Source organism: Desulfomonilaceae bacterium (assembly GCA_041662605.1).
Classification (GTDB): domain Bacteria; phylum Desulfobacterota; class Desulfomonilia; order Desulfomonilales; family Desulfomonilaceae; genus CAJBEZ01.
Map to the genome: position 1 here is coordinate 1 of JBAZSD010000023.1, position 57,671 is coordinate 57,671.

Below are 57,671 nucleotides of genomic sequence, written 5' to 3' on the forward strand. Positions count from 1 at the left end.
ACGGTTAAAATTAGCCCGAAAAAGATGATTTATAAACTTGTGATGATGAAAATTCTAATCACATCATGCTGAATTGTGGAATTTTAGGGAATCCTAAGACTGAAAAAGTGATTTTTAGAGGCTCCCTAAAGTATAGTTACGCTTATGTTTATCGCTGTTGGACAGCGAAAGTCCCTGAATTCGACTTGTCAAATTTCATAGGCGCCCCTCATGCTGGAAATATTCAGACACTGTTCCATCTACCTTGCGGCCTTCGTTGAAGGCGCCGCTGCAATTATAATAGCCTATGGAGCGGTTGAGGCCACAGCCAAGGTGCTGGCGCTGGTCATTCACAGAAAAGACATGCAGTTCAACAAGGAGGACATTCGATTAAATTTGGGGCAATGGCTCACCCTGGCCCTGGAATTCGAATTGGCGGCGGACGTCTTGCGAACCGCCGTAGCCCCTTCATGGAACGACATCGGTCAGCTCGCCGCAATAATAATTATCAGGACAGCCTTGAACTTTTTCCTGCAGAAAGAAATCGACAAAGCCGAAGAAAGGGCGAAAGCGAGCGCCGCATAGGATGTATGGTCTCAACAGTTTCATACTATCGATTGACATATTGAGTTCACTGGTAACTTTTGGTTATTGCTGCGCCGGCTTTGTTGTCTTCCTGACACAGCGAAACAGGCACATGGCGCGAATGCTGGTGGCCAATGGGGCTCTTCTGGGAATGAATATAAAACTGGTGGGAGCTTTTTTAAAAACTGTTGAATTGCAAAGCTGGAACCAACTGGGGCTTTTTTTGACAATTCTTGTATTAAGAACCGTGATCAAGAAAGTATTTCTGAGTCAAAAACTTCTCTCTACAAAAGAATCCGCATAGCCCTGACAAATCTTCGGCGCGTGTTGCGCCTGAAACGATAAGATTGGCCGAGGCCAATATCCATGACTGAAAAGGATGTTTCCGCTGCCTGAAGACAGGGAAGAGCGTTCTTTCAGGCGACATGAGACGGAAATGACGGTATAACCCTTATGGAGCTTAAAAAATGATCATAGGAATCCCTAAGGAAATCAAGGAAGACGAATACAGAGTCGGAATAGTTCCATCAGGAGTCAGAACTCTCACGGAACACGGCCATTCGATAGTTATAGAGAAGGGCGCAGGCGAAGGCTGCAGGATAACCGACGGAGAATATAGGGAAGCGGGGGCTGCAATAGTGGAGAGCCCCGTGGAGGTTTATGATCGTTCGGACATGATCATGAAGGTCAAAGAACCTCAAACTAGCGAATTCCCCCTGTTCCATGAGTGGCAGATACTGTACTCCTATCTCCATCTGGCGCCTGCCCCGCAGCTTACTGAGGCCCTTCTGGCCGCCCGAATAATAGCCGTGGCGTACGAGACCATACAGAACCAGGATGGTTTTCTGCCGCTTCTTGTGCCAATGAGTGAAGTCGCCGGCAAGATGTCGGTTCAGGTAGGGGCGCATTTTCTGGAAAAAACCCAGGGAGGTCGAGGCGTTCTGCTCGGTGGGGTTCCCGGTGTGAGGCGTGGTTGTGTAACTATTCTAGGCGCCGGAACAGTTGGAATGGCGGCGGCGAAAATTGCTGTAGGAATGGGAGCGAATGTAAATGTTCTGGATGTCGACCAGCGACGTCTAATTTACATGGACGAGATCTTTGGAAACCGGGTGACGGGATTGATTTCAAACCCTGATAATGTCCTGTATGCCGTCTTGAACTCTCATCTGGTTATTGGAGCGGTTTTGATCCCTGGGGCCCGCGCTCCCCGGGTTGTTACAAAAGATATGATCCGTCAGATGAAAGCAGGAGCTGTCATTGTCGATGTGGCCATAGACCAGGGAGGCTGCATAGAGACTTCCAGGCCGACCACTCACAAGCGCCCCACGTTCCTCGTGGACGATGTGATTCATTATTGCGTGCCCAACATGCCGGGAGTGGTCGCAAGGACTTCCACTTTCGCTCTAACGAATGTCACATTGCCATTTGCGTTGGCGATAGCCGAAAAAGGGATTGATAGGGCCGCTCATGGAGACTTGCGGCTGGCTAAAGGGGTAAATCTGTACAATGGTTTGGTCACACACGAACAAGTCGCTCATGCCCTTGGCTATCCGTACAGCCCCATTGATCAAGTCGATACTGGGAGGCAAACGAAATGACCCCTGAAATGACTAATTTCATAGATGTTATGTATGAAGCTTATCGCGAAAACGCAGAAATGAAACATTACGCGGAATATCCGGATGGCGAAAGTCGCTCGACAATGCCAACAACGTCTTTCGTCTATAATTTTTTTATTTACAACAGTATTTACCAGTATGATTGGGAAGCCTCGTGGATGAAAGGAAAACTCACTCCCTGGAATGCTGAACCGGGCGAGGACAAAAGCCTGAAGTCAGGCAAATCCGTGGAATCGATCTCGGAGCCCGCGAAACAAAAAGGCCTGGAAAAATTTCTGCGAAAAAAATGTTCAAAGAGGCCGCCGCTCTTGGGTATGGCTTTCAGTCCCTTAGGCGGTTTGACGGATCTCGAGGGATCATGGACCATGGCTCCTTCAGACAGGAGACTCCCAGCGTCAGCGGGAACAAGATTTTTCCATTACCTTTCTGAACTTTCAACGGTGTTGTCCAACCCTGTTCAGGTAAGGGAAGGGATCGTTGAGGCGTCAAAAGCCAACTTTGAGTCGATTCAGAAATGTCGATTTTCCATTTACCTTGCGAGAAACAGCGTATTTCATGGATACAACAGTCCGGACGACCCCAGGGGCAGGGATCAAAAGAGAAGGCTGGCGCATTATGATCTTTTCATGAAGTGTCTCCTGGGCCTATTTTTTCTCTGTCATGAAAGACCTCTGTTATCAGAGGCTTCTTTCCGACTTGGCGTCGAAGACTCTCCCGGAACAAAGCAATAAAAACTATTGGAACCTTGTTATAGTAATGGCGCCTTGGATGGGGCCAATTTCATCAAAACAAATTAGGAGATGTAATGAACGTAACTATTAAAACGAATAAGGGTGATATCCACATCAAACTTTTTCCAGACCTGACGCCGATAACGGTAGCTAACTTTGTAAACCTGGCGCAAAGGGGCTTTTACAACGGTCTAAAGTTCCATAGGGTCATCGAAGACTTTATGATTCAAGGGGGGTGTCCTCTCGGAACAGGGACTGGTGGCCCAAGCTACAAGTTTAAAGACGAATTTGCCGCGACCCTTAAACATGACAAACCCGGCATCCTGTCCATGGCGAATTCGGGCCCTAACACAAACGGGAGCCAGTTTTTCATCACACATGTTCCGACATCCTGGCTTGATGGTAAACATTCAGTCTTTGGGGAAGTGATGAGTCCAGAAGATCAACATGTGGTTAACAGCATTAAACAGGGTGACGTGATAGAAAGCGTATCCATTGATGGCGACACAACCGAGTTATTCGCAAATACCAAAAGTTATTTAGACTCCTGGAATAAAATTCTGGACAAAAAGTGAGACTTATATTCCGGTAAAGTGGCCACTGAGGTCCTGGGCCCTTACTCTGCGATGATCTCATAGCGCCATGGAGGAGGGTAACGATGGAACATAAACCGAGGCTCGGCTATAGAATAATAGGAACAATCAAGAGAGTAAAAGGATCATGCAGCGCCGGACACGGCGTGGGTGATCAGATTGAGTTAAGCGGCCATGACACTGGAGGACTCTGCGGTTTTCTTTACCACCAGATCTTCCCATACCTGGTCATGCTGCAATTTGGAGGCGGTTTCCCGAGCGAATGGGGAGACCCCGACGTGGTTGAGATGGATTGTTTCGATAAATCGAATGTTGTTACGATCGAACTTAAACGAATCCGTGAGTGACACGGATCGCTAACCAAAATGAACGGGACCGACTGCGGCTATATCTGCCGCAGTCATCCCGTTTGGCATATTTCGGCCTACCCTGGTAACACCCTTCAATGCCCCTACATCCCGAATAGAAAAACCTCAACACAATTTGACGATCTAACACTTTTCTAATAATATAACTTCGTTATCGTAAAAAATGATAATTGGAAAACAATTCGGATAGAAGGCAGGCCCGCTTTTTGTGAATAACAACCAGGACAAGTTGGATCTTTCCAACCCGAACCGCCTTGATACGATTATTGATCACAGAAAACTATTGGTGACTGTAATAGCGGTCATCTCAATAATTTTCGCTTACTTTGCCGTTCAACTCAAGACTGATCCTTCTCTTAAAACAGGTATCGACAGAACCTCTCACGCCTATCACGAATACAAGAAATTCATCGATACTTTCGGAAATGAAGAATTCACCCTTATCGTCATTAAGAGTCATTCAGGGATATTCGATTCGCCTACCTTGAACATCATAGACAAGCTGACAAGGACACTTGAACATGTTGACGGTGTTTCGGAAGTTGTCAGCCTTACAAACCTACGTATCTTTCAGGAAAAAAACGGGTCTTTCGGCAATCTTCCACTGTTCGAGCGTGTCCAGGGAAAAATCGTTCCCGCTGCTAAGGAATCGTTGGAAAATTTACGGCGATCTCTCCCCATGACTAATCTTCTCATTTCATCAGACTTCAAGACAATTGGCATCGCTGTAAAAGTCAAAGAGAAGTTGAAATATGAAGACGCAATTTACGAACAGATCGTCCGGATTGTAAACAGGGATCTCAAGGGAAACAAACTCGTAGAGGACTACAGGATTGTAGGTCCTGCATTTATCCGAAAGGCCATAGTTGAATACAGTATTCAGACTGGAATAGTGTTCGGCGTCCTGTGCATGCTGATAGCCACTATTGTATCAGTATATGTTTTCAGGAGTTTCCGGGTCACATTGGTCACGAACTTTATTCTTAGTGTTTGTGTGTTGTGGGTCCTGGGGCTGATGGGGGCAATGGATATCCCGCTTAATTCAACTACAGCGCTTGCGTTTGGGTTTGTTCCGATCACCACGATTGAAATAGTGATCCATATGGTTGTCAGATATCACCTCTACCATAAGATAGTTAATGACAAGATCAGCGCCCTGAAGATGTCGGTAAGGTGGCTCGCCAGGCCGTGTTTTATCTGCATAGCGACCACCGCTGTTGGTTTTGGAACACTGATGATAAGTTCGATCCCAATGGTCCGGGACCTTGGATTCATAATGTCGGTGGGAGTTTTAATTTCTTACGGGCTGGCGATAGTAATGACTCCAGCGTTATTCTCGATGATGAAGACGTTGAACACAACTGAATCCTCGGATGTTTTGGTAGACTGGCTGGAAAGAATTCTCAAGGCGATTGAATCTCTAATATCTCAACACGCTCGAGCAGTTGTCCTTTTCGCTTTAGGCCTCTCTCTGTTTCTGCTTGCCGGTTCACCCAGGATCAACAGCGACGCTCAGTTATTCCGAATGCTCGATGAATCAACTCAAACGGTGCGGGATATCCGCTTCGTTGAAAAGAACCTGGCTCCCGCTCAAACTCTTGAGCTTTTCATCGAATCCAAACCGAACGAGTTTAAGAAGCCGGAAATGTGGAAAAAGATCGCTGAGCTGGAGAAACGAGTCAGAAGTATTCCGGATGTGGTTTCAACGGATTCCTATGCCAGCGTGTTGACTTATTTGAACAAAATAACTCAGGGAAACGCCGTCAATTCGCAAGACATATATTCTAATCCAAATCTTATCCCCCAACTTCTTTTCATGACATCCTTGAGTGAAGGCGGGAAGAAAATAACCGACAGATATATCAGTGAGAACTTTGACAAGACCAGAATTTCCATACAGATAAAGAACTCTCCGGACAGGCCTATTGGAGAGACAATTTCACAGATTCAGGATATCGCTAATGAGATAATGGCGGGGGAGGGGAAGGCCACGGTCACTGGTGACCTGGTTCTTGTCTCTTCTCAAACTAAGACGCTGATAAGAGATCAGGTAGAGTCGATGTTCATAGCCGCAATTCTGATCACTATACTCATGATGATTCAACTGCGCTCTTTTATGCTCGGGCTGATCTGTCTTATACCTAATATTCCTCCCGTTGCGGCTGTCTTCGGGATCATGGGCTGGTTCGGAATCTCTCTCGATATGGTTACCGTGTTCGCCGCCACTGTAGCGATCGGACTGGCGGTCGACAACACAATCCATTACCTGACCCAGTTGAAAAGGGAAATAACCCTCAATCCAGACGTATCGATAGAAGAAAACGTGTTTCGATCATACAGGTTTACCGCGCGCCAGATTGCGTCATGGTCGGTCGTGGTATTGCTTGGTTTCCTGGCTTTAGCCACTTCGCCGTTTAGACCTGTTGTTTTTTTCGGAATACTTGGTTGTTCCGCAATTACGCTTGGGCTCTTCGGGGATTTGATTTTTCTGCCGGCCCTGATCCTGACCTCCAAGCGGATCCGCAAAACAATTACGGATATTTGCGCCAGAGAACAAAAGAGCCATATTCGAAAGAATATGGCTTCATGAAAAGACGAAATGTAGCCCGATATGGGGTGTGAGATCTCTTGAGCCGCTGACGGCAAACCGGGGTTCTGAACCGATCCGTTACCCAGGCGCTAGTCGGCGTCTACTCCCCATTTAAACTTCATTGAATGAGGGGGTTGAACTACGGGCTCCTGGTAATCCTTCAGAGTTTCATCTACAGGAATTGAGACATCTTTTTTTAGAGCCGTTCCTGCCGGCACACCCCAGATGTATTTCTTGTGGGATTCCATTTTTGTGACGTCGGCCGGACTTGGCGTATCCGCAGCGAATCCAAAGGAAGCGAATGCAAAAATTAAAGCTGACATTGGAACGACGATTTTTTTCATGCTTCACCTTTTCTGACAAACAGAATAAAACCCGAATAAATACAGGTTAATTCCTGGTAGTAATGTAATACATGATGTTTTATTATCAACACCTTGAAATAAGGTCAAGATAAATGATATGAGGTATGTTGTGGATCTGAAGCCACGAAATTAAACACAAAGGCCCGGAGCGGACAGTTACGCTCCAGGCCTTTTCATAAGAATGAGTATAATAAACGAATTTACGCGGCCAATTTTTCCCTCCGCAGAATCTGTCCTCTTCCGCTTATTACGACCTTTTCCAGAGGAATTTGCTTCCCGGCCATTTTCATGCCCATTTTTATTATTTCCGGCAATCCGGAACAACATGGCACTTCCATCACAGCGACTGTTACGCTCTTGATAGAGGCTGACGAGAAAATTTCGCCGAATTTTTCGATGTAGGCCCGTGAATCGTCAAATTTTGGACAACCGATAAGAAGTATTTTGCCTTTGAGCAAGTCTCTATGCAGGTTGGGGTAAGCAAACCCTGCGCAATCGGCCGCGACCAGCAAGTCGGCGTTTTTCAGGAAAGGCGCAGTTGGTGGAATTAGCCTTATCTGAACAGGCCAGTGGGTAAGTTCGGATCCAATGGCGTGTTGGGTACTGGGTTCATTCGCCTTTTCGCAGGAACAGCTCGAAGCCGCGAAAGTCTGAATATTGGAAGAAGGACAACCGCACGCCATGGTTTTAGGCTGTTCCTTTTCTTCTTCGGGCAAGTTCTTTAGGCGTTCCTCTACGGCCTCTTCGTCGAAGTCCTCAGCCTCTCTCTGAACTATTTTTAAGGCTCCGGACGGACATTCGCCGATACAGGCGCCGAGACCATCACAATACACTTCCGATACAAGTTTGGCTTTTCCGTCTATTATTTCCAGAGCCCCCTCAGCGCAGCCGGTAACGCACTGGCCACAACCTGTACAGAGGTCCTCATTTATTTCTATTATATTTCTCTTGAATTTCATTTTGATTTCCTTCTCTTTTTGTCTCGCATTTTTCAATTTGCTACGGCGCGTAAACTGGTAGCCGGCGCTTGTAACAATTCGTACGCGAGGCTCCGTCCTGAGTCTGTAACAAAGTCTCTATCAATAACTTCTGAGAGGAAGCTAGGGTCCAGCTCTGATTTTTTCATCTTTTCCTGAAGAGAAGCCAGGAGATGGGCGTCATGAACCAGATCGAGATCTCTGGATTGATAAGATCCTGGATCATCTAGATGTTTAATTATGTCACATACTTCCTCTATTATTTCTTCAGGGGCGTCCAATTTTTCGAGTATTTCGCGAGCCACAGCCGTAGATTTTTCCTTTTTACCGGTAATATCCGCCTGTCCTGGAGAATCAATCGGTTCAATATCATGCAGGTAAGCGGCCGAAAGAAGTACGGCAGGTTTTGACTTCTCCGAGCCTATTAATTTTTCAACCAGTGAAGCCACTCTGGAAGCGTGACCTATCCGTCTAAAATCGTTCTTAAGTCGCATCTTCATTTCCACGGCGACTCGATCTTTGAAAAGATCTTCTTTCTGTTTCATTAACTCGGGCGGAAGATCTCCGAAACATTGTCGGGCAAATTTGCAATGAGCGGCGCAACCAAAATCCATTTTGGGGTTTAAAACGTACTGGCTGCATTTTTTGCACTTACGACGGGTTTCGTCCTTAAAAAACTCTATCCTGGATCCGCAGTTCGGACATTCGGTTTCAAAGATAGCGTCAAATTTCCAATAACGGGGATCCTGACCGGGACATTTCATGGCTGTATCTCCTTTCCACTAAAGGAGTCGTTTTTTATAGGCGGCGCATGGTCTGTAACATTGGCATGCGCCGCGAAGAGTTTTTAATCAATTTCCGATTGATACTATTCTGTTAATTAAGATGAGTGTAGATTCCTTTAGATTCCTGCGCCTTGATAGTCATCAATACTTGCGGATCAGCCCAGGATCGCCTTTAGATCCTCATCCGGCGTACTAATAGGTTTGATGTCAAAAGTCTTTACCAAGGTGTCGAGCACGTTAGGGGTGATGAACGCCGGCAGGCTCGGGCCAAGACGAATTCCCTTTATTCCCAGGTAAAAGAGGGTCAGTAAGATGGCCACAGCCTTTTGTTCATACCAGGATAGAATCATCGAGAGCGGCAGTTCATTGACTCCACAGTTAAAGGCCTTAGCCAGAGCTATTGCGATCTGGATGGCTGAGTAAGCGTCATTGCATTGGCCGACATCCAGAAGACGTGGAATTCCGCCGATATCTCCAAGGTCCTTGTCAAAGAAGCGGAATTTTCCGCAGGCCAATGTCAAGACGACAGTGTCCTTTGGGGTTTTCTCAACAAATTCGGTATAGTAGTTGCGGCCGGGTTTGGCTCCATCACATCCGGCAACCAGAAAGAAGTGCTTTATGGCTCCACTCTTCACCGCGTCGATTACCTTGTCCGCGACAGACATCACTGCATTTCTGGCGAAACCACACATGACTTCCTTGCCTTGATAATCTGAAGTAAAACCAGGCATCTCCAATGCTTTTTGGATCACGGGCGCAAAATTCTTATCCGAGATGTGTTTTACATCTGGATAGCCTACAAGCCCGGTGCTGAAGATGTTGTCGTTGTAGGAAGGAGCCGGTTTCTGAATACAGTTGGTAGTCATCAGAATAGCGCCGGGGAACTCAGCGAATTCCTTTTTCTGGTTTTGCCATGCGGTTCCGAAATGGCCGTAAAAATGCGGATATTTCTTTAAACCCGGATATGCGTGTGTGGGTAGCATTTCTCCATGGGTATAAACATAAATGCCCTTGCCTGCCGACTGCTTAAGGATTTCCTCCAGGTCCTTGAGGTCGTGCCCTGATACAAGTATCGCCTTGCCGGTCTTGTGCCCGAGAGGCACTTTTGTCGGAACCGGGTGGCCGTAGACCCCTGTGTTTGCGGCGTCAAGCAGTTCCATGGTTTTAAGGTTGATCTCACCGCATTTTAGTACCAGACCTACCCAGTCATTAAGATTCAGGTTGTGACTCAGTGTCGCTGCCAGTCCTTCTGACACGAATGCGTAAATCTCATCATTTTCTTTTCCAAGGATCCTGGCATGATCAGCATAGGCAGCCACTCCTCTTAACCCAAAGATCAAGGTGTGCTTCAATGACACTATATCCTGATTGTCCGAGTCAGCCTTGAATCCTTTGGTTAATCCCTGTTCTATCATGCCCTGCTTATCTGGGGCCGGTTTAAACGTAGCTGCGTCTTCGGTGAAATCAACCTTTCCCCCTGCCGCTTTGACTCTCTCCTTCAGACCGTCACGGTATGCCACCGCCTTCTTAATCATGGGTGGAAATCTGTCCTCATCGAAATCGACATTGGTTAGAGTCGCAAATAAAGCTTCATTGGTGAAAACATCGGCTGCGTGATCCACAACACCAACCTTTCTACCTTCGACCGCAAACAATGCCATACCTTTGAGAGCGTGAGTCAGGAGATCGTGGAGCGCAGCAGTTTCCGGGGATTTTCCACAGACACCCGCTCGGGTGCATCCGATACCGCCCGCAGTTTGTTCACACTGGTAGCAAAACATCTTGTCAGCCATTTTGTCCTCCTGTTTTATTGGTTCCGACTGAATCGGGAAACACTTGAATTCGATTTACTTGAAGTATCTGTAAACAATATGGAGGTTGGGTGATCCAAAGACCTTGACTTAAGTCAAGCCCGCAAAAAAAATGTCAATTTTTTGATCAACCGAGAGAAAATTTCCAATTTGTTGGAAAGAAGGCTACGACTACATGACTGTCTTGAGAAATTCCTGAAGCCCGACACGCTCTATGATTTCTCCGAATCTCTCACCTCTGTTATTGTGGGCCATGTAGAAATCCAAAATATGATCAATGAGTTGCGCGGTTTCATTTTCCGAGAAGAGACCTGGTATCTCTGAAGCGAGTCAGGGATGTCTACCGAGCTTACCGCCTACCATAACGCGGTATCTTTGCCTGCCCCGGACAAGAGTCCCTGTGGGGCATGTCCTGATACAGTGTCCGCAGAACAGACACTTTTCCATGTCAATTTTGGGCAACCACATCTGATCATTCATCGAGATTGCTTTTTCGATGCAGACCTCGGCGCAAGCGGCGCACCGGCTACACTCCACATCAGTAAGAGCCGGCTTTACCGCCGCAATTATTCCAAGATCCGCCACCTGGGGCCTGGAACAGGCGTTAGGGCAATCCGACACGGAAACTCTGAATTCATGATGAAATTTCAGAGGGCCACCAACCTTGGATTTTAGGAAGGTCTTGAGTTTTCTGGACTGTAAGTTTTTTTCGAGGGTTATTGTGAGGTCATCTCGGGGAGGGATTTTGTTTGGGCAACCACTCGATCCAAAACAGCTTTCGATTTGGAAGCCCTTTATTTCATCGTCCATGTTTTTCAGAAAATTTTGCTGGCAGATTCTGACGTGTTCAATTGTCACCTCTGAGGCGTTCTGCTTTTCAGCCTCCTGTTCTACTTTTTTCTTAACCCGCCTTCTAATGAAAAATGGAGTTTTGGCTATGGCTTCTTCGGCTGCTGGGCTCCAACGCATAAAAATAATCTCCCATCAATGTTCATTCATATTTTATATTAGTTTGACTTATAATCAAGTCTACGCCGATCTTATAGTTTCAGAGCTTTATATTGGTAAAATGTTCCTGCATAACGTAAATTTAGGGCCAGATGCGCAACTTTATACCAAAAACTGGAATCACAATATCGTTTCAAGGAGGTGGCTTTGAGTCTTATTGAAGCTCTTCGTCTGATTCCACTGTTCGAGGGTCTTCCTGACAACCAATTAGAGGATCTAAACACGATCTCCCTGGAAAAATCATTCAAAAAGGGAGGATCAATATTTAATGAAGGAGACCCAGGGAACGGTTTCTATGTAGTAAAAGAGGGCCGAATTAAAATCTTCAAGATTTCAAGCGAAGGGAAAGAGCAAATCCTTCATGTCTTTGGGCCTGGGGAGCCTTTTGGAGAGGCTCCGGTCTTTGAAGGGCGTCAATTTCCAGCGCATGCCGAAGCGCTTGCGGATACTGTTTGTATCTTTTTTCCTAGAAAAGCCTTTACTGATCTTATAAGCAAGAACCCATCACTGGCCATGAACATGCTGGGAGTTCTTTCCCGGCGTCTAAGACGTTTTGCCGCTTTGGTGGAAGATCTTTCTTTGAAGGAGGTTCCAGGGAGGCTGGCCGCCTATCTCCTATACTTAAGTAAGACTGAATCTGACTCTATTGAGTTGTCTCTGGACGTAGCCAAAGGCCAGTTGGCCGGGATGCTTGGCACTATTCCGGAAACCCTGTCCAGAATTCTTGGCCGACTGGTCAAACAGGGGTATATAGAAGCCGTCGGTCCAAAAATCAGAATTGTTGATCTGCAAGGCCTTAGAGACCTTGCAGACGGTTCAAAACGCCTTTAGAGAAATGTGTATACCGAAGGCATTGCCTCATGGATTATCGGTCCTGTATAACTGGAAGAGAATCGAGCTATATCCAAGTGACAAACGATCTAAGGCTTCCGGTTATGAAAGAATACTCTGACAACCTGTGTGATTTGTACAACACTTACAACAGGAGAGAATTTGTTCACCCTGATCCTCTGGAATTTCTCTATGATTATGATGACCCCGAGGATAGAGAAATAGTTGGTTTGATCTCGTCGTGCCTGGCTTACGGAAGTGTATGGCAGATACTAAAAACGGTGAGGTATGTGCTCGACACCATCGGTCCCCCCCGAAAATTCTTGTTGAACGCCACACATGAAAAGCTTCTTCAGACTTTTAAGGATTTCAAGTATCGTTTTACAAAAGGGGAAGAACTGGCGACTGTGCTGTTTGGGGTTGGCAGGGTGATCAGGATTCACGGATCCGTCAGGGACTGTTTTCTTGAGGGCTACTCTCCAAATGACAAGAATACAATTAATGGACTTACTTATCTTGTAGCAGCTATCTCCGAGGTATTTAAAGAACGGCCGCGCAGCTTGCTGCCTAGTCCTGCCGGCGGCAGCGCATGCAAGCGTCTGAATCTGTTCATGCGTTGGATGGTGAGAAAAGACGCAGTTGATCCGGGCGGATGGGACCAGATCCCTCCTTCAAAACTGATTGTGCCTATGGATGTTCACATGGGGAGGATATGCCGACGGCTGAAACTTACTTCACGAAGCCAATCCGACCTGAAGGCGGCGCTCGAAGTGACTGAGGCTTTCAGGAAAATTGAACCTGATGATCCGGTTCGTTATGATTTTTGTCTTACCCGTTTGGGTATAAGAGATGACCTGGAGCCTGATGAATTTCTCAAGGGGTGTGGTGTCGAATGATATGCGCCCCGGTGGCTTCTCAATCGCTGTTGAAAACCACTTTTTGGCCTTCTTTTATGCCATGTTTTTTGCAAAAGCCCGCCGGGATTTCAAGACAGTAACGAACCGGGAATATCGATGGGTATACAATCCCTGAGTTTGGCCGGATCTGCTCGTAAATCAGTCTGATCACATCGTGTGAGTCAATCCAGACAGCATCGATCGGGAATTTCATGCCCTGCATATGTATTGCGAATACACCTGATCGAATAAAATCAAGCAGCATTCCCTGTTCTTCCCGAATCTCGGACCAACCGAGCAGACCCTCTGTTCTGGCTTTGTCGGTATTCGCCAGAGTAGCGACGATTGCTTTGGTTCCCAAGGTCATTCGAACAGTAGGCGCCGACAAAACCTTAACAGAGACATTGTCATTGTTGGACTGGGATTGCGCTGAACTCCAATCTGGGCAAAAAGCTAAAATGAGCCCTAGCGCTATAAAAACAGAGGCTAGTCCCGTCAAGGATGTCCGCACGGCATGCTTCAAAAGATTTTGTTCCTAAAATAATCGCGTCGAGAGATCTTGCGCTTCCCTTCAGCTCGTTATATACAAGAATTCGCTTTTAAACAACCTGATCCGAGACATTGAAATTCCATGAGCGTCTACCAATAGACCTCTCAGCGATTTTCAGAGGCGTATGTCAATTTTATAAAAAGGCGAGGTGGCACATGGCGGTAAATCCAAAACTTCTTGAAATTCTGGTATGCCCGAAATGCAAAGGTGACCTGATCCTGACTGAAAATTCCGATGGACTGATTTGCAACGCCTGTCGTCTGAAATATGAAATCAAGGATGACATCCCGATCATGCTGATTGATGAAGCCATCCCATTGGATTCAAAAGAATAGAACTCCGTTTGTTTTCATAGCGCCGGTAGTGGGTTTTCCGGCGAAAGAAAGGTGTCGAGTTTAGGTGATTTTATGACTGGCAGGAAAATTGGGCATGAGGGCAGTTAGGCATAAGGGGTCAACGCCTTCCAGGATAGTTGTTCGCGGGGTTAACTGGGTTGGAGATACGATTATGAGTCTGCCTGCGGCGCGGGCTCTTCGCAAGATGTTTCCCGCCGCTCACATCGCTTTCTGGATACCGGCCTATCTGGAACCCTTGTTGAGACTGACAAAGGTTCCTGATGAAATAATAGTTTTTGAAAAGAAAGACGGGGGGGCTCTAAAGAGACCGTTATTGATGAAGGGCCGTCTGCAGCGAGGTCATTTTGACATGGCGGTTCTTTTTCAGAACGCGTTTGAGAGCGCTTTCACAGCCTGGCTCTCGGGAATAAAGCTTAGAGTCGGCTATCCTACCGATTTGCGAGGATCATTCCTGAATATTAAAACGCCGCTGATCCCGTCCATCCTTTCAGGACATCAGGTTTTTTATTATCTGGAGATAGTCAAACATCTGGACAGTTATTTCAGGCTTGGCCGTTTTCAATACCTGGGTAAACCGGATTGCTCCATAAAACTTCCTGCCGTGGAGATAGAGAAGGCCCGAAAGCTTCTCCTGGATGAAGGCGCAGACCTCAAAGGACGTTTAGTATGTCTGTGTCCAGGTTCTGTAAATTCCGACGCTAAACGATGGCCTGCGGAATATTATTCGAGACTCGCTGATTTTCTCATAGAAGAACTCGATGCGAGGATTGTCTTTCTTGGAGCCCCCCAAGAGCGAGACATGGTGGATGGTATAATCAGCCAAATGACCCGAGGCTCTGCTTTTAATCTAGCGGCGAAATCCGACATGGTGATGTCTCTGGGTATAATGAATCAGAGTTCCCTGGTTATTTCCAATGATACAGGTAGCGCTCATCTGGCTGTGGCGGCCGGCGCAAGAAGTTTAACAATTTTTGGCCCCACCATTGCAGGGGCGACTGCGCCGTTTGGGCCGCTTGCGCTTATTATTCAAGGAAAAGCGGAATGCGCCCCATGCAACGATCATAATTGTCGCGACAAGGGACATACCTGCATGAGGAATCTCACCCCTGAAGTTGTAGCCCAAAAAGCGTCTGAAATTATGGCGCTATCTCACAGTGTGTGATGAATCCGTTTGTAAGCGTAATCATTCCGACATATAACCGACTTGAATTACTCAAAGAAACGGTAGAATCAGTGCGGAGGCAACACTTCCGGGACTTTGAAATCGTTGTGATCAATGACGGTTCTGATGACGGCACTGCAGAATGGCTTGCGCAACAGAGCGATGTGATCTTTGTCGATCAACCCAATTCCGGCATTGCGTCGTCGAGGAACAAAGGGGCTTTAGTAAGTAAGGGTGAGTGGCTTGCGTTTCTTGATCATGATGACATATGGGCCCCGGATAAGCTGCAGAGTCAGGTAGACTTTGTTTGTGTTAATCCTGGAGTCGGCATGGTCGCGGTCAAGCACGTCAGACTCGGAAGCAGGACCATCTCGACAGGCCCCGGGAAATGGACCAAGGGCGATCTTTTTGTAAAGGCTTTTTCGGAAAGCTTCATACATACTTCTTCAGTAATGATTCGAAGAGATGTCCTGGAAAAAATAGGCGGATTTCCAACAAAGTATCGATTTGCAGACGAATTTGATGTCTGGTTGAAAATTTCCAGGAATTACGACATAGCGTTTCTTGACAAGCCCCTGGTTTTTATTAGGTTTTACGATTCAAACACGAGCCACAACAGGTTAGGGGTCAGGTCAGACACTTATGACATTCTTATGAAAAATTATGACCCGGATCGTATTCCACGAAAAATTTTTCTGAAGACATTGTCAAATCATGATATTTCATTTGGTAGAGCCTATGTCAACCTGAACGACCTGAACAACGCCCTGAAATGGTTCCGCAGCGCTGTGAACAGAACGCCCTTCAGGCCGAGGGCGTGGCGTTATTACATCAGGTATAAGATTCTTTCTTTACTAAGATTTTTTCGACCAGGCCCTGCAAATGGCTAAATGCGACTCCTTACCGAATCGATTCGTTCGTAGTTCTGACAATAAATTCTCCATACAAGTCAATCCATCTTCACTATCCATTGTTGATCTATCGGTTGCACAGATTAAAGATATTGCGACGGCGGCGCTTTATGAACATAACCGTCAGGTTCGCTCTGGATCTGTAAATGTGAAGAAGGACGCTCCGGAAACTTCGGTTTCTATCGTTTCGCTGCCGGACGCTCCTGTGCTGTGTGTAAAACATTTCAAGAACCGTGGAACAGGTTATACTATAAAAGGTATTTTCCGTGCGACCCATGGAGTGAGAGCGTTTCAGGGAGGAGAAAATCTTTTTCGTCTTGGATTTACTTTGGCCCCCCCTATTGCGTTGATCAGGAATATGAGGTTTGGAATTTCATTCGAGGAATGGCTTGTTATGCCAATTCTTCCAGAGGCCGAAGAACTCGATCGATATATGGTCAAACGAATCAGAAAGGGTTGGCCAAAAGAGGAAAAACTTGATTTTTTGAACTACTTCGCCAATTTTCTGGCGCATCTTCACAGTTCGGGTGTTTTTCACACCGATCTAAAGACATGTAACATAATGGTTTTCGAAGACAGCAATCAGAAACAGGCCGCAAATTCGGGAGCGAGAGGTGTCCGGCGGATCGGATTTTCCCTGCTTGATTACGATGATGTGAGGGTATGTAAAGGCGCAGTAGGATGCAAAATCAGGGCGAAGAATCTTTCACAACTTTTTCTTTCGACACCGTCAGCAATAGATCTTGACGACAGAATGGAATTCTTTAACCAATATTTCAGTAGCTGCTACAGGCTTAATATTGACAAAAAGCGGCTTCTTGAAATGATGTTTGCCAGGATTGACGGAAAAACGTTGCTTTATGTCGGACCTGAAGGTGACATATCTGAAAACTGGACGATAATTAACAAGGGTAAGGAATGTGTCGATAATTTTCTATAGTTGAACCTTGCCAAGACACTCAAACAAAAAGATTTCATTGTCAAAATGGTGGCAGTATTTGAAAAACAATCGTCGTTATTCAACAGTCAATGTGACCGCATTCGAATGAACGGCGCCTGGACAAGACATTAAATTCGAAACCGATCTACGATCACTTGTCAGATTTTCTACGTTGTTACGAATAGATTAAAAAATAACAAAAAGGCGGTGGAAAATGACAGGCTCGAGGATTCATCCGTCACTGATTAACTGGCTGATGGGAGCAGTTCTTTGTCTGGGGGTTATAGTGGGACCTTGTTTAGGGGATTCTTTCGGTCATGGCCGGTTGACAATTATTGACCCGGACGGCAAGACTGAATCGACCTGTCCATTGGAACATACTTCGGTCAAGGCCGATGTGTCAGGTTTTGTGGCGAGCGTTGAAGTCAAGCAGGTCTTTCACAACCCACGCAGTGACAAGATTGAAGCCATCTATACATTTCCCCTGTCCGCTGACGGGGCGGTGGATCAAATGCTTATGAAGGTCGGCGATAAAGTGATTCGCGGCGAAATAAAACGTCGGGAAGAAGCTAGACAAATTTATGAAACGGCCAGGGACAAAGGACAAGTAGCCTCTCTGCTTGATCAGGAACGTCCAAATATTTTCACCCAGTCTGTGGCAAACATCATGCCGGGAGAGAAGGTTGAGATCACCATCAGATATGTTGAAACACTCAATTACGAAGATGGCGCTTTCAAATTTAATTTTCCTATGGTAGTAGGCCCAAGATTTATCCCCGGTCAGCCTGACGCCAAGCAAGGGACAGGTTGGGCCAGGGACACCTCGCAAGTTCCAGACGCAAGTCGGATAACTCCGCCAGTCGCTGAAGAAGGTAAGAGGGCAGGGCATGAAATAGACCTGGCTGTTTCCATCGACGCAGGCGTCCGTATAGAAAAGATCGAATCCCAGCTTCATGAGGTAGACATTGAACGTAAAGGGGAGAGCAAGGTGCTGGTTTCTCTCAGGAACAAGAAAGAGATCCCCAATCGCGACTTTGTCCTCAGTTACTTGGTAGCCTCAGATCAGATAAAATCGGGAGTACTGGCCCACAAGGACGGAGAAGACGGCTACGTGATGATGGTCGTTATTCCACCAAAACGTGTGAGCCGAGAACAGACCGCGCCCAGAGAAATGATTTTCATCATAGATGTTTCCGGTTCCCAGCAAGGTCTTCCACTTGAAAAAGCCAAGGAAACAGTCAATTACATTATTGACAGGATGAATCCTAACGATACTTTCAATGTCATTGATTTTAACGATACGACTCGCATGCTTTTCCCGTCGCCTAAAGAAAACACACCGGAAACACGCGCAAAAGCGCTCCAGTATGTGAAATCACTCAAAGGCTCTGGCGGCACACGCATGATATCCGCAATCTGGGAGGCGCTAAACACGAAGCCCGCTGAAAATCGGCTTCGTGTAGTGACTTTTATGACAGATGGTCTTGTAGGAAATGATTTTGAAGTCATATCCATGGTGAAGAAACTTCGCGACAAAAGCCGATGGTTCTCTTTTGGCACAGGGAATTCGGTTAACAAGTTCCTGCTCGATAATGTTGCGAGAGTGGGCGGTGGCGACGCTGACTACATTCTTCTCAACAGCCCTGAGGAGGCGGTAGCCAAAAAATTCTACGAACGAATCTCCACCCCTGTTCTGACCGAGATAACTATGAGTTGCGAAGGCTCGTTTCTTCAGGATGTCTATCCTGGCAATGTTTCTGATTTGTGGTCTCACAGACCGCTAATATTTAAGGCCCGTTATACCAAATCCGGCAAAGGGACCGTCAAGATAAAAGGATTCCATGCCGGCAAGCCCTACGAACAGGATGTGAGCCTAACATTACCTGAAAATGAAGCGAAAAACAGCTCAATTTCCTCGCTGTGGGCCCGTTCCAAGATTGATGAACTTGTGGATCAGGATCTTATGGGAATCCAGCGGGGCAACCCCGATAAAACGGTGAAGGAAGAAATAGTTAAAGTAGCTTTAGTCCATAGGATTATGACCCAGTTCACAAGTTTCGTGGCGGTGGAAGATGCGGTTGTAAGCGTTAATGGTAAACCCGTTACGGTTACCGTCCCTGTGGAGTTGCCTCAGGGGGTCAGCCGGGAAGGAGTCTTCGGACCAGGATCGAAGGCCAAAATGAACGAATCACGCGCCAATGTCTATCCGACCCCTATGACCACCGGTCGCTCCGGGCACGGGGGATCCAGACCCGGTTTTGGAACCGTAGGTTCCCCTGCCCGAAAAGTAGATCAGAACAAGCAGGTTTCCTCAATGCCCATTGAATCCAAAAATCAGGCGCCAAAATCTTCCAAGCTCTCTGAAGAGCTGGTCGCGCTTGTGAGTATGAAAGACAAACCTTTGGATTACTCGAGTGGCAAAGTAGTAGTTAAAGACGGCAAGCTTACAGTCCAAGTTTGGTTGAGTCGATCGAGTGAGGAAATCATAAGAATGCTCGAAGAAAAGGGACTGAAAATAACTTTTCAGGCTTCGACCGGGAAAATGGTGATCGGTAGTATTTCTGTTGAGAATTTGCCGGATCTTGAAAAGATTACGGAGGTTCGCCTGATTGAGCCATTTTCCGTCACCGGTTAATTTGTGTTTAATGTCGATGTGAAATCAGCTCTAGAATTGTTTTGAAGAGGCCGGGAACGTTAATCGGCTTCTCGAGGATTCCAGCAAGGCATGACCAAAATGAGCGCCATCGCAACCTGCGTGGCGCTCACTTCTTTCATGATTAGACACCAGCCCATTTATCTCGTCTATAACACCCAACTTTTTGAAGAGCGTCGGAGGTTGACTATTCTCTGAAACAGGAATCTCTCGGAATCCCAACGCATCAAACTAAGGTAGTAAATGCTATAAGGCGCTCCGGAATCGGACAAGGGCCTTTGGCCCATGATGCGGATGAGATTCAGGGGCTGAATGACCGGGCATAGGAGAATCAAATCATGACCACACTATTTATCGAAGTTCTTGTCGGAGGGTTAATCGGCCTGATGTTTTTCGGAGCTATCGCAAGCGCACACACTGAACTGGAAAAAGCGATATTTGCAGGTGGATGTTTCTGGTGTATGCAGCCTCCGTTTGAAAAGCTGGACGGTGTAGTAAGCGTAGTATCAGGATACACGGGTGGAACCGGAACCGATCCCACATACGAGGATTACGCTGAAAAAGGAGACATAGAAGCCATTGAAGTAACCTACGATCCGTCAAAAATAAGTTATTCCCAACTCTTGGATGTGTTCTGGAGACAGATAGATCCTACGGATGGTGGTGGGCAGTTCGTGGACAGGGGCCCTCAATACCGCTCGGCCATATTTTACAATAGCGGAGACCAGAAACAGATAGCGGAAAAATCTAAACAGGAACTCCAAGAATCTGGAAGATTCGACAGGCCCATCGTTACGGAGACCTTGAAGGCGTCCAAATTCTACAAGGCTGAAGACTATCATCAGGATTATTACAAAAAGAATCCGATTCGATATAAATTCTATAGGTACAACGCCGGTCGTGATCAGTATTTGGATAAAATATGGGGTCATGACAGAGACCAGAAAGACCTTAAAGAAAGTGAAAATAAATCGCAGAAATTGGGCAAGGAAGATCTAAGAAAGAAATTGACCCCCATCCAATTTAGAGTGACCCAGGAAAATGGCACTGAGCCCGCGTTCCAGAATGAATATTGGGACAACAAAAAACCAGGCATTTATGTGGACATAGTTTCAGGAGAGCCTCTTTTCAGTTCTTTGGACAAATTCGATTCCGGAACAGGATGGCCCAGTTTTACTAAACCCCTGGAACCTCAAAACATTGTTGAAAAAGAAGACAGAAGCTTTTTTACGACACGCACTGAGGTAAGAAGCAGGCACGCTGACTCGCACTTGGGACACGTATTTAATGACGGCCCCGCTCCGACAGGCTTGCGTTACTGTATGAATTCCGCCGCGCTTCGGTTTATTCCCAGGGATGACATGGAAAAGGAAGGTTACGGGCAATACAAAAAACTATTTGAGATAAATTGATTACAATTCCTGGTCTTGTTGAGAGGAATCCAACAATTTGATCAGGAATTGCAGACTGATGACAATGGTTAATTCCATCGTTTTTGCATTGAGGTCTGGGAATATCAGCAATTATTTGATCTTTAATACGAGGGGGAAGCGCAGTCATCATATTTATGTGTGTTAGGCGGTGTATTTGTAAGTATAATGACCATGAAAACACTCCAAACTTCTAGATGAGAAAATTAATGAATTCCCTTCTCGATAGGATCAATAATTGGGCGACGCTAAAATTCGAAAATGTCGAACTGGAGCAAGCCTTCCGCACCGAGTATTTTGAGAAATCCCTTGGGCGGGTCCGGTTGAGCGTGATACTGGCGGCTATCCTCTACGGCCTATTCGGCATCCTGGATGAAGCGATTATTCCCGAAGTAAGATATCAGGCGTGGATTATTAGATACGTTATCTTCTGTCCCCTGGCGATTCTTATTGTTATTTTTTCTTATTTCAAGCGTTTTCAAAAGCTAATGGAGCCCTCGATCATCGTCGTGGCATTCATCGGGGGAGCGGGAATTGTCGTAATGATTGCGCTCGCGCCGCCGCCGGGAAGTGACCTTTACTACGCTGGATTGCTACTTACAATCTGGTTCTATTACGTGTTTTTACGGCTGCGTTTCATTCCCGCAACGGCTCTGGCCTGGACTGTCTTTGCGTTGTATGAAATTACGGCTGTTTTTATAAGAGGCGCGTCCACACCAATATTGATCAACAATACGTTTTTCTTTTTGGCGTTCAACATCACTGGCATGTGGGCCTGCTATACGATGGAGCGTTATGTGCGGATGGATTTTCTGCAGCGTAGAACCATTGTAGAACAGAGCGAAAAACTGAAGATGATTTTCGATCACTCGCCCGCTGGTATCCTGCATTTTGACTCTAACGGAGTCTTAACCGATTGCAACTCCGAATTTGTAAATCTCATCGGTTCTAACCGCGAGAATTTAGTCGGGCTTAACATGATTACCGACCTGAAGGATGAGCGAGTTATAAGCGCCGTTAAAGACGTATTAAACGGCCAAACGGCGCACTCCGAAGGTGAATATCAATCCATGACAGTAAACAAGGCCACTTGGGCCAAAGCCGATTTCAGTCCAATAATTTCCCCGGATGGGAAGGTTGCAGGCGGTATCGCCATTGTGACTGACACTTCCGAAGCTAAAAAAGCGGCCGACGCAATCAGAGAAAGCGAACAGCGCTACAAGAAACTCTATTCGCTCGTGCGGTTGATGTGTGACAACGCTCCGGATTTAATCTGGGCCAAAGACCTGGAAGGGAAGTTCCTATTTGTAAATCGGTCTTTCTGCGAGAAGCTGATAAATGCGAAAGACACGGATGAACCGATAGGAAAAAACGACATGTTTTTTGCTCAACGGGAAAGGGACAGTAATCCTGAAACAACTGACTGGTACACTTTTGGAGAAGTTTGTGTCGATTCAGACGCTGTAGTTGTCAACAGCAGAAAACCTAAACGTTTTGACGAATTTGGAAATGTAAAAGGCCAGTTCCTTTTTCTCGATGTGCAGAAGTCGCCTTTTTGGAATGAACAGGGAGAACTGATCGGAACGGTAGGGTGTGGACGCGATGTCACGAAAGAGAGAAAAATTGAGCAGTCCCTTCGAGAGAGTGAAGAACGCTACCGGGATCTTTTCGAAAACGCCTCAGACATGATCTACACTCATGACCTGGCTGGAAACTATACATCCGTTAATGAACTCGTTTATAGCCTATTGGGATATAGGCCCGAGGAATTCCTGAAGCTCAATTTTCGTGACGTATCAGATTCTCAATTCTTGTCTGTTGCTGAGAAAAACTTTCTGGAAAAGATTGAAGAAGAGGTTGAGGCAACAGGGCCATACGAAATCCTCGCGAGAAAAAAAGATGGGACTCCTGTATGGCTTGAAGTCAAAAGTCGACTGATGAGACGGGATGGGAATGTTGTCGGAATACAAGGCATAGCCCGAAATGTCACAGAGCGTAAAGAACTGGAGGCTGCTGTTCACGAGGCTCAAACAAAATATCAGTCAATCGTGGAGGCCTTTGACGGCATAATTCACATTTGTTCTCAAGATTTCGAGATCCAGTTCGCAAATCAACGTTTGGTGGAACGGACCGGATACGATCCGGTTGGAAGTAAATGCCACGAAGTTGTCCATGGGCTCCAGGATGTTTGTCCGTGGTGCTTTTTTAAGAATGCGCAACGTACAGTAACATTCCGAACCCTGCGTCACAGTCCGAAGGACAACCGTTGGTATTTTGTTGTGAGTTCGCCAATCATCCATAAGGATGGCACAATTTCCAGACTGTTCCTGATGCAGGACGTAACTGAACAAAGGGCGGCGGAAGAAGAAAAGACAAAATTACGGGAACAGCTCTTTCAGGCCCAGAAGATGGAGGCGATAGGCACGCTCGCAGCCGGGATTGCTCACGACTTCAACAACCTGTTACAGGTAATTCTCGGGTACTCAGAACTGCTGCCGGCGTTTTCCGACATAACGCCCAAAGCTCTAGACGGGCTTGAAAAAATGAACCAGGCTGCACGAAGTGGGGCTGATCTCGTAAAGAGGCTATTGATGTTTAGTCGGAAAACCGAGATCAACCTTCGTCCTCTTAATCTTAACCGGGTGATTGTCAAGGCAAACAAAATGTGGGAGCGGACCATTCCCAAGATGATAGACATCGAACTGTCTTTAGCCGACAACATCCAGGCTGTTAACGGGGACGCCACTCAAATTGAGCAAGTCCTTATGAATTTGGTGATAAACGCCCGAGACGCTATGCCAGATGGAGGAAAACTCCTCATCGAAACCGAAAATATCTACATTGAGCCGGGACACTCAAATGGCTATCCGGATTTCAAGACCGGATGGCAAGTTCTTTTGAGGGTTTCCGACAATGGAATCGGTATGGATGCAGAAACTGTGGGACGAATCTTTGAGCCTTTTTTCACTACTAAAGAGATTGCAAAGTCAACCGGCCTCGGTCTCGCTGTCGTCTACGGCATAGTTCAGCAACATGGTGGGCATATTACCTGTAAAAGCGAACCTTCCAGAGGGACGACCTTCGAAATTCATTTCCCCGCCTTACGCGCGGAAGAGGAAACAATTGAGGAAGATATCCAGGACGGTCCAACCGCAGGAGGGTCCGAAACTGTTCTAATAGTTGATGACGAAGAACAGGTTCGGTTCTTGGCCTCCGAGATTTTGAGTGAAGCCGGCTACGAAGTGATTGAAGCAGCGAACGGAGAGGAAGCCCTATTGCTCTATGAAAAGTACACGCAGGAAATCGGCCTCATCCTGCTGGATCTGATCATGCCCATTATGGGAGGAGAGCAGTGTTTGCGCGAGCTGATCAAAGTTAACCCATTAGTGAGAGTGGTTATCGCAAGCGGACAACCTACGAACGGCCCTTTAGAAGAATACCTGGAATTAGGGGCTACGGGTTTTATCAGCAAACCATACGACGCAAGGGGATTACTCAATATTGTGCGCTCGTCTCTCGACGCTGGTTCACAGTGACTTGAAAATTTGTTGTGCGCTCAAGCGTCAAGTATGAATAGGCCCTGCAATCTATAAATTGTCTTACCTTAGGGGAGGCCAAATGGACAATGTCAGAGAAGTTCAAGGAACAGAATTTAATGAACCGGCGATGAACGACGCGCGGTCCAGCATAACAAAAGATGGCTTGGCCCGGGGGATTCTTGACTACCTCTATTACCAACAGGCCCGGTTGCCTGAATTCGCAACAACAAACGATTGGTATCTCGCTCTCTCTTATGCGGTCAGGGACCGGCTTGCGGAATCGTGGATAAACACAGCCCGCTCAATATTAGTCCGTCCTGACCTCAAAATAGTCTGCTACCTTTCCGCTGAATTCCTGATGGGACCCCAGTTGGAAAACGCCATGTTGAGTCTTGGGGTAACTGAGGAGGCCCGTCAGGCTATGGTCATACTTGGCCGGGACCTCGATGAGATCATTAAACGGGAACAGGAACCAGGTCTGGGCGGTGGTGGTTTGGGTCGACTGGCTGCGTGCTATTTGGACTCATTAGCCTCGCTTGATATTCCTGCTTTCGGTTTTGGTATCAGGTACGAATTCGGGATATTTGAACAGCAAATAAAAAATGGTTGGCAAATAGAAAAAACAGACAAATGGCTTCATTATGGCAATCCATGGGAAATCCGCCGCCCGGAGACTGAGTTTGATGTGAAATTCGGAGGGCGCACAGAGTCTTATTTCGACAGCAAAGGTCGTTATACGGTGGAATGGAAACCTGACATCGTCGTAAAGGGAGTAGCCTACGACACCCCCATCCCGGGGTACAAAGCGGAAACAGTAAACGTCTTGAGGCTTTGGACGGCTGAGGCCTGTGAATCTTTCGATTTTCAGGCGTTCAATGTCGGCAATTATTACGGGGCCGTAGAGGAAAAGGTGCTCTCAGAAACCATTACCAAAATTTTGTACCCCAACGATGAACCTGTCCAGGGAAAACAGTTGCGGTTATCGCAGCAATATTTTCTCGTGGCCTGCACGCTCAAGAATCTAGTTCAACTGTGTCTTGAACTGGACATCCCTCTGGAGGAGTTTGACAGGAATTTCGCAATTCAACTGAACGATACTCACCCATCACTGGCAATCCCGGAATTGATGAGAATACTGGTTGATGAGCATATGATGGACTGGGACAAAGCATGGGAAATAACTCGGAACTCTTTCGCATACACAAACCATACTCTTTTGCCGGAAGCTTTAGAGAAATGGCCCATATCCCTTTTCAACGACTTACTTCCACGACACCTGGAAATAATTTACGAGATCAACATGCGTTTCTTGAGCGAATTGAAACTAAAGTATTCGATAGACGATTTCAGATTGGCTCGAATGTCCCTGATTGACGAAAGTGGAGAAAGGTACGTCCGCATGGCCAATCTTGCCTGCCTGGGAGGACATGCAATAAACGGTGTCGCTGAATTGCATACTGAATTGCTGAAACAGGACACTCTTCGTGACTTTTTCGAATTGTGGCCGGACAAATTTTATAATATCACAAATGGGGTCACTCCCAGACGATGGATAATTTTGAGCAACCCAAAACTCGCTGCACTGATTTCCAGCCGTTTCGGGGAAGGATGGATTCGAGAGACTGCCGACAATCTTCCCAGGCTTGCCTCGCTGGCTGAAGATTCCAATTTCCAAACCGAATGGAGGGAAGTCAAACTCTACAATAAACAGAGGTTGGCCCTGCTAATAGAGGAGCAAGAGGGAATCAGGCTAGACCCGGAAACCATGTTCGATGTTCAGGTGAAACGTATTCATGAGTATAAACGCCAGCACCTGAATGTCCTGCATATTGTCACACTATACAATAGAATAAAGCGCGACCCGGGTATTGACCTGACACACAGAACATTCATTTTCGGAGGCAAAGCGGCCCCTTCTTATTTCATGGCAAAGCTCATCATCAAGCTGATAAACTCCGTGGCCACCGTTATTAACAATGATCCTGATATGGGCGATCGCCTTAAAGTGATTTTCGCGCCGAACTTCAATGTGAAGAATGGGCAGAAAATTTATCCGGCCGCGGATTTATCCGAACAGATATCCACTGCAGGGAAAGAGGCTTCCGGCACAGGAAACATGAAATTCGCGATGAATGGGGCTTTGACAATTGGAACGCTGGATGGGGCCAATGTAGAAATTAGGCAGGAAGTCGGAGAGGACAATTTCTTCCTGTTTGGCCTGACTGCCGATCAGATTAGCGCCATAAAGACTAACGGCTATAATCCAAGGCATTATTATGACAGCAATGAAGAACTGCGTACAGTCGTTAACATGATTGGTTCAGGTTTCTTTTCTGATGGAGACAGGGCAATTTTCAGACCGTTGATCGATTCCCTATTGTACCACGACGAATATATGGTTTTGGCGGACTATCAGTCATACGTCGATTGCCAGGATCACGTAGCCCGGGTTTTCGTGGACAAGAACCGGTGGACTCGAATGTCAATCCTGAATACAGCTCGAGCCGGAAAGTTTTCCTCTGATAGGGCGATTGAGGAATATTGCCGACATATTTGGCATGTCAAACCTATCACTTGGAGTAGTCAGGATGCATAACGCAAAGCTTTCGCAATCGATGGCAGGGGCGGACCTTGGAACCGGCGCTTAACACTTCAGAAAGGATTTCGGTCTGTTGCGCTGTAGTTCGTCTAATAATAGAATTGAGCGAATGCTAAAAGGAGGCTAATTATGATCGAAGTTCTATCTAAATCCCAAGGGAAAACTCTCGGAGTGCGTTTAACGGGCAAAGCGACTGATGAAGATTACGAAAAAATCTTTATCCCAGCCTTGGAGAACCTGATCAAAGAGTACGGAAAGATCAGGTGTCTTTACTTCATGGACGAGGGCTTCCAGGGTTGGGAACTAGGCGCGATGTGGGACGACGCCAAATTTGGGATCAAACACAAGAGTGATTTTGAGAAGATCGCTGTTGTAGGCGGCCCCAAGTGGGCCGAATGGTGTACGAAGATAGCGTCGCATTTAGTTGCAGCCGAAATAAAGACTTACCCCGCTGATCAACTTGATGACGCATGGAGTTGGGTCCAGGCTTGAGCCACCATGGCGTTCGGAGGGGATGCCAGTCTTATAGCTCACGTGCTTGGCGTTCCAGTTCTGGGCCATCAATTTCAGAGACGTTGAGTTGCGCATGGCCCTCCGTGGAGGGTTTGAGAGTAAGGTTAAGAGAGCCCTGCGCAATCTCATGGAGATGTTTTTTCAGCGAGCCTTAGGTGATGGCAAATTCCTCTTCTCATTCCTAGTCCCAATCAGGTGTTGAAAGATAAAAGCCTCTTGCTCAAAATATTCCATCCTATCATGACACCGAAGGTGTGATCCTCTTACGTTAATAAATTTTGAAGGGTTGAATCCAGAAAAGAGTTGACATTGGTGAAATTCTGCGGTTAGGCTATTGCCAATAGTTGGCATTAGCAATAGATGAGGTCTGAATGCAAGCAAACGTAAATCGTAGAATGACTAAACAACGCCGAATTATTGTGGAGGAGTTGAAAAAAGTCACCTCTCACCCCACGGCGGACCACCTTCATCAAATGGTCAGGAAGCGACTTCCCAAAATCAGCCTTTCAACCGTGTACCGCAATCTTGAGACTTTGTCCGCTGAAGGAGTGATCCTGAAAATGGATGTAGCGGGAACTCAGAAGCGCTTCGATGGGACAGTTGAAAGCCATTACCATATTCGTTGCAGTCGGTGCGGGAGAGTCGATGACGTCCACATGGAACCGATAAATGAAATCGAAGAGATAGCCCGAAGGCGTTCAAACTATCATTCCGTATCACACGTCATAGAGTTTACTGGAATATGTCCTGAATGTTATAGCCGAGGCTGACCAGTAGCCGGTTTTCAGCGCAATAGACCTGTAATTCAGAAAGGAGGTTTTTCATCTAATGGACGCTTTGATGCTCTCACGTCTGCAATTTGCAGTTGCGACCTATTTCCATTTTCTCTTTGTGCCGCTCACCCTGGGACTCTCCATTTTGGTGGCGATTATGGAGACTCAATATCTGAGGACCGGCATAGAAGAATACAAGAGGATGACCAAATTCTGGGGCAAGTTGTTCGTCATCAACTTCGCCATAGGGGTGGTCACCGGAATAACCCTGGAATTTCAGTTCGGAACAAATTGGTCACGGTATTCGAAATATGTTGGTGATATATTCGGCTCCCTTCTCGCCATAGAAGCCACCGCCGCGTTTTTCCTTGAATCCACTTTCATAGGCGCATGGGTATTCGGATGGAAAAAACTTTCTCCCAAGGCCCATGTGGTATGCATCTGGCTAGTCGCCGCGGCCTCAAACATCTCCGCCTACTGGATTCTTGTAGCGAATTCCTGGATGCAGCATCCAGTGGGGTATGTGATTAGAAACGGCCGGGCGGAGCTAGACGATTTCTGGGCAATTATCTCACAACCTTACGCAATTTTGATGTATCTTCATGTTTTGAGCGCCGCTTACATACTTGCGGGTTTCTTTGTCATGGGAGTGAGCGCTTATCATCTTATCAGAGGAAAAGAACTTTCCTTTTTCAAGAGATCGTTCAGGATAGCCGCTACTTTTGCTGTGATCTTTGCCTTGGCCGAAATCCTCATTGGAGATTTTCATGGCAAGGAAATGGTGAAGTCTCAGCCGACCAAGGCGGCCGCTTCTGAGGCTGTATGGGAAACGACCAAAGGGGCTCCGATGTATCTGTTTTCAGTCCCTGATGAAGCGAACGAGAGAAACAGTGTAGAAATATTGGGCATTCCCAAGCTTTTGAGTTGGGTTGCCACAGGTGACTCGGAAGGCGTTTACAAAGGTTTGAAAGAGTGGCCAAAAGAAGAACGGCCACCAGTGGCGATCACATTCTGGTCATTCAGGATCATGGTCGGGCTAGGTATGCTGTTCGCGTTACTTAGCGTCATAGCATGGCTGAAACGCAAAAATCCTGAAAAGAGTCCGGGTTTCCTGAGATTACTGATTTATTGCACTCCTCTTCCCTACATCGCAATAACCCTGGGATGGACGGTCACCGAGGTCGGGCGCCAGCCATGGATAGTTTATGGAATGATGAAAACGGCGGACGCTGCTTCACCCGTTAGCGCATCTCAGGTAGGAGTGTCTTTAATAGCTTTTGTGGTTGTCTATTCTTTGTTGGGGATCGCCTGTTATTATCTGATTTTCAAGAACGCCCGTAAAGGGCCTGATCCTATAACTGCGGTGGGCCGCTAGGAAAGGGGGAGGACGCTATGTTGGAGACAATCTGGTTTTTACTGTGGGGTATTCTTTGGGCTGTTTACTTTATGCTTGACGGCTTTGATCTTGGGTTGGGAACTCTTGCCCCGTTCATCGCTTCTAACGAAAATGAAAAAAGAGTGATTTACAATTCGATGGGTCCTTTTTGGGACGCGAATGAAGTTTGGTTGATTACAGCGGGCGGAGTCACTTTTGCGGCTTTTCCGACTACTTATGCGGTTATGTTCAGCGCTCTATATACGCCTCTATTGTTGTTACTGTTCGCCTTGATACTCAGGGCGGTAGCCCTGGAATTCAGGAGCAAGGTGGACGACGAAGGGTGGAAAAAACTGTGGGATGTGTGTCTTTTTGTAGGCAGTTTTGTGCCGTCCCTTTTGTTGGGTGTAGCGTTCGCGAACATCTTTAAGGGAATACCTGTGGACGGCGAAGGAGTGTTCCACGGGAATCTGTTCACCTTGCTAAATCCCTACGGACTCTTAGGCGGAATCCTGTTCACGCTCCTCTTTCTCGTTCACGGAGCGTTATGGCTAGCAATCAAATCCGAGGGAACCCTTGAGAAAAAAGCGGCCAAAGCGGCGTCGGGACTATGGATTATCTTATTGGTTGTCGCTGTGGCGTTCCTTGTGGCCACCTGGTTTGCGACAAGCCTGTACGTAAATTATCTCAACTCTCCGGCGCTTATGGTCATTCCACTGGTGACTGTTCTGGCTCTGTTAGGAACAAGGCTGTTTATTGGAAAAAAGGCTTACTGGACAGCATGGTTCTCCTCAAGTCTGACAATTGTTGGGGCCACTCTGTTTGGAGTGGTTGGATTGTATCCAAACCTTTTCCCTTCGAGCCTTGATCCCGCATATAGTCTCACAATTTTTAACTCCTCTTCCAGCCCGCTTACCCTCAAGATCATGCTGGGAGTGGCGCTAACCTTTGTGCCGATAGTAATAGCGTATCAGGTCTGGAGTTACTATGTCTTCAGAGACAAGGTGACAAAAGAAGATTTGGCCTCTGACGAAGCCTACTGATTATTCGCCAGGAGTAAAGGGCCTCAAGTCCTTCCAATTTGAGGGGCTTGGGGCGCCTTACCGGACGATGCGACAGTCTAGCCCATTTGTAGGCGCCAATCTCATTTTCGAGACTTCATCTCCACAACTTACACGAATATCATCAGGTTTCCGTCTTTCAATTCAGTGCGATAAACCTTAACGGGTTTGGATGTAGGGCCTGTGAGGTTGGTCCCGTTGTAGTCAAAAGTAGAATGGTTGAGGCTACAACACCTGAGAACACTTTTTCCTGGAACAGGATCCAGCTTTCGCCCGAAATGGGAGCAGCGATTCGAAAAACTGTGATAATTACCGTCACCGTCACGAACGACCAGAACAGGGGTTTCAAGGCCTTTGCCTGAAAGGAATACAGCCCCTCCGGGCTGTTGCAGTTCGGGGATTTGGTCGACCTTTATCGTGGCCTTGTTTTCTTCCAGACGCCAAAACTCCGGACTCAACGGTTTGGTTTTTGATACGCCCGCTACGGCTTTCAGAAAATCCAGGATGACAGACATAGAATGATCTCCCCTCTCAAGATTCTTATTATATGGTGGTTCGGCTTCGCCTCACATTCCATCCCGCTTCTTGACCTTATTCCCGGCTATCCCAATTCATAGCCCATCCATGAAGCTCAGTTTGGGACCCGGAGCCAGATGTGACGCGGACTCTGATAGCTCCCTGTAAGTTATCAAGATCCGACATCGACGCCGTGCGCAATTCGAGTTCCTCAGAGATAGACGCTCTTTTCACCGGTTCAGGAAATTCTATCCACGCCCATGGGGCATCTCCAATACTAAAGTAAAATTTCAGATCAGTATTCAATTTTTTTACGAGTATCGAGCCAATAACCCCCGTAACAGCCTCCGCAGATTCGAAAGCCTGGCTGATAAGATCCATTCCCTGCCCAAGTTCGTCATATGTAAAAGATAAGCTTCCCAGCAGGGGAACTTCGAGGTCCGGACCGGCTTTCAAACCGGCTGCGACGGACAGGGTTCCAGGAACAAACACGTCAGGGACAAGGTTGGTTGCGTTTATGAATAATTGCCCATCCATTTGGTTTTCGGGGAACGCCAGGGCCATCGTCAGCGCCTCAACCCTACTATTTGAGACAGAGTCCCTCCATATCTCGCCATTGTCCCGATACATCCATGATGCGGATTCTACCTTCGCGATTTCCTTCCAGACGCTTCCATTCCATATCTTCCATGCTTCAAAGTCTGACCCGTGATTGAAACAAAGCGCATAGAAAATATTTGATGATCCTGGAGTGGCGCCGTCAGCCGAAATATTGGTGACTGACTTCCAGTTTGAAGTGGGAACACTTGAGACGCAGGCCACCTGAACTGAATTCGGGATCGTGTATTGCGCTTCGACCAATTTGAGCTGGCTGAGGCTGGTGAGACCGACACCCCACGAACCGGTAATCTTCAACTGATAAAGACGGTAAGCCATAGAGTTTTCGAAAGTGAGGTAATCACTCCATGCGCTAGAACCTAGCTCTGGAAAATCGAGCCTTGAATCAAGCGTATGCCATGTAACGTCATCGTTGGATCCCAATAATTGAAAATTCCTGGGGGACGCGACGTAGGCTGGGTCCGACGCGTTACGGGAAAGAATGCGATATTTGTTGATCACCATAGCCTCGTCTTCCCCGAGATCTATCTTGATCCATTGGGGGGATACTTCACTTGCGGACGATGTAGCAATCCAGCACTGATCCGGGTCCGTGGTATGTTCTTCATTTTGGTCGAACACGCGCCACGCTGGGCAATTCGGTGAAACGTATTCACTTGAAGCGCTGGCGCCAAGTGGAATAGGGGATAAATTGCCAACCATAGCCGGCGTAGCGTAATCGGTTCCACTATTTGAAGCTCCACTTGAGACCGGAGTTTTCTTTAAGCTAAGCCCGTCATCTGTAACCGAAAGGTTATTGGGATCCGACATTTCAATGTTTGATGTCCCATTAAATTCAATCAGTTTGGTCAGGCCGGTTGGTCCCGGAACCTCAGAAAAATATCTGCCTGACTCGGAATAACGAGCTGTGGACAAACACAAATCCACGCCCATGTCATCCTGAAAAGTATCCACGAAACCATCATGCATTGACATACCTGTGTGACCATGCTCGGTCAGGTTGTTCATGAACAATAGATGAAGATTCGCTCTTATGTCGTTGATCTGCTCAGTGAGTGGTTGGATCTCTCTATTGGGGAAAACTCCCGCCATAAAAGTCATGTTCCCTCCTGACAATTAGAATGTTTCAGAAACAGGTGGAATTGTGATCAAACCGGCACGGATAAGATACTTCGGTTGGTAATACTCATTTTCAGATTGTAACGTTTATCGGGGCCGTGTCAATTGATGGATCAAAAACTTCGGCAATAAAAAATGGCGGCCTTTTTGCCGCCACCAGTAATGTTTTTCAATACGAGGTAGGACCGAACGGGAATGATGTTTGACTTTTCAACTCTCAAAAAACACTTTGAATGCTCTGTGCGTCATCCAGATGTCATCTTTGGCGCAGAGTTCGAGAGGGGAATGCATTCCAAGGATCGGCGGGCCGCAATCAATAATGTCCATTCCGGAGTTAGCGATGTACTTCGCCACCGTCCCTCCTCCTCCCTCATCCACTTTTCCCAGTCCGGCCGGCTGCCAAATAATCTTGTTATCATTGAAGAGACGACGGACCCAAGAAGCGTATTCCGCGTTGGCGTCAGATCCCATATATTTGCCGCCCGATCCGGTATATTTGGTTATGCCTATTCCAAGCCCAATTTTGGAGTTGTTCCTTTTTTCGTAAGCGTCTCCGTAAGTAGGATCAACAGCGGCTGTAACGTCACCCGAAAGCGCCTTGCCTGAAGAGAAAACTCTTCGCAGATTATTAGCTGACGGATTGATACCTGTTTTTTGCATGAGTTCCATGAGAAACTGATCCAATGCGACAGATTTGGCGCTTGTGTTGCCTTCGCTTCCTATTTCTTCCTTGTCGTAGAATACGGCCACACAAGTATGGAGAGGCTTTGACAGTTTCATAATGGCTGAAGCGCTTGCATACGCGCAAACTCGATCATCCTGTCCATATCCCGCTACCAGGCTCCTATCAAACCCCGCGTCCCTGGCCGGTTCCGCGGGGACCATTTCCAGTTCCGCTCCGATGAAGTCTTCTTCGGTGATTCCGTACTTATTGAACAGAAGGGCCAATATGGCGAGTTTCACTCTATCCGAAGCTTCTTCGTCGTCGTAGGGCAATGATCCGATGATCACATTGAGATTCTCGGCGGGTATAAATTCACTGGCTTTTTGTTCCATTTGTTTTCTTGACAAATGGGGCAACAAATCCGGAATCGTCAGGACAGGTTCACTCGGTTTGAGGCCCAATTCGATGTCAACCACCTTGCCGTCTCGTGTGAACATGGTCCCAATGATGGCGAGAGATCTAGCCACCCATTGGTATTTTTTGACTCCGCCGTAATAGTGAGTCTTCAACATGGCCAAGCCGGATTCTTCATACAGGGGATTTGGTTTGATATCCAGTCGTGGGCTGTCAACATGAGATGTGACGATTCGAATCCCATCGGTCAAGGGTTTTTGTCCGATGATGGCCAGGAACAACAACTTTCCGCGTGAAACCTGATAGACGCGATCTGAAGCCTTTTCGAGACTTGCAATGTCGATGAATCCTTTTTCTCTAGCCGTTTCAGAGAGTATTGCCACCGCTTTACGTTCTGTCCTGGCCGAGTTGAGAAAATCTACGTAACTTGAGGAGTAATCCGTCACTTCCTGTTTTTCGAGGGGTGAGAGCTTATCCCACACCCTCACGCTCCCCATGAGCAATTTTTCTTTTAATTCTTTGGTTTTTTTTGATTCTTTTTTTTCAGGCATGCGCTCACCAATGAATAAGTTTTCACTGCCCTTGCTTCCACAGTGGATCAAAAGGATTGAATTTTTCCGGTAACGATCTCGGGTGATCCGATTCCGGCCCTAGAGGCCCTGTGGGTGGAGCTGCGGCGGCTTTCAAAGGAGGATAATTCTTTCTCTCAAGGAAGTCACGAGCCATGTTGATAGGTGTAGCGAACCCGATGCCTTGGCTCTTCCATAGCAGTATAGTGTTAATGCCTATGACTTCGCCGTTGAGGTTGAACAGCGGCCCTCCCGAATTGCCAAGATTCATTGCGGCGTCAATCTGAATTAACGGTGGGTACCCCGAACCAGGAATTGTCCTTTTCTGCGCGCTTACTATGCCGATCATAATTGATTGGCCGATGCCGTACGGGTTGCCTATTCCCACAACCCATTCTCCCAACTCGACACCGTCTGAATTACCCATCTTCACAGGCTCAAGGTTGTTTGCGTCAATTTTGATGAGCGCGACGTCATTCTTGCTGTCCTTGAACAGGACTTTGGCTGGACGCTTGGTTCCGTCGAGGAGTTCTACTTCGATTTGAGTTCCGTGACGTAAGACATGCTCATTTGTCAGAATGTGACCATTTCCGGAAATGATGAAACCTGATCCATAACCGGTAGCTTTGCTGTTTGAATCCCCGGAAAAGCCCAGGTTGCTCAAGGACCAGGATCCGCCCGAATCAAGCATGCGGATTGACACCACAGATCTGTTGACTTTTCTGATAAGCTCACGAATATCTGGATATCCAGCGCCTCTCAGAGCTGGTTGCTGTGATGAATTCTGAGAGGCTTCTACCCTGCCGGCTGCTGGTTCCGGGTGGTAAGGAACGGGGATGAGGCCTATTTTCCCCTTGTGAGAGAAGTCTTTCGATTCTTTATTTGTTACGTTATCAGGTCGTCTATTACCTTGAGCGGTAAAACGATCGGTCCTGATTTCCGCGTGTGAAATGTTGACCAGAAGTAAACAACATAAGGTAAAATATGCTATGTTAAATACGTATCCACGGAAAGCCCTCATTCAGGCGCCTCCTCATAGCGGTTTCCAGAAAAGGACCGTGGCATTTTTTCGGTCTCTCCGGATTGGTGGAACCGATATAGACTTAACTCAGATTGGTTGTCAATTAATTTATCCATTTTAGGTTAGACATTCGATATGTTTAAGTGATTATTTAATCCTGTTTATTAAAGATCTTTAAGCTCCCGGAGATGAGGCCATGTACGAGGTTGAGATAATTTCCAGTTTCGCTGCAGCACACAAGTTACGTCAATATAAGGGTAAATGTGAACGCCTCCATGGACACAATTATAAGGTTCATGTGACAGCTCGCGCTTCTTCGACCAAGTCGGACGGTATGGTCATAGATTTTGGGATTCTCAAGAGCATCACCAATGAAATTCTTGAACGGCTTGATCATAACTTTCTCAATGAAATTAAGCCGTTTGATGAAATAGAACCTTCCGCTGAAAATATAGCGGCTTTCATTTTTTTCGAAGTGGAACGCTGTCTGGAAGGGCATGCCGCTCTACTCTACAGCGTCGGTGTATGGGAATCCGATACGTCGATTGCGAGATACATTAGAGAATGAAGCCAGGTTCCTATTCATTAGTCAATTTATGCCCTCGAGAGGTAACTTTAGTGGAAAATTGCTCGATTCCGGATGTCCAAAGCATGCCTGACAGACGAAACGTGCCAATCGACAAGGTCGGTGTCAGGGGCCTCAGGTATCCAATATCCGTTAAGGACCGCCGAAAAGGCTTACAACACACAGTTGGCCTCTTTGATCTTTTTGTCAACTTGCCTCAGGAGTTCAAGGGAACCCATATGAGTCGGTTTATTGAGGTTCTTAATGAATATAGAGGTGAAATATCCATGGAAAAGTTCCAGGAAGTCCTGGAAAAGATCAAGGATAAACTCCACGCGAAAAGCGCTCACATGAATGTGGAATTCCCATATTTCGTGGAGAAAAACGCGCCTGTTACAGCCACTCCCGGTATCATGTCCTATACGTGTTTCATGCGAGGCTCGCTTGCGGACCGTTTTGACTTGATAGTGGGCCTGGAAGTTCCTGTAACCACGGTGTGCCCTTGCTCCAAGGAAATTTCCGATTACGGCGCTCACAATCAGCGAGGAATTGTTAGAGTTCAGTTGAGATTTAAGAAATTCTTCTGGATAGAAGAGATCATTGAAATAGTGGAATCGTCGGTCAGTTCTGAGATCTATTCAATGCTAAAAAGACCCGACGAAAAATACGTGACCGAAAAAGCCTATGAAAATCCAATGTTTGTAGAGGATGTGGTCCGGGCGGCAGTTACTCGCTTGCGTGAGAAAAGCAATTTCCCATGGTATAGAATCGAGGCCGAAACCTTTGAATCAATTCATAATCATAGCGCATACGCTTTGATAGAAAAGGACTTTTCTCCCATACCCGAATGCTTTCAAGGCCCATGTTCCTTGAGAGCGAACGGCGCTTTCTGACGAGTCGAGGTTCCCTGAAATTTACTTTTTAGGCTAAAGACGCGTCGGTTTAGCTTGACAGGGGAGACCTTCCTAAATATTATTGGTTATATGATAAACCAAAGCAATTATCAGAGATTAATGTCTTATTCTATCCGAATCATGGTCTTTTTCTGCTAAGTCAAGTAATTAAAAACTAACGGAGACGGCCATTTTGGCTTTGAAACTCATTTTCCAGATTTTTTTAATCTTATTGGTTGGCTCCCACGCGTTCGCTTTCCAGCCCCAAAACAACGAAAACTATCTCAATAATGTTGCGTCTCTTGTGAGAAACGGTAAGGGCGTCCCACAAATATCAGGGGTTGTAGTCCCCGCTCTTGCGCCTGCGCGTAACAAATTCACTCATCTCCACAAATCTTTGACGACCCCCAAGGCTTATTCCAATATTGCCACCCGATCGGTTTCCAATGGAATCCCCGTTCAACCGAAGGTGAAAGCCAAGGCCATGTTATGCCTTGACAAATCATCAAATAAGGTGGTGCTTGCCGAAAATGAGTCCGCGCCATTGCCAATCGCCAGCATTACGAAGCTCCTGACAGCGATGACAGTCATTGACAACATGGATCTGGACGCGATTGTGGAAACACCGGCTGACATTAGGGAAGTCGAAAAACATGTTATCGGAATTAGACCCGGGGACCTGTTTACAATAAGAGACCTTCTGCACGGCATGCTCATAGAATCCGGGAATGATTGCGCGGAAGCTCTTGCGCGAGCGTATACCAAAGGCGGTAGGACAGCGTTTATAGAGGCCATGAACCGGAAGGCGCAGGAACTCGGTCTGAGCCACGTGAAAATTTATACCCCCAGCGGTTTGGATGAAAAATTTGTGGTTGGCAGAAAAGACGGTCGTGAACTGGTTGGTAAGAGACCAAATGTCGCGACTGCCGAAGACGTGGCCCGATTAGCAAACCACGCTTTCAAGTATCCTCTTATCGCTCAAATATCCAGTTCCAAGTCCTACGTGATGAAATCTCTCAATGCGAAACCCCATGAATACCACCTTGTTTCAAATGACAAACTGCTAAGGACCGACCTACCAGTAGCGGGCGCTAAGACCGGTTTCACTAATTTGGCCGGCAAGTGCATCGTGGCGCTATTCAAAGATGACAACCGTGAACATGTTGTTGTGGTATTGAATACACCCCAGCATTTTAAAGCCGCAGAAAAAATATACCGCTGGGCCTGTAAAATATTCTGAAATTTATCCTGCTTCACAATTTGGGGCTTTTCTTGGGTTACTTCATCTTCTGACGGTTGAAGAACGACGTTATTTAATCCAAAAAAAGATGAGGACGATGTCTATGTGGAAACTGGCTGATAAGCACGTTTGGGAGGCGTTGGGCATTTTCGCGTGGAATGTTGTTATTGCCGTAATAGTAGTTTTAGTAGGAATTAGGTTGGTCAGGTGGCTGGCAAATACCTTGAACCGGCTACTAGTGTCAAAAAACGTGGACTTAACCATTGTTCATTTTGTTGACAACGCTGTTCAGGTCATCCTGTACGGTTTTATCGGCATTGAAGTGTTGCACAGGCTCGGGGTCGAGAACAGTTCACTGATAGCCCTGGTCGGCGCTACCGGTCTTGCTATTGGTTTCGCCATCAAGGGACATCTTGCAAATGTCTCCGCCGGCTTGTTAATGATTCTTTTTCGACCATTCAGCGTGGGCAATTATATACAAGTTGGTAAAACCGAGGGAACGGTCGAAAAGATTGAGCTAATAAATACCCAGATTCGGACACCCGACAACTTGATTGTTATCGTGCCGAATTCCAGACTCACGTCGAACCAGATCATCAATTATTCCATGAAGGATATTAGACGATTGGTAATACCAATTCGAGTGAGTTACGAAGCGGATATCCGTAAAGTCCGTGAAACGCTTCAGAATATTATCGATGAAGATGAACGGATTCTCAAAGAACGAAAAGCTATCATCGCCATTCAGTCACTTGGTGAGAACAGTGTCAAAGTGATGTTGAGGTTGTGGGTCAAGTCCTCCGATCACTGGAGGGTTCAGTTTGACACCACAGAAAAGATAAAACAAAGGTTCGACGACGAAGGAATTCCTTTCCCTAAAACGCAAACCTAGAGATCAGGATTCCATAATCATCTTCCTGAATCGTTCAAACAGATATCTGGAATCATGAGGCCCGGGGGAAGCCTCCGGATGATACTGGATGGAGAAGAGGGGATATTTTCTGTGGACCATGCCCTCATTGGTTTTGTCGTTAAGGTTAACGTGAGTAACCCTGCACTCACCCTCAAGAGTATCAGGATCTACGGCAAAATTGTGGTTCTGTGAAGTTATTTCAACCTGGCCAGTGTCCAATCTTCGCACTGGGTGATTTGCCCCGTGATGCCCAAACCCGAGCTTATAAGTGCGGCCGCCTAGAGCCAGCCCTAAAATCTGGTGACCTAGACAGATGCCAAAAATTGGTTTTTTCCCTATAAGATTTCTCACGGTCTCAATCACGTAAGGGACTCCTTCAGGGTCACCGGGGCCATTGGACAGGAAGATCCCGTCCGGATCGTATGTCAGTATCTCTTCCGCCGTAGAGAAGGCCGGGAAAACTCTAACATGTGCGCCCGAGTCTACGAGCAACCTCAAGATATTCTGTTTGATCCCATAATCCAGGGCGGCTACCTTGAATTTATTCTGCGACGCGGATGGATGAGAATTCCATCGCCAGGTTCCTTCACTCCATTCGTACGGTTTACTGCAAGTGACTTCTTTTACAAGATCAATCCCTTCAATGTCCGGATAATCTCTCATCTTTTTGAGCAGACTGCCAACGTCGTGGTCTTCGGTTGAAATAATACCTTTCTTAGCGCCGGTCTCCCTTAGGTTTCTCGTGAGTTTTCTTGTATCTATTCCCTGGATACCAATTACATTAAATCTCTTGAGGAAATCATCCAGATCTTCTCTTCGTCTCCAATTGCTGGGCGAAGCGCAGTGTTCCTTAACAATGAAACCGGCAAGAAAAGGATTTACAGACTCGTTGTCCTCGAAATTCACGCCCGTGTTACCAATATGTGGGTAAGTCATGGTAACGATCTGGCCGCGATATGACGGGTCAGTTAAAATTTCCTGGTAGCCGGTAATGGCCGTATTGAAGACGACTTCACCTACTATTTCGCCCGAGGCGCCCATTGCGGTTCCAATAAAGAATTCACCGTCGGCCAAAACAAGAGTGGCTTTCATTATAATCCCTTTACAAAATTTTTGAGACGTTCCATACCCGTTTCGATTTTGTCATCGGATGAGGTCATTGAAATCCTGAAGAAAGCTTCCCCACTGGGTCCGTAACCGACCCCGGGAGTAACTACCAGGCCCTGTCTTTCAAGTAAATCAGCGCAGAACACGACTGAGGATGAATATACCTCAGGTATACGAACCCAGAAATAATAACTCGCTCTGGGCAGATTGAACTTGAATCCCAATTCCTCAAGGGCTTTGGCGATAATGTTTCGCCTGTTTTTAAACAATTGAGTCCTGTCCCGATTGAATAATGGAGCGTCCGGATGGTTCAGGGCTCTGGCGGCGGCCCTCTGGATCGCCATGAAAACACCCGAGTCGAAATTTGATTTCAGCGTCAGGACAGCCTGGATCAAATCTTTTGAACCGACGACGAACCCGATTCTCCATCCCGTCATGTTAAAAGTTTTGGAAAAGGAATGAATTTCTATTGAAAGGTCCTTGGCTCCGAGTATTTGCATGATGCTTATCGGTTTGTCTTCCGGTTCAAAGTACACTTCAGAATAAGCGTTGTCCGAAAGGATGACAAGGTCGTATTTCTTGGCAAAAGACACCAGTTCTTCAAAAAAAGAAATGTCTGCGACAGCGGCTGTTGGATTGTTCGGATAGTTTACAAAAATAAACTTGGCGGTTCCTGCCACATCAGCAGGAATAGCGGATAGGTCCGGCAAGAAACCTTTTTCCTCAACAAGCGGCACACGGACCGGTCTCCCGCCGGCAAAACCAATAGCGGCTTCATAAACAGGATACCCCGGATCAGTGACTAGCGCTGAATCACCAGGGTCGATGAATACAAAGGGCAAATGAGACACAGCGTCTTTGGCGCCTATCGTGGCCATGATCTCATTTTGGGCGTCCAGTTTCACGCCGAATCGTTTTTCAAACCAGTTCGCGACAAGTTCACAGAAATCAGGCTCACCTTTATAACTGGGGTACTGATGATTGCGGGGGGCTCGCATTTCCTCATTCATGAGATCCAGGACGAAATTCGGTGTCGGCATGTCAGGATCCCCTATTGCAAGGGAGATCACATCCACTCCGCGCTCTTGAGCAGCCTTTCTTTTCTCATCAATCAGATGAAACAAATAGGGCTGTGTTTCAGTGACCCTTCTGGATAGTTTCATTCCGTCCTCCAAAATGCTATTTCTATATATGAACGATTATGGACAAAGCCTCAATAGGCTCAAATCGTGCTTAGAACCATTCTTTTTACTCGATTAAACAGGTATATTCAAGCAATAAAGACCGAATATCAAGTTTCTAAGAAGAACTAAATTGCAAAATCGTCTCAAATCAAGACCGTTGACCGTCGGAAATAGTTTCCTGAGCTTAATTCTTGACTTTGAACCCAAACTACCATAATTTTCACGGATATATTGATCGGAGATAAATAATCCTCCCGTGACTCTAAATCTTGAAACAATTTTAAATTTAATTTGTCTGACCATAGCAAGTGTAGCGTTTACCGGCAATTCGACTCCGGTTAATGATGACGACGAGGAATTGGTTCAACGGTGCGCGCGTGGCGACAGGGAGGCTTTCAATCAATTAGTCACCAAATATCAGAAAAAGGTTTACAGTGTCGCCTATCGCTTTGTCGGTGATAGCGAGGAGGCCAACGATTTGGCCCAGGAAATTTTCACAGCGGCATATCAGAACCTTAAGAGTTTTAGAGGTGATTCAAAATTTTCGACCTGGCTATTCCAGATTGCGACGAATCGAGGCAAAAACAGGTTTAAGTATTTAAAACGCCGTGGTTTTTTCACTAATAGAGGATCATCTGAAACAGACGATGAAGGTGATCAATCTCAGAGAGCTTTTCCAGATCAGAGCGCCAATCCTGAGGATCTGTTGTCGGGAAATCAAATCCGTCAAGCGGTCCTCGAAGCTATTGATGAGCTTGAACCGGATCATAGAGAAATCGTTATCCTCCGAGACATTGAGGGCTTTTCTTATGATGAAATCGCCCGAATGTTAAATTTGCCGGAAGGAACTACGAAATCCCGTCTGCATAGAGCGCGGATGGTAGTTAAAGAAAAACTGAAGAAGGTCCTGTCATGATTGATTGCCAGCGGATTGCCGATTATTTCGGTGTGGTTTATGAGGGAGATTCTGACGCGCAAACTGAAAAGATGGTTAAGGATCATTTAGAATCCTGCCCGGCGTGTCGGGAAGATTTCAAGTGGTACGGAGTTACCGTTCAAGCGCTCGCCAACCTTGAACAGGTTGCGCCTCCAAATGATTTTTTGAGGCGTGTTAATGAAAGAATTGACCAAAACCCCTCACCTTTCCAATCGATACTATCCCAAATCAAAAATCTGCTAAATTCCATCCCGACAGCGCCTGTTCCAGTTGGAGCCGCGTCACTAGCGTTTGTTACCGTTCTATGTTTTTTCGTCTATAATTATGCGACCCCGGAAGTCGCCCAGCTAGGGAAAACGGCGTTTGAAGCTAAAAGTCCTGCCCAAACAGCTCCTGTAGAAGTGGTTTCATTGCCGGCCCAGCCTCAAGTAGTAGCTTCCGCTCCTTTCGCTCCTCAGGCCGCGCCGTTTTCGCGCGCGTATGTGCCTTATGATGGAACTGGGCGCCTACGTTCCTCCTCAGTGGCGTGGCGTTTTCCAACAGTCGCTGATCAGATAGGAGCAGACAACCTGACAGTAGAAAGTCCTCAAATCGACCTAGCCCTCAAAACCCTCAAAGATATCCTACCCGGCATTCAAGGCAAACTAATCGACGAACAATTCAAAGGCCCCCTTGGGGAAACATTGGTGGGAGTGATCATTCCTTCAAACAGGTATGGTGATCTTACCTCAGCCCTAGTGAACCATGGAGCGGTTGAAGTCGGAGCCAGATCTCTGGAATCGGATTCTCCGGCTCCCGCCAAAGTTGACAGCCGCAACGTTCGGCTTTACATTCGTTTCACTCAGGCGCCAAAATAGTTTGCTTGAACAATATTGTTGGGAGGGTGGCAGTTAATTGAAACTTGGAATAATCGGTTTGCCGGGGGCCGGGAAGACCGTTCTGTTCAGGGCTCTCACCGGTGGCTTGACTCTCGGTGACCAAAGAAATCGTCTGGAGCCCGCTCTGGGCGTCGTCAAAGTATCAGACCCCCGTCTGGACTTCCTGACTCAATATCATAAGCCTAAAAAAATCACGCCGGTTCATGTTGAATATCTTGATATTGCCGGAATAACCGGTGAGGGTAAAAAGGGAAGTTCGCTGGGGGACAAGTTTCTCACGGTTATTCGTCCCCTCGACGCACTGGTAATATGTATTCGTTTTTTCGATTCAATGTCGGTTGGGAAACCCACGGCACTCAAGGATTACCGGTCCATAGAAGAGGAAATGATTTTATCGGACTTGTCTATAGTTGAGAAGCGACTGGAGCGGGTTAACAAGGATCTTGGTAAGGGAAGGAAAGATCTGGCCGAAGAATTTGAACTTCTCTCACAGGCGAGGGATTTGCTCAACGAAGCCAAGCCGTTAAGACTGATGAAAGAGATTGAGAGCCACGATAAACTCCGTGGATTCGCTTTTCTTTCGGCTAAACCTCAACTTATCCTGTTGAACACCGGTGAAAACAAGAGCCCTGAAGAGGCGCGAGCGGTTCTGGAAGAATTGAGTCAACATACAGGCGGGCATCCTAATGTCGGAGTTGACTGGTTATATGCCGATATGGAGGCTGAATTAGCCGGAATGACTCCCGAAGAAGCCTCTGAATTTCTTGAGGACCTGTCTCTGGAAGAAGGCGCCAAAGAGAGAATCATTAAACGATCATTCGAACTCCTCAATCTTATCGTTTTTTTCACGGCGGGCGAACCGGAAGTGCGGGCCTGGAGTCTCGTAAAGGGAAGAACAGCGGTTAAGGCGGCCGGAAGTGTGCATTCCGACATGGAACGAGGTTTTATCCGAGCCGAGGTAGTCGCATATGATGATTTTAAGAGCGCCGGTTCCATGACCGCCGCGCACAAGGCAGGAAAAGCCCGTCTGGAAGGACGTGATTACGTTGTCAAAGATGGTGACATAATGTTATTCCGATTCAATGTATAGATGTGAAAGGCGCGTTCTAACAACCGATCGGTCGCAAGAGAAAATCAGTATGGAAACAACAGTTGAATCCTTGGGCGAATGTAAGATCGAAACCCCGTTGAGCCACGTCGACTGGGTTGGAGACGCCGAAAGAGTTTTATACAATTTGTCGGCCGACGCAGTCGAAGAATCCTTCAGACAAGGAAAGCCGCCGACCGCCTTTTTGAAAGCCGGTCCACGGCAAAAGATTTATTTTGACCTGAGTAAGCTCAAATGCGCAATAGTTACTTGTGGCGGTCTCTGTCCGGGGTTGAACAATGTCATACGCTCCATAGTCCTCACGCTTTATCACACCTATGGGGTCAAGAACATCCTTGGTATAAGATATGGTTTTCAGGGCTTTATCCCAAAATATAGACACCCTATTCTTGAATTGACTCCAGACAGGGTTACTCAAATCAATGAACTGGGTGGCACTATTCTTTCATCATCTCGGGGTCATCAAAAGATAAGTGAAATTGTAGACGCCCTGGAGCGAATGAACGTGGGCTTGCTGTTTACAGTCGGAGGAGACGGCACATTCAGGGCAGCCGAAAGGATCTGCGAAGAAATAGCGGACAGAGGGGCGAAGATCGGTATTGTTGGGATACCAAAGACAATTGACAACGACATACTATACCTTTCTCGTTCCTTTGGTTTCAGCACCGCAGTAAGCTGCGCCTCCCAAATAATCGGTTGTGCTCACGTTGAGGCCAATGGGGCGCCAAACGGCATCGGTCTGGTCAAGCTGATGGGGCGTCAATCAGGTTTCATTGCGGCCAGTGCGGCCCTCGATCGACGATACGCAAACTTTGTGCTTATTCCCGAATCGGATTTTGATCTGGATGGACCACATGGTTTTCTCGCCGTACTGGAAAAAAGAATTGCGGAAAAGAAACACTCGGTTATCGTTGTAGCCGAAGGAGCCGGACAAAAGTATTGTGGAGTCGATGGCTTTGACAATTCCGGCAACAAGGTTCTAGGTGATATCGGTCTCTACCTCAGGGACAGGATCCAAATGTATTTTAAAGAAAAAGACATTGAAATAAACTTGAAGTATATCGATCCTGGCTACACTATCAGATCAGTGCCCGCCACGTCGGAGGATTCAGTGTTCTGCGGTTTTCTTGGCCAGAATGCGGTTCATGTGGGTTTGGCGGGAAAAACCAATGTTATGGTGGGGAGTTGGGCCGAGGAATTTGTTTGTGTCCCGTTAAAGATTGTGACCACGGGCCGCAAGCAGGTTGATCTCAAGGGGAAAATTTGGAACAGTGTTATCGAGGCGACCGGACAGCCAAGTTTCAAAGATCCGAATAGTTGACAAAACTATGAAGATGTGGTTGAAGCGGCTTGAAGAAGCAACCCGAATGTTGGGTTGTGAAAAGACGCCCACAAGGTGTCATTTTGACAACTGAGACTGTATGTGGCTAAAATTAGGAATGTTTTTTTGACTTGTCATTTTTAGTTTAATCTGATACGGTAAATCTACCGCGCTAAGGATGTCAGATATATGAAACTTTTAAAATTCGGTAGTGTCGTTTAGGAATTGAAAGAACTTATAGTTAAATTATAATTTGGAGGTATACGATGTCGAAGAAATCCGTATTATTGCTGGCGATATTGGCTCTAGTCATTACCGCGGTTGTACCGGAAAGTTCCGAGGCTCTGTTCGTAGCCACAGCGAAGAATTTTCGTGGCGCTCTTTATCAGGGCATTGGCCCCACTCCAGGTCACGCTACTGAGATGGCCGTGGTAAAATGTTCGCAAGATTCATTTGCTCCAAGAAGCTGCAGGGTTCTTTCAGTGCGGATGGAATGCCCACCGCCTGTTTGCGCTCCGCCTCGGAAGATGATCAGGAAGAGCCGCTATTCTTGCGCTCCTGCTCCAGCTCCGGTTTGCTCTCCCATGGTTCGGCCTTATCGCTGATAGAATTCGTCCGTCCTCCCGGTCGACCCAGACTGGGAGGATTTCCTTCCAGGTCACGTCAGTCCTTCCCGAATTTTTCCTTGCAAACTCATCCCTTCCAACTGCCGATTGTTGAATTTGTTTTCAAACTTGACGGATAAATCTGGTCCAACACTGTCCTTTACAGTCGGGGTCGTTTCGGATAGGATGCGCTGCACATCCGGGAACTAAAATTGTTAGTGACTCTTTATTGAGAAGACCCACGTGAGGTCCTCTCAGGGTTGATTACCAACATATGAAAGAACATGAAAAACGCAAAAACGAAACTAGGCTGATGTCTCGTCTGGGATGTTTTTCAAGGCGTGGGGTTCACTAGAAGTGGGTATATTTACAAGAAGGCAATTTATTGTATCAGGCGTCTTGACTTCAGCGCTGCTTTTGTCGAAATCACGGGCGTGGTCAGATAGCGCTGAAGACCGAATTAAGATCGGCTTTATTTACCCTGAATCAGGAGAATTGGAAATCGAGGCCAAGTCCCTAATGGTAGGGTTCGATCTTTTCTTCGGCGAAAAAGGGTCATGCCCTGTTGATATTTTTAGGAAACCCTTTGGGGGTAATTTTGATGAGTTGGAGAAGACCATCGATGAGTGGATCAGCGCCAAAAATGTCCGTTTTATAGCTTTATTGGCCGATGTCGAGAACTCCGAAAAGATTATTCAAAAATGTTCAGGCGCAAAGGTCCTGCTGTTCATATCCAACCGTTCGGTGAAGCTGACAGCGGGGGAGTATTGCCAACCCAACGTGTTCAGAGTTTGCGCCAACAACTATGTCAGTTCTGAACCTCTGGCGCCCTGGGCAGTTCAGAACGCAGGCGCCACTGTTTTTATAACAGGCGATGACGACCTCAATGGTAACGAGAAGTGCGATTTCTTCGCGTTTGGATTCGAAAGAGCCGGAGGCGCCTTTGCGGATAGGGCAATGTCGGATGGTTCTTTAGCTTCGCTACAATCGATAATCTCTTCGATAAAAAACTCGAACGCTGATGTTGTATTTGCGGCTTTTAAGAATGAATCGGCGAAACTCTTTCTGAATACCGCGAGATCTAAAGATAGCGCGATAGGAAAGACTGTCATAGGTCCTGAAACCCTCACAAGCTTCCCCAAAAGAACAGATCCGAACGCTGTAAGCTTCCTTGGCGTTCCTACGCTGACAAATGTGCTCAATCAGGAATCGCTCAGGCAAAAAGTGACGTCGCTTTTCGGGGAAATGGAACTTTCCATTTCACGCGCCGCAGAAGGATTCGATATCGCGAAAATCGTGGACAACTCGGTCCATGAAAATTTCTTGGCGCTCGAGGATTTTGACACTCTTCTTAAATTTGTCGCCGATTGTCAGATTCATGGGCTGAGAGGTGATTTCAGGTTTGACAAGAATCACGACGCCATAGTGGATTCGTGGGTAACAACTATAGAGCGGAAATCCGGAGAATTATTTCAGAATATTGTTGTCTCTCTGGGACCTACAGCTTCATTGGATTTTGGGTGTGGCAAGGTTGGATATCCCAACCGGCCTGACGCAGCGCCCCACGACCCGGAAGCTGTTTGGGAGGAAAATGCTAATTAATGGCGTAGAGTTATAAATATTTATTAATTGATGTTCGTAATGATTTTCGGGGTTGACATCTGAGGATATTTTTTGATAGAGTGCTTTGCAAGGAAATTATAAATTTGTTTTATCTGTCTCTCGGAGGGGTGTAAGGGAGTTTCCGGGGGATTTTTCGGAAGGAGTTGTTGCATGAAAGCAAGAATGTTTGTCGGCGCTGTTGTTGCGGTTGCGGTTATGTTCGCGCTGACGCTGGGTCCGGTTTTTGCCGGCGGGCCGGTGTGCAAGGTGCCACCCATGTGTGGGCCTCCTATGTGTGGTCCCCAGCCTTATTGTGGGCCGCCCCCATGTCCACCCCCATGTGGGCCTCCTCCATGCGCCCCCCCGTGTGAGCCCAATCCTGTCGCGAAAATATTTTCAGGGGCATTTAGACTGGTTACCGGTGTGGTGGCTCTACCCTTCAAACTGGTTGACAAAGTCATTGACGCGTTCGATTGCAGTCCGAATCCCTGCTGCGGCCCGCCCAGACCTATGTGTGGCCCACCTCCGTGTCCTCCCCCTGTGTGTGGTCCGGTCAAATGTGGTCCGCCTCCGGCGGCATACGGCATGGCTCCGCCCATGAGACCAGTGGGCTATGGGGCTCCAAGGCGCATGTCTCCGATGAGCAAGAAAACCAATTCCGGTGTCCAGTCATCCATGATGGCGTCTCCGGGTGAGGGAGTGTTCGGAAACTACTGGTAGAACGTTGTTTCCAGAAAAATAAAAAAAGGGACTCGTTGGAGTCCCTTTTTTGTTGTGTATTATTATTCACTGCGTTAATCCCACCTTCTTATTCTGAAGATTCGATCTTTAGCCATATTCAGCTCTTTCATCCTGTCTTCGTTTGCTTTTTCTCCCTGCGCATCCGGATGATGTAGCCGCGCCAGTCGCTTCCATGCTTTAAGTGTCTGTTCACGATTTGAATTCGTGGGGATCTCCAACATGGAGAAAAGACTTTTCAATGAATATTCAAAAGGATTTATGGAAGACGACCTGTGTCTAGCTTCAAACTCTGGAGGAATTCTAAAGTCCGAGAATTTCTCACGTCGTCGTTTTTTCCATTTCAACGTAGCGTGAGCCGACGCGAAAATTTTTACCAATCGGTATCTGGAATGAAACTCGAAGTTAGTTAGAGGCGTAATTCTCTTTAGGGTTTCGAACAGTTCTTCAATCTGGACAATCCCCAGGCTCATTAGATTCATGGGATTTGGCTCTGTCGGACCCAACAAATAGGCCAGTCTTCTCATAAAAGCAATCATTTCCGGGCTTTCACATTCGGAGTGTTCATGACACCTGCCGTCAGCAAAGCCAGGCTCCTCAATGCACTGTGAATAGCCCCCACTGAGGGGCCCCAACCAGTTCACGCCGAGACATCGGGACCTGTCTAGTTCTACAGCCCATACTCCATGATCATCGCTCCATGGAAAAATCAAATCGGGAAATTCTCGTTGCAGGTTTCTCAGAATTCGGTTGAAACGATATTCCGTGAGGTCGAAAGTCTCCAGTAGAGTTCGTCTCAAGGTACCGGGTTTTTCACGAATGAAATGCAAAATATTGAGATTGGCCGGTTTCATGCGTCTTGGACCTTTAACTAAGAAAATAATACACCAGGGAGGCCCGCAAAAGACAGGTCAATAAAAGAAAAAAGCTCGACCGGTTAGTCGAGCTGGGAGGGAAGGGGCCTGAGGACCCGGTCGAGCGTTAAGTAATTTCTTCCCTTAGGCCCTTTGAAAAATTCGTTTCAGTCGAGCGCCCTCCGCACTCGGCCTTACAATTCATTGCAAGAGATCAGAAGACAAATCCCATCTCGACATAACCACCGTCCATACAAGTATCGATCATCTTGGCGTCGCTATATTTCTTCTTGTAGGTCAGATACCTGTAACCGCCTTTGAGGAACCCGGAACGACCATTGTTCATGGGTATGCTGTATTTCAAGCCAGTGCTCATGTCGGAACCGAACGCGTCATCACAGAATGCGATCCCTGCTTTACACTCCAGGGAAAGGACACTCGCAAGACGGGTGAACTTGAGCATTTTTTCAACTTCAACGCCGGCCATGGCCATGTTCAAATCATTGTCAAATGTGAATCCGCCTGTGCCTGACATCGTCTGAAAAACGCTGACTCTTTCATTGAGTCTGACGTAATCCGCAAAGATCCCGACTCTGGATGTGGGTGTCAATATGGGGTCATAGACAAGCCCTATCTGCTGATACAGTCTCTCCCATTTGGATCTAGCGCCTTGACCTTGATAATTCCATGTGCCGCCCCAACCGCCAGAGCCGTCACCACCACCGCCATTGATGGTTGTGGGCATTATGGAGTACTTAACGGACCAACGAGGTTGGAACCTGTATTTGGCGGTGAATGACCCTATTACGGTGTGATCCGGAATTCCTAAGGCGGTGTTAAAGTCGACTTCCGGCTGGCCATTCAAATAGTTATAGTTATAGCCGTAGTTGTTGTTCCAAAAGATGGCTTTGCCTTTTGTTCGAGCGAACATAGCCTGGGCTTCCAAATTCCATCCCCGAAGTTTCACCCCGGGTAAAACGGGCGGCAGTGTTTGAGCCGCCATGGTTTGAAGTCCCTGCTGGAATCCAAAGGGCGGTCTGCACTTTACTATTGGTTGCGGCTTGACCTTTGTTATCGCCTTAGCTTGAGGCGAGGTCGGAATGAGTAGATTTTCACGGGCGTCGTTTGTGGCGGCCGCCTGGAGGAAATTCCAGGCCATGGCGTGAGCCGTGAAGATCGCAGTGAACAAACATAGACATACCAGTACTATACGGGGTTTCCTAATCATCATACCCTCCCTCCCAGGAGAACGTTTTGTTAAGGGTGCACTTTACAGATAGGCTTAAGCTTGTCAACAAAAAAATAAACTCTTTTGAGGAGTTATTATAAAAAGCTAGAAATTATATGATGTATTGAAAATACCTAAGCTAGTGTAATACCTTATATAAATAGTCTATCTTATGGATTTAAAGGAATAAAATAAGACTAATAAAAAAATTAAACGAACGCGTCAAAATTAAAGCGCGTTAGACCGTATAAACAAAAGCTGCGCGCTATATAATTTAAGATATTATATTATAAATTAGCTATAATAGACTGAAATAACTGAGATATAATGTAATATATGCCAATGGGCTACTGCCGTTCGAGGGTAGTTTGCACCGCTCGCTCAATTTGATTTTGAACCAAAGACCAAGAAAAAACCCGACTGCAATCAAAAATTAGCGTTTGGCGCGCTGGAACCCATGGCCCCCATTGCGCCGGATCCGTACTCACATAAAAGATGATTGAGAAAATCCCCAGGGCCGCAGCAAGGTGACTCATGCCGGAATCGTTTCCCATAAAGAATCCGGAGTGGGACATAAGATCACATATCTGTTTGAGTGATCGGTTTTCCAGCACAACCGGCCGGCTTTCGGCGATCCACAGTTCCCATTCCTTTTCTCGTTTTAGTTCTTCGTCAGCTTCTCCCAAGGTTACGACGATTTCGCATCCAGTGGTCTCACGAAGCCTTTTTGACAACGACCTAAAAACACTCAGCGGTACGTTTTTTTTTGCGCTTCCGCTTCCAGGATGCGCCCAGAGGATATTTTCGCGTTTTCCAAGCTGGTTCCCATTGAGGACCGGATGACGTGGGGGGATTGCAGCGCCGAGTTGAGAGCATAATGTTTGGACTAGATGGACACCCGGTTCAGGAATCGGTGTCGCGATATGTATGTCGTCGACCCCGCAGCTCTTGAGATTTGCGACAACCGCATCCGGACGCTTCAGTATTACGTAAGCGATATCGCAAGGTTTCTCCTTTGGGTGTTCCCCGAATGAATCCGGTTGGAACAACCATGAATAGTCTCTGTGATCAACGGATTTAAAATTAAATTCTGGTGGGATAATCTCGTGGTAAGCTCTTGAACCCAAAAGAGTCACATTTGCTTTTTCATCAGCATTCTTAATTGAAAAAAGCAGGGGTAAGGTTAAAAGCGTGTCGCCCAGTGCGCCTGGGCGAATTATCCAAACGTTGGTCATGCTGTTTCACCGACCTTTATGGTTTTACCACGACTGAAGGGGTTTCTTTCCCAATCAAAATTTGAAGAGCTTCCACACAAACATAACAAAACACCATCACATCTTCGAGATGAAAGTCGGAATTTTGTAATAATGGCTTCTTGCAACTTCTTTCATACTCCGGTCAATTTTGACATAAGGGGCTTCGATTGATATACTTTAACAGTGACTATTCTAAAAAATATGTAAAACTGTGAATTTGCAATATGTTAAAACCATTTTTTCGAGTTGTGTCTCCAGGCGAGGCAAGAGCCAAGTTACATCTAGTTAAAGCTCTCGAATCAGAACATGCTGATCTTGACTTAGCCCTCTTCAGGGTTCTTTCCGAATCCGTGAGGGCCCACGACGACGCGCCTACATTTAACCGGACTACCATGGACGGATACGCCGTTCGATCTATTGATACTTTCGGATCCACCGAGAGTTCCCCTTCGCTTTTTACTGTTATTGGGGAGATCGCCATGGGGGAATCGCCCAACCTAAAACTTAAGCGAGGCGAAGCTGCAAAGATCTGGACGGGAGGCGAGCTTCCGGTTAACTCGGACGCAGTAGTAATGATAGAACACACGGAAGAGTTGGGAGGGAATACGATTGAAGTTTTCAAAGGTGTAGCCCCTTTTGACAACATGGCCCGCAAAGGCGAAGACTATCGTAAAGGTGAAACTCTACTCAACTCCGGTTTGAGACTAAGGCCTCAGGATGTAGGACTACTTGCGTCCCTAGGGATCATGAAGGTCAAGGTTCATCGTGTGCCCATGGTGTCGCTTATCAGCTCGGGAGACGAAATAACTCCGGCAAGCGAAACGCCGCCCCCTGGATGTGTCCGGGATGTCAACAGGCATTCCCTTAACGCCGCGATTATAGAAGCGTTCGGCAAGCCCTTATGGATAGGACTGGCCGCTGATACTCTAAAATCCGTAAAATCCATGATAAGCACGGGCCTGGAGCAGGGTGATGTTGTGATCATTTCTGGAGGCAGCTCTATGGGTAGCAGGGATCATGTCATTCAGGCGATCTCCGAGGCTCGTGATTCAAACATTTTATTGCATGGCGTTTCAATGTCTCCCGGTAAGCCACTAATTATGGGGCTCATTGGGTCTAAGCCGGTCATAGGTTTACCAGGCCATCCTGTCTCAGCGCTCGTTTGTTTCGATCAGTTTGTTGTTCCGATCCTGAGACGCCTGGCGGGAGAGAATACTTTTCAGCCCTTTCTGAGGCCACAAATTAAGGCCAGTCTGACACGCAATGTGTCATCCAAGGAAGGACGACTGGACTTTGTCCGAGTACGGATATCCAGAACTGACAATGAATTTTTGGCCACTCCGTTTATCGCCAAGTCCGGAATGGTCTCAGCCATGTCGAGGTCTCACGGTTACTTGAAGATACCCATGGACTGTGAAGGGTTTTACAAGGGTCAAACAGTTACGGTGTATTTATTTTCTAACTGGATGGGAGACGATTTTGAGAAGGAATATCTTTCTGGACATGAAGCCCCCGGCGGAGGCCCTGGAAACTTTTCTGGAGCGTCTAGACAGGAACGGCTTTCCGGGATCCGAAAGGGTTCTCACAGTTGAATCTTTAGGCCGGATCACTTCCGAGCCAGTTTACGCAAAACTATCAGCGCCAAATTTTCATACTGCGGGTATGGACGGGTTCGCTGTTCAGGCTTCAGAAACTTTTGGAGCGTCTCCCGAAAGTACAAAAAGCTTTCTTATGGGCAAGAACGCATGGCCCGTTAATACTGGACGTCCTATACCAGACAAGACCAATGCGGTAATCATGATCGAACACGTCAATTTTTTGAGTGATGAGACCTTTGAAATTGATAAGGCAGTGGTGCCTTGGGAAAATGTTCGTCGAGTCGGTGAGGATTTCGTTCAATCGGAAATGATCTTGCCCAGCCACCACGTGATATCGGCCTACGATCTGGGCGCGTTGCTTTGCGGAGGAGTTACCCAGGTCAATGTAAACCGGAGACCAAGGGTTTTGTTGATTCCGACGGGTTCGGAGCTTGTGCCTGCGTCCGTTTTGGAAGATAGATCTCCTGTTGATGGGGAAACGATAGAATTTAACACGTGGATACTATCAGGCCTTATTACCCGCGCGGGAGCGATTGCGGACAGAAGCGAAATACTCCCCGATAATTACGACCAAATTAAGCAAGCGATAAAATCCGCCATAAAATCCGGGTATGACATGGTTGTTGTAAACGCGGGCTCATCTGCCGGCAGCGAGGATTACACAGCCGCAATCATAGATGAACTAGGAGAAGTGCTTGTTCATGGGGTGGCCATGATGCCGGGAAAGCCCACGATTCTAGGAATTGTCGATGGTAAACCAGTTATTGGAAACCCGGGTTATCCTGTTTCTGCCGTATTTTCTTTTGAAACTTTCGGATTGCCGGTCATTGCCGAGATGCTTGGCGCTCCTATTGACGTCAGGCCTACTCTGGAGGCGTATTCGGCACGGAAAATTCCATCCAAACTCGGGCGAGAGGAATTCTTCAGAGTTAAACTGGGCAGGGTAGGGGACAGGACGGTAGCGGCGCCATTGCCTAGAGGCGCCGGCTCAATTACTACTCTTACCAGGGCGGATGGGATTATCAGGATTCCTTCGAATGTCGAAGGCATAGAGCAAGGTTCGATGATCAGAGTCGACCTTCTGAATCAACCACAACAGATCGAGAAGACTCTGGTAATCATAGGCAGTCACGATTTGACTATTGATTGCCTGGCTGATGAACTCATCAAACACGGTATCTATGTTTCTTCAAGCAACGTTGGGAGCCTGGGTGGTCTACTGGCTCTCAGGAACGATACGGCGCACATGGCGACCAGTCACCTGCTTGACGAGGATACGGGAATTTACAACTGGTCGTACATAAAGAAATTCATTCCTGACATACCCGTCGAAGTTTTTCATGGTGTCATGCGGGATCAGGGGTTCATGGTAAGGAAGGGTAATCCAAAAGGCATACGGAATTTTAAAGATCTAACAAGAGATGACGTGACCTTTGTCAATCGGCAGAAAGGCGCAGGAACCAGGGTATTGCTTGATTTCTACCTGAGAAAAGAGCAGATTGACGAGTCTAGTATTAAGGGCTACGAGATGGAAGAATATACTCACACGTCGGTTGCTGTAGCGGTCCTATCCGGAGTAGCCGATGTTGGCATGGGTGTTTTAGCCGCGGCCAATGCCCTTGGACTGGATTTTATACCCGTAGCCACGGAACAGTACGATTTCATAGTGCCCAAGAAATATGTTTACGATGAAAAAGTTACAAAGCTTCTGGAAATACTTGGTAGCGATTCATTTAAAACTCGCGTTTCCTCTTTAGGAGGATACGGCGTGGAACGGTCAGGAGAGCGTCTCTTCGAGCCGAAATAATACGTAATGGTTTTGACAGCATGGATTTTACAGTTTTGTTTTCAGGTGTATCTTGGTACCCCATCGTGGCCTGCGCCGCTGTTTTGATGTTGTTGCTAAGTGGATGGATCCTTTTTTTGAACAAATTCAACCCTACCCTTGGAACCATGGATGAACCGGACGCAGTCGCGATTGCAAAGGGAAATTGCGGCGATTCGATGAAAATTTCCCTCAAATTTAGAAGGGGAAAAGTTATAGACGCCAGCTACTGGACAGACGGTTGCAAGTTCAGCAGCGAATGTGGGGCTGCCGCTACTCGTCTGGCTCTGGGAAAAACTCCCGAGGAAATTGCCGATATAGACTATATGGCTGTCAAGGAAGCCGTAGGGGGTATTCCGGAAGAGGATCTGCATTGCGCCACGCTTGCGGCGGGAACTCTACAGGAATCAGTGCGCATTTACTGCCTTGATCTCCACAAGTCACAAAACCAAACTGTCAGCGCGAAAATGTAGGAATCGGCCCAATTGCGGGATTCTCTCTTGACTCAGGCTGTTAGAGGTCCTATCAATATTCTACCTCTTGCGGGTAAAATGATCACCTTGTTCACCAAAAAAGGATGGCAAATATGAGTTCTCAGAAACGTCCAATCTCGGCTGAAGGTTTAAAGAAACTGAACGAGGAGATGGACAGGTTGATTCGGGTCGAAAGACCATCTGTGATAAAGGAAATCGAAATAGCTATAGGACACGGTGATCTTTCGGAAAACGCTGAATATACGTATGGTAAGGAAAAACAATCCCTGATCGAAACCAGGATAAGGGATTTGCAGGAAAGAATTTCATGCTCAGAAGTTATAGATATATCCAATCGGCCGACTCCGGACAGGGTGGTGTTTGGAGTTCATGTCACTATTCAGGACCTGGACACCGATGAGGCCAAAAAATACCAGCTTCTTGGACAGGATGAGGCTGACATTGCAAATGGAATAATATCCGTGGACTCTCCGGTGGGAAAGGCGCTGATCGGAAAGGAAGTCGGCGACGTAGTCGAGGTTCACACTCCCAACGGGCTGCGTGAATGTGAGGTAATTAGTATCAAGTAAAGACCGAGCCTGACGGCGCACAACCGGCCCGGCTCCATTTCAAGTGAGATAATTGATTAATAATGACACTTCCAAACAATCTTGAGCGCATGGCGGCTCAAGATTCTTCAAGCAAAAAAAAGACCCTCATTCTTTGCGACTTTGACGGGACTGTGTCTATAAAAGACACAGTGAACAGACTTATTCGCAGCCACATTTCCGATCCACACTGGCGACATTACGTAAAGCGTTACATGAGAGGCGAAATTGGGTCCAAAAGGGTCTACGAGGCTCTAGCCCCGCTGATGAACATGACTAGAGCCGATCTGGAACGCTTTGTGATGGAACACGCTGAACTCGACCCTCATTTCCCCAGATTTTTGAAGTGGGCCAGGGAAAGGAACATAGACGTAAAGATTGTCTCGGACGGTTTTGACGAGACTATAAAGATTCTTTTCAAAAAACATGGAATTACCGGGCTTGACATAATTTCCAACAGCTTGACCATGAATGATGAAGGTAAGGTCCGTGTTAGTTCCAACCATTTCAACCCATCCTGCCGGAAATGTGGAACGTGCAAGTTGTCAGCGCTTCGGAATTTCAGAAGTGAATATGACAAAATTGTGCTGATCGGAGACGGGGAGTCTGACCGGCACGCAGCCACGGAAGCCGACATGGTGCTGGCTATCGGGGACCTGTTTCTTTATTGTGTCACGAACAATATCCCCGCCATAAGTATCGATGGGTTTCACGAGGCTCCCAATGCGCTGACGCGAGAAATTGAAGCTGTCGCGTTCGATTTGGACGGAACGCTCATAGAATCAATAGATGCGATAGCGGAAGCCTTTAACTATAT

General features: G+C 46.9%; 51 protein-coding genes and 1 pseudogene (1 of these 52 running past the window's edge). 37 read left to right on the forward strand and 15 right to left on the reverse strand.

The window, feature by feature from the left end:
* Positions 1-210 precede the first annotated feature (210 nt).
* From WC647_15330 to WC647_15360, 7 genes are all read left to right on the forward strand, one after another.
* Positions 211-564 (forward strand): DUF1622 domain-containing protein, encoded by a 354-nt coding sequence (locus tag WC647_15330; protein MFA6223681.1) that lies wholly within the window; start codon positions 211-213, stop codon positions 562-564.
* A 40-nt stretch (positions 565-604) separates the two neighbouring features.
* Complete coding sequence (locus WC647_15335; protein MFA6223682.1) at positions 605-868, forward strand: DUF1622 domain-containing protein; 264 nt, start codon at positions 605-607, stop codon at positions 866-868.
* Positions 869-1,031: 163 nt separating this feature from the next.
* Positions 1,032-2,162: an alanine dehydrogenase gene (gene ald / locus WC647_15340; protein ID MFA6223683.1), complete on the forward strand. Its 1,131-nt coding sequence runs from the start codon at positions 1,032-1,034 to the stop codon at positions 2,160-2,162.
* A complete protein-coding gene (locus tag WC647_15345) occupies positions 2,159-2,914 on the forward strand; it encodes a hypothetical protein (protein MFA6223684.1) in 756 nt (251 codons plus the stop codon). Before ald ends, WC647_15345 begins: the two co-directional genes overlap by 4 nt.
* A 74-nt stretch (positions 2,915-2,988) precedes the next feature.
* Complete coding sequence (locus tag WC647_15350) at positions 2,989-3,489, forward strand: peptidylprolyl isomerase (GenBank protein ID MFA6223685.1); 501 nt, start codon at positions 2,989-2,991, stop codon at positions 3,487-3,489.
* A gap of 83 nt (positions 3,490-3,572) precedes the next feature.
* On the forward strand, positions 3,573-3,854 hold the full coding sequence (locus WC647_15355; protein MFA6223686.1) for a TIGR04076 family protein: 282 nt from the start codon (positions 3,573-3,575) through the stop codon (positions 3,852-3,854).
* Positions 3,855-4,083: 229 nt separating this feature from the next.
* Positions 4,084-6,465, forward strand: a complete 2,382-nt coding sequence (locus WC647_15360; protein ID MFA6223687.1) for an efflux RND transporter permease subunit — start codon at positions 4,084-4,086, stop codon at positions 6,463-6,465.
* A gap of 89 nt (positions 6,466-6,554) precedes the next feature.
* Here the strand turns inward: WC647_15360 and WC647_15365 are convergent, their stop codons facing one another.
* From WC647_15365 to WC647_15385, 5 genes and pseudogenes are all read right to left on the reverse strand, one after another.
* Complete coding sequence (locus WC647_15365) at positions 6,555-6,809, reverse strand: hypothetical protein (protein MFA6223688.1); 255 nt, start codon at positions 6,807-6,809, stop codon at positions 6,555-6,557.
* 221 nt (positions 6,810-7,030) lie between these two features.
* On the reverse strand, positions 7,031-7,789 hold the full coding sequence (locus WC647_15370; protein MFA6223689.1) for a 4Fe-4S binding protein: 759 nt from the start codon (positions 7,787-7,789) through the stop codon (positions 7,031-7,033).
* Between the two features lie 32 nt (positions 7,790-7,821).
* A complete protein-coding gene (locus tag WC647_15375) occupies positions 7,822-8,571 on the reverse strand; it encodes an HD domain-containing protein (protein ID MFA6223690.1) in 750 nt (249 codons plus the stop codon).
* Positions 8,572-8,747: 176 nt separating this feature from the next.
* Positions 8,748-10,385 carry a hydroxylamine reductase gene (gene hcp, locus WC647_15380; protein MFA6223691.1) on the reverse strand — a complete coding sequence of 546 codons (1,638 nt, stop codon included), beginning with the start codon at positions 10,383-10,385 and terminating at the stop codon, positions 8,748-8,750.
* 189 nt (positions 10,386-10,574) lie between these two features.
* Positions 10,575-11,372 (reverse strand): annotated as a pseudogene (locus tag WC647_15385) (4Fe-4S dicluster domain-containing protein).
* Between the two features lie 180 nt (positions 11,373-11,552).
* Between WC647_15385 and WC647_15390 the strand changes: the two are divergent.
* The gene (locus WC647_15390; GenBank protein MFA6223692.1) at positions 11,553-12,242 is read left to right on the forward strand and encodes a Crp/Fnr family transcriptional regulator; all 690 of its coding nucleotides are present in this window, start codon (positions 11,553-11,555) and stop codon (positions 12,240-12,242) included.
* Between the two features lie 29 nt (positions 12,243-12,271).
* On the forward strand, positions 12,272-13,138 hold the full coding sequence (locus tag WC647_15395; GenBank protein ID MFA6223693.1) for a TIGR02757 family protein: 867 nt from the start codon (positions 12,272-12,274) through the stop codon (positions 13,136-13,138).
* Between the two features lie 19 nt (positions 13,139-13,157).
* Here WC647_15395 and WC647_15400 read toward each other — a convergent pair whose 3' ends face one another.
* Complete coding sequence (locus tag WC647_15400) at positions 13,158-13,661, reverse strand: DUF192 domain-containing protein (protein MFA6223694.1); 504 nt, start codon at positions 13,659-13,661, stop codon at positions 13,158-13,160.
* A 182-nt stretch (positions 13,662-13,843) separates the two neighbouring features.
* On the opposite strand from WC647_15400, the gene WC647_15405 reads away from it, so the two are divergent.
* From WC647_15405 to cydB, 12 genes are all read left to right on the forward strand, one after another.
* Positions 13,844-14,023: a Trm112 family protein gene (locus WC647_15405; GenBank protein MFA6223695.1), complete on the forward strand. Its 180-nt coding sequence runs from the start codon at positions 13,844-13,846 to the stop codon at positions 14,021-14,023.
* 94 nt (positions 14,024-14,117) lie between these two features.
* Positions 14,118-15,206: a lipopolysaccharide heptosyltransferase II gene (gene waaF, locus WC647_15410; GenBank protein MFA6223696.1), complete on the forward strand. Its 1,089-nt coding sequence runs from the start codon at positions 14,118-14,120 to the stop codon at positions 15,204-15,206.
* Positions 15,206-16,096 carry a glycosyltransferase gene (locus WC647_15415; protein ID MFA6223697.1) on the forward strand — a complete coding sequence of 297 codons (891 nt, stop codon included), beginning with the start codon at positions 15,206-15,208 and terminating at the stop codon, positions 16,094-16,096. The genes waaF and WC647_15415 overlap by 1 nt, the downstream gene beginning before the upstream one ends.
* Complete coding sequence (locus tag WC647_15420; GenBank protein MFA6223698.1) at positions 16,089-17,057, forward strand: serine/threonine-protein kinase; 969 nt, start codon at positions 16,089-16,091, stop codon at positions 17,055-17,057. Before WC647_15415 ends, WC647_15420 begins: the two co-directional genes overlap by 8 nt.
* A gap of 214 nt (positions 17,058-17,271) precedes the next feature.
* A complete protein-coding gene (locus tag WC647_15425) occupies positions 17,272-19,692 on the forward strand; it encodes a VIT and VWA domain-containing protein (GenBank protein ID MFA6223699.1) in 2,421 nt (806 codons plus the stop codon).
* Between the two features lie 356 nt (positions 19,693-20,048).
* Positions 20,049-21,122 carry a peptide-methionine (R)-S-oxide reductase MsrB gene (msrB, locus tag WC647_15430; protein MFA6223700.1) on the forward strand — a complete coding sequence of 358 codons (1,074 nt, stop codon included), beginning with the start codon at positions 20,049-20,051 and terminating at the stop codon, positions 21,120-21,122.
* Between the two features lie 227 nt (positions 21,123-21,349).
* Positions 21,350-24,676: a PAS domain S-box protein gene (locus WC647_15435; GenBank protein MFA6223701.1), complete on the forward strand. Its 3,327-nt coding sequence runs from the start codon at positions 21,350-21,352 to the stop codon at positions 24,674-24,676.
* Between the two features lie 82 nt (positions 24,677-24,758).
* Positions 24,759-27,275: a glycogen/starch/alpha-glucan phosphorylase gene (locus tag WC647_15440; protein ID MFA6223702.1), complete on the forward strand. Its 2,517-nt coding sequence runs from the start codon at positions 24,759-24,761 to the stop codon at positions 27,273-27,275.
* A 132-nt stretch (positions 27,276-27,407) separates the two neighbouring features.
* Complete coding sequence (locus WC647_15445; GenBank protein MFA6223703.1) at positions 27,408-27,770, forward strand: STAS/SEC14 domain-containing protein; 363 nt, start codon at positions 27,408-27,410, stop codon at positions 27,768-27,770.
* Between the two features lie 392 nt (positions 27,771-28,162).
* Positions 28,163-28,561: a transcriptional repressor gene (locus tag WC647_15450; GenBank protein ID MFA6223704.1), complete on the forward strand. Its 399-nt coding sequence runs from the start codon at positions 28,163-28,165 to the stop codon at positions 28,559-28,561.
* A 58-nt stretch (positions 28,562-28,619) separates the two neighbouring features.
* The gene (locus WC647_15455; GenBank protein MFA6223705.1) at positions 28,620-29,939 is read left to right on the forward strand and encodes a cytochrome ubiquinol oxidase subunit I; all 1,320 of its coding nucleotides are present in this window, start codon (positions 28,620-28,622) and stop codon (positions 29,937-29,939) included.
* Between the two features lie 17 nt (positions 29,940-29,956).
* Positions 29,957-30,982, forward strand: a complete 1,026-nt coding sequence (gene cydB, locus WC647_15460) for a cytochrome d ubiquinol oxidase subunit II (GenBank protein MFA6223706.1) — start codon at positions 29,957-29,959, stop codon at positions 30,980-30,982.
* A 128-nt stretch (positions 30,983-31,110) separates the two neighbouring features.
* Here cydB and WC647_15465 read toward each other — a convergent pair whose 3' ends face one another.
* The 4 genes from WC647_15465 to WC647_15480 all read right to left on the reverse strand — a co-directional run bounded on the left by WC647_15465 (position 31,111) and on the right by WC647_15480 (position 35,921).
* Positions 31,111-31,515, reverse strand: a complete 405-nt coding sequence (locus tag WC647_15465; GenBank protein MFA6223707.1) for a Rieske 2Fe-2S domain-containing protein — start codon at positions 31,513-31,515, stop codon at positions 31,111-31,113.
* Between the two features lie 76 nt (positions 31,516-31,591).
* Positions 31,592-33,235 carry a discoidin domain-containing protein gene (locus tag WC647_15470; GenBank protein ID MFA6223708.1) on the reverse strand — a complete coding sequence of 548 codons (1,644 nt, stop codon included), beginning with the start codon at positions 33,233-33,235 and terminating at the stop codon, positions 31,592-31,594.
* A gap of 228 nt (positions 33,236-33,463) precedes the next feature.
* Positions 33,464-34,882 (reverse strand): aminopeptidase, encoded by a 1,419-nt coding sequence (locus WC647_15475; protein ID MFA6223709.1) that lies wholly within the window; start codon positions 34,880-34,882, stop codon positions 33,464-33,466.
* A 22-nt stretch (positions 34,883-34,904) separates the two neighbouring features.
* Positions 34,905-35,921 carry a trypsin-like peptidase domain-containing protein gene (locus WC647_15480; GenBank protein MFA6223710.1) on the reverse strand — a complete coding sequence of 339 codons (1,017 nt, stop codon included), beginning with the start codon at positions 35,919-35,921 and terminating at the stop codon, positions 34,905-34,907.
* Between the two features lie 196 nt (positions 35,922-36,117).
* Between WC647_15480 and queD the strand changes: the two genes are divergently transcribed.
* The 4 genes from queD (at position 36,118) to WC647_15500 (ending at position 39,511) form a co-directional block, all read left to right on the forward strand.
* The gene (gene queD, locus WC647_15485; protein ID MFA6223711.1) at positions 36,118-36,489 is read left to right on the forward strand and encodes a 6-carboxytetrahydropterin synthase QueD; all 372 of its coding nucleotides are present in this window, start codon (positions 36,118-36,120) and stop codon (positions 36,487-36,489) included.
* Positions 36,486-37,379 carry a GTP cyclohydrolase FolE2 gene (folE2, locus tag WC647_15490; GenBank protein MFA6223712.1) on the forward strand — a complete coding sequence of 298 codons (894 nt, stop codon included), beginning with the start codon at positions 36,486-36,488 and terminating at the stop codon, positions 37,377-37,379. The genes queD and folE2 overlap by 4 nt, the downstream gene beginning before the upstream one ends.
* 193 nt (positions 37,380-37,572) lie before the next feature.
* Entirely contained in the window at positions 37,573-38,619 is a 1,047-nt protein-coding gene (locus WC647_15495; protein MFA6223713.1) for a serine hydrolase, read from the forward strand.
* 103 nt (positions 38,620-38,722) lie between these two features.
* Positions 38,723-39,511 carry a mechanosensitive ion channel domain-containing protein gene (locus WC647_15500; GenBank protein ID MFA6223714.1) on the forward strand — a complete coding sequence of 263 codons (789 nt, stop codon included), beginning with the start codon at positions 38,723-38,725 and terminating at the stop codon, positions 39,509-39,511.
* 3 nt (positions 39,512-39,514) lie between these two features.
* Here the strand turns inward: WC647_15500 and carA are convergent, their stop codons facing one another.
* Together carA and WC647_15510 are read right to left on the reverse strand one after the other, a co-directional pair.
* Positions 39,515-40,624 (reverse strand): glutamine-hydrolyzing carbamoyl-phosphate synthase small subunit, encoded by a 1,110-nt coding sequence (carA, locus tag WC647_15505; GenBank protein MFA6223715.1) that lies wholly within the window; start codon positions 40,622-40,624, stop codon positions 39,515-39,517.
* Positions 40,624-41,802, reverse strand: a complete 1,179-nt coding sequence (locus WC647_15510) for an LL-diaminopimelate aminotransferase (protein MFA6223716.1) — start codon at positions 41,800-41,802, stop codon at positions 40,624-40,626. The genes carA and WC647_15510 overlap by 1 nt, the downstream gene beginning before the upstream one ends.
* Positions 41,803-42,079: 277 nt before the next feature.
* Between WC647_15510 and WC647_15515 the strand changes: the two genes are divergently transcribed.
* The 7 genes from WC647_15515 to WC647_15545 all read left to right on the forward strand — a co-directional run bounded on the left by WC647_15515 (position 42,080) and on the right by WC647_15545 (position 48,994).
* Positions 42,080-42,739 carry a sigma-70 family RNA polymerase sigma factor gene (locus WC647_15515; protein MFA6223717.1) on the forward strand — a complete coding sequence of 220 codons (660 nt, stop codon included), beginning with the start codon at positions 42,080-42,082 and terminating at the stop codon, positions 42,737-42,739.
* A complete protein-coding gene (locus WC647_15520; protein MFA6223718.1) occupies positions 42,736-43,617 on the forward strand; it encodes a hypothetical protein in 882 nt (293 codons plus the stop codon). Before WC647_15515 ends, WC647_15520 begins: the two co-directional genes overlap by 4 nt.
* A 37-nt stretch (positions 43,618-43,654) precedes the next feature.
* Positions 43,655-44,728, forward strand: coding sequence for a DUF933 domain-containing protein (locus WC647_15525; GenBank protein ID MFA6223719.1), 1,074 nt, complete (start codon positions 43,655-43,657; stop codon positions 44,726-44,728).
* Positions 44,729-44,777: 49 nt separating this feature from the next.
* Positions 44,778-46,067 carry an ATP-dependent 6-phosphofructokinase gene (locus WC647_15530; protein ID MFA6223720.1) on the forward strand — a complete coding sequence of 430 codons (1,290 nt, stop codon included), beginning with the start codon at positions 44,778-44,780 and terminating at the stop codon, positions 46,065-46,067.
* Positions 46,068-46,333: 266 nt separating this feature from the next.
* Positions 46,334-46,672, forward strand: coding sequence for a hypothetical protein (locus tag WC647_15535; GenBank protein MFA6223721.1), 339 nt, complete (start codon positions 46,334-46,336; stop codon positions 46,670-46,672).
* Between the two features lie 357 nt (positions 46,673-47,029).
* Positions 47,030-48,274, forward strand: coding sequence for an ABC transporter substrate-binding protein (locus tag WC647_15540; GenBank protein MFA6223722.1), 1,245 nt, complete (start codon positions 47,030-47,032; stop codon positions 48,272-48,274).
* 171 nt (positions 48,275-48,445) lie between these two features.
* Entirely contained in the window at positions 48,446-48,994 is a 549-nt protein-coding gene (locus tag WC647_15545; protein MFA6223723.1) for a hypothetical protein, read from the forward strand.
* A 74-nt stretch (positions 48,995-49,068) separates the two neighbouring features.
* Here the strand turns inward: WC647_15545 and WC647_15550 are convergent, their stop codons facing one another.
* From WC647_15550 to WC647_15560, 3 genes are all read right to left on the reverse strand, one after another.
* Positions 49,069-49,866 (reverse strand): DnaJ domain-containing protein, encoded by a 798-nt coding sequence (locus WC647_15550; GenBank protein MFA6223724.1) that lies wholly within the window; start codon positions 49,864-49,866, stop codon positions 49,069-49,071.
* Between the two features lie 214 nt (positions 49,867-50,080).
* A complete protein-coding gene (locus tag WC647_15555; protein MFA6223725.1) occupies positions 50,081-51,097 on the reverse strand; it encodes a hypothetical protein in 1,017 nt (338 codons plus the stop codon).
* A gap of 344 nt (positions 51,098-51,441) precedes the next feature.
* A complete protein-coding gene (locus WC647_15560; GenBank protein ID MFA6223726.1) occupies positions 51,442-52,329 on the reverse strand; it encodes a glycosyltransferase family 9 protein in 888 nt (295 codons plus the stop codon).
* A 245-nt stretch (positions 52,330-52,574) separates the two neighbouring features.
* Between WC647_15560 and glp the strand changes: the two genes are divergently transcribed.
* The 5 genes from glp to WC647_15585 form a co-directional block, all read left to right on the forward strand.
* Positions 52,575-53,942: a gephyrin-like molybdotransferase Glp gene (gene glp / locus WC647_15565; protein MFA6223727.1), complete on the forward strand. Its 1,368-nt coding sequence runs from the start codon at positions 52,575-52,577 to the stop codon at positions 53,940-53,942.
* Positions 53,830-55,755 carry a molybdopterin biosynthesis protein gene (locus WC647_15570; protein MFA6223728.1) on the forward strand — a complete coding sequence of 642 codons (1,926 nt, stop codon included), beginning with the start codon at positions 53,830-53,832 and terminating at the stop codon, positions 55,753-55,755. The genes glp and WC647_15570 overlap by 113 nt, the downstream gene beginning before the upstream one ends.
* Positions 55,756-55,775: 20 nt before the next feature.
* Positions 55,776-56,246, forward strand: a complete 471-nt coding sequence (locus tag WC647_15575; protein MFA6223729.1) for an iron-sulfur cluster assembly scaffold protein — start codon at positions 55,776-55,778, stop codon at positions 56,244-56,246.
* A gap of 113 nt (positions 56,247-56,359) precedes the next feature.
* Complete coding sequence (gene greA, locus WC647_15580; GenBank protein MFA6223730.1) at positions 56,360-56,836, forward strand: transcription elongation factor GreA; 477 nt, start codon at positions 56,360-56,362, stop codon at positions 56,834-56,836.
* 62 nt (positions 56,837-56,898) lie between these two features.
* Positions 56,899-57,671: the 5' portion of an MtnX-like HAD-IB family phosphatase gene (locus WC647_15585; protein MFA6223731.1), read on the forward strand. 580 nt of this gene lie beyond the right edge of the window; only the first 773 of its 1,353 coding nucleotides appear in the window; its start codon is at positions 56,899-56,901; its stop codon lies beyond the right edge, outside the window.

Coding starts and splice junctions, on each gene's coding strand:
- WC647_15330 (MFA6223681.1), top strand. CDS start 211: ATGCTGGAAATATTCAGACACTGTTCCATCTACCTTGCGGCCTTCGTT.
- ald (MFA6223683.1), top strand. CDS start 1,032: ATGATCATAGGAATCCCTAAGGAAATCAAGGAAGACGAATACAGAGTC.
- WC647_15345 (MFA6223684.1), top strand. CDS start 2,159: ATGACCCCTGAAATGACTAATTTCATAGATGTTATGTATGAAGCTTAT.
- WC647_15350 (MFA6223685.1), top strand. CDS start 2,989: ATGAACGTAACTATTAAAACGAATAAGGGTGATATCCACATCAAACTT.
- WC647_15355 (MFA6223686.1), top strand. CDS start 3,573: ATGGAACATAAACCGAGGCTCGGCTATAGAATAATAGGAACAATCAAG.
- WC647_15365 (MFA6223688.1), bottom strand. CDS start 6,809: ATGAAAAAAATCGTCGTTCCAATGTCAGCTTTAATTTTTGCATTCGCT.
- WC647_15370 (MFA6223689.1), bottom strand. CDS start 7,789: ATGAAATTCAAGAGAAATATAATAGAAATAAATGAGGACCTCTGTACA.
- WC647_15375 (MFA6223690.1), bottom strand. CDS start 8,571: ATGAAATGTCCCGGTCAGGATCCCCGTTATTGGAAATTTGACGCTATC.
- hcp (MFA6223691.1), bottom strand. CDS start 10,385: ATGGCTGACAAGATGTTTTGCTACCAGTGTGAACAAACTGCGGGCGGT.
- WC647_15395 (MFA6223693.1), top strand. CDS start 12,272: ATGGATTATCGGTCCTGTATAACTGGAAGAGAATCGAGCTATATCCAA.
- WC647_15405 (MFA6223695.1), top strand. CDS start 13,844: ATGGCGGTAAATCCAAAACTTCTTGAAATTCTGGTATGCCCGAAATGC.
- waaF (MFA6223696.1), top strand. CDS start 14,118: ATGAGGGCAGTTAGGCATAAGGGGTCAACGCCTTCCAGGATAGTTGTT.
- WC647_15415 (MFA6223697.1), top strand. CDS start 15,206: ATGAATCCGTTTGTAAGCGTAATCATTCCGACATATAACCGACTTGAA.
- WC647_15420 (MFA6223698.1), top strand. CDS start 16,089: ATGGCTAAATGCGACTCCTTACCGAATCGATTCGTTCGTAGTTCTGAC.
- WC647_15425 (MFA6223699.1), top strand. CDS start 17,272: ATGACAGGCTCGAGGATTCATCCGTCACTGATTAACTGGCTGATGGGA.
- msrB (MFA6223700.1), top strand. CDS start 20,049: ATGACCACACTATTTATCGAAGTTCTTGTCGGAGGGTTAATCGGCCTG.
- WC647_15435 (MFA6223701.1), top strand. CDS start 21,350: ATGAATTCCCTTCTCGATAGGATCAATAATTGGGCGACGCTAAAATTC.
- WC647_15440 (MFA6223702.1), top strand. CDS start 24,759: ATGGACAATGTCAGAGAAGTTCAAGGAACAGAATTTAATGAACCGGCG.
- WC647_15445 (MFA6223703.1), top strand. CDS start 27,408: ATGATCGAAGTTCTATCTAAATCCCAAGGGAAAACTCTCGGAGTGCGT.
- WC647_15450 (MFA6223704.1), top strand. CDS start 28,163: ATGCAAGCAAACGTAAATCGTAGAATGACTAAACAACGCCGAATTATT.
- WC647_15455 (MFA6223705.1), top strand. CDS start 28,620: ATGGACGCTTTGATGCTCTCACGTCTGCAATTTGCAGTTGCGACCTAT.
- cydB (MFA6223706.1), top strand. CDS start 29,957: ATGTTGGAGACAATCTGGTTTTTACTGTGGGGTATTCTTTGGGCTGTT.
- WC647_15465 (MFA6223707.1), bottom strand. CDS start 31,515: ATGTCTGTCATCCTGGATTTTCTGAAAGCCGTAGCGGGCGTATCAAAA.
- WC647_15470 (MFA6223708.1), bottom strand. CDS start 33,235: ATGACTTTTATGGCGGGAGTTTTCCCCAATAGAGAGATCCAACCACTC.
- WC647_15475 (MFA6223709.1), bottom strand. CDS start 34,882: ATGCCTGAAAAAAAAGAATCAAAAAAAACCAAAGAATTAAAAGAAAAA.
- WC647_15480 (MFA6223710.1), bottom strand. CDS start 35,921: ATGAGGGCTTTCCGTGGATACGTATTTAACATAGCATATTTTACCTTA.
- queD (MFA6223711.1), top strand. CDS start 36,118: ATGTACGAGGTTGAGATAATTTCCAGTTTCGCTGCAGCACACAAGTTA.
- folE2 (MFA6223712.1), top strand. CDS start 36,486: ATGAAGCCAGGTTCCTATTCATTAGTCAATTTATGCCCTCGAGAGGTA.
- WC647_15500 (MFA6223714.1), top strand. CDS start 38,723: ATGTGGAAACTGGCTGATAAGCACGTTTGGGAGGCGTTGGGCATTTTC.
- carA (MFA6223715.1), bottom strand. CDS start 40,624: ATGAAAGCCACTCTTGTTTTGGCCGACGGTGAATTCTTTATTGGAACC.
- WC647_15510 (MFA6223716.1), bottom strand. CDS start 41,802: ATGAAACTATCCAGAAGGGTCACTGAAACACAGCCCTATTTGTTTCAT.
- WC647_15520 (MFA6223718.1), top strand. CDS start 42,736: ATGATTGATTGCCAGCGGATTGCCGATTATTTCGGTGTGGTTTATGAG.
- WC647_15530 (MFA6223720.1), top strand. CDS start 44,778: ATGGAAACAACAGTTGAATCCTTGGGCGAATGTAAGATCGAAACCCCG.
- WC647_15535 (MFA6223721.1), top strand. CDS start 46,334: ATGTCGAAGAAATCCGTATTATTGCTGGCGATATTGGCTCTAGTCATT.
- WC647_15545 (MFA6223723.1), top strand. CDS start 48,446: ATGAAAGCAAGAATGTTTGTCGGCGCTGTTGTTGCGGTTGCGGTTATG.
- WC647_15550 (MFA6223724.1), bottom strand. CDS start 49,866: ATGAAACCGGCCAATCTCAATATTTTGCATTTCATTCGTGAAAAACCC.
- WC647_15555 (MFA6223725.1), bottom strand. CDS start 51,097: ATGATGATTAGGAAACCCCGTATAGTACTGGTATGTCTATGTTTGTTC.
- WC647_15560 (MFA6223726.1), bottom strand. CDS start 52,329: ATGACCAACGTTTGGATAATTCGCCCAGGCGCACTGGGCGACACGCTT.
- glp (MFA6223727.1), top strand. CDS start 52,575: ATGTTAAAACCATTTTTTCGAGTTGTGTCTCCAGGCGAGGCAAGAGCC.
- WC647_15575 (MFA6223729.1), top strand. CDS start 55,776: ATGGATTTTACAGTTTTGTTTTCAGGTGTATCTTGGTACCCCATCGTG.
- greA (MFA6223730.1), top strand. CDS start 56,360: ATGAGTTCTCAGAAACGTCCAATCTCGGCTGAAGGTTTAAAGAAACTG.